Source organism: Rhodococcus sp. X156, from assembly GCF_004006015.1.
Taxonomy (GTDB): Bacteria; Actinomycetota; Actinomycetes; order Mycobacteriales; family Mycobacteriaceae; genus X156.
On the sequence record NZ_CP034766.1, the window covers coordinates 566865 to 624013 of the forward strand.

51 protein-coding genes (2 of these 51 cut by a window edge) are annotated in these 57149 nt (G+C 71.4%); 30 read left to right on the forward strand and 21 right to left on the reverse strand.

The genetic code is table 11. The annotated features are described in order from the left end of the window. Nucleotides 1–734: the 5' portion of a citrate synthase 2 gene (locus ELX43_RS02720; protein WP_127782021.1), read on the reverse strand. The gene continues 388 nt to the left of window position 1, outside the view; only the first 734 of its 1122 coding nucleotides appear in the window; the start codon lies at nucleotides 732–734; its stop codon lies off the left edge, out of view. A gap of 194 nt (nucleotides 735–928) precedes the next feature. On the opposite strand from ELX43_RS02720, the gene pdxH reads away from it, so the two are divergent. The 4 genes from pdxH to ELX43_RS02740 all read left to right on the forward strand — a co-directional run bounded on the left by pdxH (nucleotide 929) and on the right by ELX43_RS02740 (nucleotide 4835). Beyond that, nucleotides 929–1573, forward strand: a complete 645-nt coding sequence (gene pdxH, locus ELX43_RS02725; protein ID WP_127784624.1) for a pyridoxamine 5'-phosphate oxidase — start codon at nucleotides 929–931, stop codon at nucleotides 1571–1573. A gap of 52 nt (nucleotides 1574–1625) precedes the next feature. Continuing rightward, nucleotides 1626–2969: an MFS transporter gene (locus tag ELX43_RS02730; RefSeq protein WP_127782022.1), complete on the forward strand. Its 1344-nt coding sequence runs from the start codon at nucleotides 1626–1628 to the stop codon at nucleotides 2967–2969. A gap of 145 nt (nucleotides 2970–3114) precedes the next feature. Continuing rightward, nucleotides 3115–4440, forward strand: a complete 1326-nt coding sequence (locus ELX43_RS02735) for a citrate synthase (RefSeq protein ID WP_127784625.1) — start codon at nucleotides 3115–3117, stop codon at nucleotides 4438–4440. Nucleotides 4441–4475: 35 nt separating this feature from the next. Next, nucleotides 4476–4835, forward strand: a complete 360-nt coding sequence (locus tag ELX43_RS02740; RefSeq protein WP_127782023.1) for an FKBP-type peptidyl-prolyl cis-trans isomerase — start codon at nucleotides 4476–4478, stop codon at nucleotides 4833–4835. An 82-nt stretch (nucleotides 4836–4917) separates the two neighbouring features. Here the strand turns inward: ELX43_RS02740 and ELX43_RS02745 are convergent, their stop codons facing one another. Next, the gene (locus ELX43_RS02745) at nucleotides 4918–6687 is read right to left on the reverse strand and encodes a GMC family oxidoreductase (RefSeq protein WP_127782024.1); all 1770 of its coding nucleotides are present in this window, start codon (nucleotides 6685–6687) and stop codon (nucleotides 4918–4920) included. A 147-nt stretch (nucleotides 6688–6834) separates the two neighbouring features. Between ELX43_RS02745 and ELX43_RS02750 the strand changes: the two genes are divergently transcribed. Next, complete coding sequence (locus ELX43_RS02750; RefSeq protein ID WP_127782025.1) at nucleotides 6835–7125, forward strand: zinc ribbon domain-containing protein; 291 nt, start codon at nucleotides 6835–6837, stop codon at nucleotides 7123–7125. A gap of 34 nt (nucleotides 7126–7159) precedes the next feature. Beyond that, nucleotides 7160–8413 (forward strand): formamidase, encoded by a 1254-nt coding sequence (gene fmdA, locus ELX43_RS02755; RefSeq protein ID WP_127782026.1) that lies wholly within the window; start codon nucleotides 7160–7162, stop codon nucleotides 8411–8413. A gap of 61 nt (nucleotides 8414–8474) precedes the next feature. Here the strand turns inward: fmdA and ELX43_RS02760 are convergent, their stop codons facing one another. The 10 genes from ELX43_RS02760 to ELX43_RS02810 form a co-directional block, all read right to left on the reverse strand. After that, nucleotides 8475–9092 (reverse strand): LUD domain-containing protein, encoded by a 618-nt coding sequence (locus ELX43_RS02760; RefSeq protein ID WP_127782027.1) that lies wholly within the window; start codon nucleotides 9090–9092, stop codon nucleotides 8475–8477. Then, nucleotides 9089–10558 carry a lactate utilization protein B gene (locus ELX43_RS02765; protein WP_127782028.1) on the reverse strand — a complete coding sequence of 490 codons (1470 nt, stop codon included), beginning with the start codon at nucleotides 10556–10558 and terminating at the stop codon, nucleotides 9089–9091. The genes ELX43_RS02760 and ELX43_RS02765 overlap by 4 nt, the downstream gene beginning before the upstream one ends. Then, nucleotides 10555–11292: a (Fe-S)-binding protein gene (locus tag ELX43_RS02770; RefSeq protein ID WP_127782029.1), complete on the reverse strand. Its 738-nt coding sequence runs from the start codon at nucleotides 11290–11292 to the stop codon at nucleotides 10555–10557. Before ELX43_RS02770 ends, ELX43_RS02765 begins: the two co-directional genes overlap by 4 nt. 83 nt (nucleotides 11293–11375) lie before the next feature. Further along, on the reverse strand, nucleotides 11376–12062 hold the full coding sequence (locus tag ELX43_RS17535; RefSeq protein ID WP_164860556.1) for a hypothetical protein: 687 nt from the start codon (nucleotides 12060–12062) through the stop codon (nucleotides 11376–11378). A 91-nt stretch (nucleotides 12063–12153) separates the two neighbouring features. Next, nucleotides 12154–13338, reverse strand: coding sequence for an ABC transporter permease (locus ELX43_RS02785; protein WP_127782032.1), 1185 nt, complete (start codon nucleotides 13336–13338; stop codon nucleotides 12154–12156). After that, on the reverse strand, nucleotides 13335–14228 hold the full coding sequence (locus ELX43_RS02790; protein WP_127782033.1) for an ATP-binding cassette domain-containing protein: 894 nt from the start codon (nucleotides 14226–14228) through the stop codon (nucleotides 13335–13337). Before ELX43_RS02790 ends, ELX43_RS02785 begins: the two co-directional genes overlap by 4 nt. Before the next feature lie 55 nt (nucleotides 14229–14283). Beyond that, a complete protein-coding gene (locus tag ELX43_RS02795) occupies nucleotides 14284–15297 on the reverse strand; it encodes an NADP-dependent oxidoreductase (RefSeq protein ID WP_127782034.1) in 1014 nt (337 codons plus the stop codon). Nucleotides 15298–15358: 61 nt separating this feature from the next. After that, entirely contained in the window at nucleotides 15359–17719 is a 2361-nt protein-coding gene (locus ELX43_RS02800; RefSeq protein WP_127782035.1) for an EAL domain-containing protein, read from the reverse strand. Nucleotides 17720–17743: 24 nt separating this feature from the next. Beyond that, nucleotides 17744–18346, reverse strand: coding sequence for a hypothetical protein (locus tag ELX43_RS02805; RefSeq protein WP_206518086.1), 603 nt, complete (start codon nucleotides 18344–18346; stop codon nucleotides 17744–17746). Next, nucleotides 18343–18912, reverse strand: a complete 570-nt coding sequence (locus ELX43_RS02810) for a pyruvoyl-dependent arginine decarboxylase (RefSeq protein WP_241249686.1) — start codon at nucleotides 18910–18912, stop codon at nucleotides 18343–18345. Before ELX43_RS02810 ends, ELX43_RS02805 begins: the two co-directional genes overlap by 4 nt. Nucleotides 18913–19221: 309 nt before the next feature. Between ELX43_RS02810 and ELX43_RS02815 the strand changes: the two genes are divergently transcribed. The 13 genes from ELX43_RS02815 (at nucleotide 19222) to ELX43_RS02875 (ending at nucleotide 34477) form a co-directional block, all read left to right on the forward strand. Further along, complete coding sequence (locus tag ELX43_RS02815) at nucleotides 19222–20892, forward strand: ATPase, T2SS/T4P/T4SS family (RefSeq protein ID WP_127782036.1); 1671 nt, start codon at nucleotides 19222–19224, stop codon at nucleotides 20890–20892. A gap of 144 nt (nucleotides 20893–21036) precedes the next feature. Then, the gene (locus ELX43_RS02820; RefSeq protein WP_206518087.1) at nucleotides 21037–22164 is read left to right on the forward strand and encodes a PilT/PilU family type 4a pilus ATPase; all 1128 of its coding nucleotides are present in this window, start codon (nucleotides 21037–21039) and stop codon (nucleotides 22162–22164) included. 4 nt (nucleotides 22165–22168) lie between these two features. Further along, nucleotides 22169–23395, forward strand: coding sequence for a type II secretion system F family protein (locus ELX43_RS02825; protein ID WP_127782037.1), 1227 nt, complete (start codon nucleotides 22169–22171; stop codon nucleotides 23393–23395). Between the two features lie 180 nt (nucleotides 23396–23575). Further along, a complete protein-coding gene (locus tag ELX43_RS18145) occupies nucleotides 23576–24013 on the forward strand; it encodes a prepilin-type N-terminal cleavage/methylation domain-containing protein (RefSeq protein WP_127782038.1) in 438 nt (145 codons plus the stop codon). A 103-nt stretch (nucleotides 24014–24116) separates the two neighbouring features. Next, nucleotides 24117–25196 (forward strand): type IV pilus assembly protein PilM, encoded by a 1080-nt coding sequence (gene pilM / locus ELX43_RS02835; RefSeq protein WP_164860557.1) that lies wholly within the window; start codon nucleotides 24117–24119, stop codon nucleotides 25194–25196. Next, nucleotides 25193–25951, forward strand: coding sequence for a hypothetical protein (locus ELX43_RS02840; protein WP_127782040.1), 759 nt, complete (start codon nucleotides 25193–25195; stop codon nucleotides 25949–25951). The genes pilM and ELX43_RS02840 overlap by 4 nt, the downstream gene beginning before the upstream one ends. After that, nucleotides 25951–26604 carry a hypothetical protein gene (locus tag ELX43_RS02845; protein WP_127782041.1) on the forward strand — a complete coding sequence of 218 codons (654 nt, stop codon included), beginning with the start codon at nucleotides 25951–25953 and terminating at the stop codon, nucleotides 26602–26604. The genes ELX43_RS02840 and ELX43_RS02845 overlap by 1 nt, the downstream gene beginning before the upstream one ends. A 15-nt stretch (nucleotides 26605–26619) precedes the next feature. Further along, complete coding sequence (locus ELX43_RS02850; RefSeq protein ID WP_127782042.1) at nucleotides 26620–28659, forward strand: Ig domain-containing protein; 2040 nt, start codon at nucleotides 26620–26622, stop codon at nucleotides 28657–28659. After that, nucleotides 28653–29330, forward strand: a complete 678-nt coding sequence (locus ELX43_RS02855; protein WP_127782043.1) for a type II secretion system protein — start codon at nucleotides 28653–28655, stop codon at nucleotides 29328–29330. The genes ELX43_RS02850 and ELX43_RS02855 overlap by 7 nt, the downstream gene beginning before the upstream one ends. Next, nucleotides 29327–30940 carry a ricin-type beta-trefoil lectin domain protein gene (locus ELX43_RS02860; protein WP_127782044.1) on the forward strand — a complete coding sequence of 538 codons (1614 nt, stop codon included), beginning with the start codon at nucleotides 29327–29329 and terminating at the stop codon, nucleotides 30938–30940. Before ELX43_RS02855 ends, ELX43_RS02860 begins: the two co-directional genes overlap by 4 nt. 12 nt (nucleotides 30941–30952) lie before the next feature. Then, nucleotides 30953–31759, forward strand: coding sequence for an A24 family peptidase (locus ELX43_RS02865; protein ID WP_127784629.1), 807 nt, complete (start codon nucleotides 30953–30955; stop codon nucleotides 31757–31759). A 118-nt stretch (nucleotides 31760–31877) separates the two neighbouring features. Next, the gene (locus ELX43_RS02870; RefSeq protein WP_127782045.1) at nucleotides 31878–33356 is read left to right on the forward strand and encodes an FAD-binding protein; all 1479 of its coding nucleotides are present in this window, start codon (nucleotides 31878–31880) and stop codon (nucleotides 33354–33356) included. 116 nt (nucleotides 33357–33472) lie between these two features. Continuing rightward, on the forward strand, nucleotides 33473–34477 hold the full coding sequence (locus ELX43_RS02875; RefSeq protein WP_127782046.1) for a GGDEF domain-containing protein: 1005 nt from the start codon (nucleotides 33473–33475) through the stop codon (nucleotides 34475–34477). Nucleotides 34478–34491: 14 nt separating this feature from the next. On the opposite strand, the gene ELX43_RS02880 is transcribed toward ELX43_RS02875, so the two are convergent. From ELX43_RS02880 to ELX43_RS02895, 4 genes are all read right to left on the reverse strand, one after another. Further along, the gene (locus tag ELX43_RS02880) at nucleotides 34492–35502 is read right to left on the reverse strand and encodes a sensor domain-containing diguanylate cyclase (RefSeq protein WP_206518088.1); all 1011 of its coding nucleotides are present in this window, start codon (nucleotides 35500–35502) and stop codon (nucleotides 34492–34494) included. A gap of 46 nt (nucleotides 35503–35548) precedes the next feature. After that, nucleotides 35549–36997 carry a glutamate synthase subunit beta gene (locus ELX43_RS02885; protein ID WP_127782047.1) on the reverse strand — a complete coding sequence of 483 codons (1449 nt, stop codon included), beginning with the start codon at nucleotides 36995–36997 and terminating at the stop codon, nucleotides 35549–35551. Next, entirely contained in the window at nucleotides 36990–41570 is a 4581-nt protein-coding gene (gene gltB, locus ELX43_RS02890; protein ID WP_127782048.1) for a glutamate synthase large subunit, read from the reverse strand. The genes ELX43_RS02885 and gltB overlap by 8 nt, the downstream gene beginning before the upstream one ends. Before the next feature lie 253 nt (nucleotides 41571–41823). Further along, nucleotides 41824–43455 (reverse strand): ABC-F family ATP-binding cassette domain-containing protein, encoded by a 1632-nt coding sequence (locus ELX43_RS02895; protein ID WP_127782049.1) that lies wholly within the window; start codon nucleotides 43453–43455, stop codon nucleotides 41824–41826. A gap of 87 nt (nucleotides 43456–43542) precedes the next feature. Here ELX43_RS02895 and ELX43_RS02900 point away from each other — a divergent pair, with 87 nt between their 5' ends. The 4 genes from ELX43_RS02900 (at nucleotide 43543) to ELX43_RS02910 (ending at nucleotide 46867) form a co-directional block, all read left to right on the forward strand. After that, nucleotides 43543–45204, forward strand: a complete 1662-nt coding sequence (locus ELX43_RS02900) for a DUF885 domain-containing protein (protein ID WP_127782050.1) — start codon at nucleotides 43543–43545, stop codon at nucleotides 45202–45204. After that, nucleotides 45201–45941 carry a tyrosine-protein phosphatase gene (locus ELX43_RS02905; RefSeq protein ID WP_127782051.1) on the forward strand — a complete coding sequence of 247 codons (741 nt, stop codon included), beginning with the start codon at nucleotides 45201–45203 and terminating at the stop codon, nucleotides 45939–45941. The genes ELX43_RS02900 and ELX43_RS02905 overlap by 4 nt, the downstream gene beginning before the upstream one ends. Nucleotides 45942–46019: 78 nt before the next feature. Beyond that, nucleotides 46020–46169 carry a hypothetical protein gene (locus ELX43_RS17540; RefSeq protein WP_164860558.1) on the forward strand — a complete coding sequence of 50 codons (150 nt, stop codon included), beginning with the start codon at nucleotides 46020–46022 and terminating at the stop codon, nucleotides 46167–46169. Further along, complete coding sequence (locus ELX43_RS02910) at nucleotides 46166–46867, forward strand: hypothetical protein (RefSeq protein ID WP_127782052.1); 702 nt, start codon at nucleotides 46166–46168, stop codon at nucleotides 46865–46867. Before ELX43_RS17540 ends, ELX43_RS02910 begins: the two co-directional genes overlap by 4 nt. Nucleotides 46868–46895: 28 nt before the next feature. Here ELX43_RS02910 and ELX43_RS02915 read toward each other — a convergent pair whose 3' ends face one another. Further along, nucleotides 46896–47675, reverse strand: a complete 780-nt coding sequence (locus tag ELX43_RS02915; protein ID WP_127782053.1) for an enoyl-CoA hydratase-related protein — start codon at nucleotides 47673–47675, stop codon at nucleotides 46896–46898. Between the two features lie 141 nt (nucleotides 47676–47816). On the opposite strand from ELX43_RS02915, the gene ELX43_RS02920 reads away from it, so the two are divergent. The 5 genes from ELX43_RS02920 (at nucleotide 47817) to ELX43_RS02940 (ending at nucleotide 51819) form a co-directional block, all read left to right on the forward strand. Further along, nucleotides 47817–49109, forward strand: coding sequence for a cytochrome P450 (locus tag ELX43_RS02920; RefSeq protein ID WP_127782054.1), 1293 nt, complete (start codon nucleotides 47817–47819; stop codon nucleotides 49107–49109). 37 nt (nucleotides 49110–49146) lie between these two features. Continuing rightward, the gene (locus ELX43_RS02925; protein WP_127782055.1) at nucleotides 49147–49338 is read left to right on the forward strand and encodes a ferredoxin; all 192 of its coding nucleotides are present in this window, start codon (nucleotides 49147–49149) and stop codon (nucleotides 49336–49338) included. A 55-nt stretch (nucleotides 49339–49393) separates the two neighbouring features. Continuing rightward, entirely contained in the window at nucleotides 49394–50233 is an 840-nt protein-coding gene (locus tag ELX43_RS02930; RefSeq protein ID WP_127782056.1) for an aldo/keto reductase, read from the forward strand. Between the two features lie 114 nt (nucleotides 50234–50347). Beyond that, on the forward strand, nucleotides 50348–51292 hold the full coding sequence (locus tag ELX43_RS02935) for a helix-turn-helix transcriptional regulator (protein WP_127782057.1): 945 nt from the start codon (nucleotides 50348–50350) through the stop codon (nucleotides 51290–51292). A 194-nt stretch (nucleotides 51293–51486) separates the two neighbouring features. Then, entirely contained in the window at nucleotides 51487–51819 is a 333-nt protein-coding gene (locus ELX43_RS02940; RefSeq protein ID WP_127782058.1) for a hypothetical protein, read from the forward strand. A gap of 208 nt (nucleotides 51820–52027) precedes the next feature. Here the strand turns inward: ELX43_RS02940 and ELX43_RS02945 are convergent, their stop codons facing one another. Then, the gene (locus ELX43_RS02945; protein ID WP_127782059.1) at nucleotides 52028–52456 is read right to left on the reverse strand and encodes a CBS domain-containing protein; all 429 of its coding nucleotides are present in this window, start codon (nucleotides 52454–52456) and stop codon (nucleotides 52028–52030) included. A gap of 118 nt (nucleotides 52457–52574) precedes the next feature. Here ELX43_RS02945 and ELX43_RS02950 point away from each other — a divergent pair, with 118 nt between their 5' ends. After that, nucleotides 52575–52781, forward strand: a complete 207-nt coding sequence (locus tag ELX43_RS02950) for a hypothetical protein (RefSeq protein ID WP_127782060.1) — start codon at nucleotides 52575–52577, stop codon at nucleotides 52779–52781. Nucleotides 52782–52794: 13 nt separating this feature from the next. Here the strand turns inward: ELX43_RS02950 and ELX43_RS02955 are convergent, their stop codons facing one another. The 3 genes from ELX43_RS02955 to ELX43_RS02965 are packed head-to-tail and all read right to left on the reverse strand — an operon-like array spanning nucleotide 52795 to nucleotide 56374. After that, entirely contained in the window at nucleotides 52795–53610 is an 816-nt protein-coding gene (locus ELX43_RS02955; protein ID WP_127782061.1) for a xanthine dehydrogenase family protein subunit M, read from the reverse strand. Next, nucleotides 53607–54107: a (2Fe-2S)-binding protein gene (locus ELX43_RS02960; RefSeq protein WP_127782062.1), complete on the reverse strand. Its 501-nt coding sequence runs from the start codon at nucleotides 54105–54107 to the stop codon at nucleotides 53607–53609. The genes ELX43_RS02955 and ELX43_RS02960 overlap by 4 nt, the downstream gene beginning before the upstream one ends. Beyond that, nucleotides 54107–56374 carry a xanthine dehydrogenase family protein molybdopterin-binding subunit gene (locus tag ELX43_RS02965; protein WP_127782063.1) on the reverse strand — a complete coding sequence of 756 codons (2268 nt, stop codon included), beginning with the start codon at nucleotides 56372–56374 and terminating at the stop codon, nucleotides 54107–54109. Before ELX43_RS02965 ends, ELX43_RS02960 begins: the two co-directional genes overlap by 1 nt. Nucleotides 56375–56515: 141 nt before the next feature. Here ELX43_RS02965 and ELX43_RS02970 point away from each other — a divergent pair, with 141 nt between their 5' ends. Next, nucleotides 56516–57149, forward strand: partial view of an oxidoreductase gene (locus tag ELX43_RS02970; protein WP_127782064.1) — the 5' portion only. It continues 263 nt past the right edge of the window; only the first 634 of its 897 coding nucleotides appear in the window; its start codon is at nucleotides 56516–56518; its stop codon lies beyond the right edge, outside the window.

Below are 57149 nucleotides of genomic sequence, written 5' to 3' on the forward strand. Positions count from 1 at the left end.
TTCTCCTTGCGGTCCAGGATCCCCTTGACCAGGCCGACGGGGTCACCGGTGCGCTCGGTCTCGGCGACCATGGGCAGCACGCGGGCGGGGGCGCCGCCGTGCAGCGGGCCGCTCATCGCGCCGATGGCGCCGGACATGGCCGCGGCCACGTCAGCACCGGTGGAGGCGATCACCCGGGCGGTGAAGGTGGAGGCGTTCATGCCGTGCTCGGCAGCCGACACCCAGTAGGCGTCGATGGCCTTGACGTGCTTGGGGTCCGGGTCGCCGCGCCAGCGCGTCATGAAGCGCTCGGTGACGGTGGAGCACTCGTCGATGACCTTCTGCGGCACGGCCGGCTGGTAGATCCCGCGGGCGGACTGGGCGACGTAGGACAGCGCCATGACCGAGGCCCGGGCGAGGTCGTCGCGCGCGGTGGCCTCGTCGATGTCCAGCAGCGGTGCGTAGCCCCAGATGGGGGCGAGCATGGCCAGCGCGGCCTGCACGTCCACCCGGACGTCACCGGTGTGGATGGGCAGCGGGAACGGCTCCGCCGGCGGCAGGCCGGGGCCGAAGCGACCGTCGACCAGCAGGGCCCACACGTTGCCGAAGGTGACCTTGCCCGCGAGGTCCTCGATGTCCACCCCGCGGTAGCGCAGCGCGCCGCCGTCCTTGTCTGGCTCGGCGATCTGGGTGGTGAAGGCGACGACGCCCTCCAGACCCTCGGAGAAGCCCTCCGGTAGCCCTGAATCTGCCATGTCCGCTGAAGCCTCCTGGTCGTCGCACTGCAATATCTGTCACCACGCGCGTGTCGCGGCGTGGCTCACCCTGCCCTGGTACGAGGTAAGTGTGCAACGTCGGGATCCTGGCACCGTCGGCGCGGTCGGTCCGGCGTACCGTCTGCGCCGTGGAACCGGGTGAGGGGCTCGACGTCGTCCCGGACCTGGCGAGCATGCGGATTGCATACGACACGGAGACGATGCAGGTGCCCGAGCTGGACGAGAAGACCATCGCCGACACCTGGTACGAGCAGCTCGGCCGCTGGTTGGGCGAGGCTGCCGACGCCGGCGTGGTGGAGCCCAACGCGATGGTGCTGGCCACCACCGACTCCGAGGGCCGCCCGTCCAGCCGCACCGTGCTGTGCAAGGGCCTGGACGAGCGCGGCGTGGTCTTCTACACCAACCGCACGTCGGCCAAGGCCCACCAGCTGCGCGAGATGCCCTACGCCAGCGCCACCTTCCCGATGTTCGCGCTGCAGCGGCAGGTGCACGTGCGGGGGATCACCGAGCACGTCTCCGAGGAGGAGACCGCCGCCTACTGGGCCACCCGGCCCCGCGGCTCGCAGCTGGGGGCCTGGGCCTCGGTGCAGTCGGCCGTCGCCGGGTCGCGGCAGGTGCTGGAGGACGCGCTCGCGGAGGTGACGCGGCGCTACGCCGACCACGAGCAGGTCCCGGTGCCCCCGCACTGGGGCGGCATCCGCATCGTCGCTGACCACGTGGAGTTCTGGCAGGGCCAGCGCGACCGGCTGCACGACCGGCTGCAGTTCCGCTTCACCCCCACCACCCGGGAGTGGCTGCTCGAACGTCTGCAGCCTTGAGCAGGCCCCGCCGGGCAGCGGCGGGCGGCCAGCTCCTGCGGGAGGTGCGGTAGTGCTCGGCCTGCGCGGCGCACTGGCCGACACCACCCCACTGCGCACGCCTGCCTACCGCCGGCTCTGGGTCAGCGGCGTGGTCACCGTGGTCGGCGCCCAGCTGACCGTGGTGGCGGTGCCGCTGCAGGTCTTCCAGCTCACCGGCTCCTCGGCCTACGTCGGGCTGATCGGCCTCTTCGCGCTGGTGCCGCTGGTGGTGTTCGGGCTGTGGGGCGGGGCGCTGGCCGACGTGCTCGACCGGCGCACCCTGCTGCTGGTCAGCTCCGCCGGCATCGGCCTCACCTCGCTCGGCTTCTGGCTGCAGGCGCTGCTGGGCGTGGACAACGTCTGGCTGGTGCTGGGTCTGCTCGCGGTGCAGCAGGCGTTCTTCGCGATCAACTCGCCCACCCGCAGCGCGCTCATCCCGCGGCTGCTGCCCCCCGAACAGCTGCCTGCGGCGAACGCGCTGAACATGACGGTGTTCCAGCTCGGCTCCATCGCAGGCCCGGTGCTGGCCGGGGTGGCGCTGCCGTTCGTCAGCCTGGCCACGCTGTACCTGGTGGACTCGGTGTTCCTGCTGGCCACGCTGTGGGCGGTGTGGCGCCTGCCGCGCATCCCCCCGACCGGCACCGCGCGCCGGGCCGGGCTGCGGGAGGTGCTCGAGGGCTTCCGCTACCTGGCCGGGCACAAGGTGCTGCTGGCCTCGTTCGTGGTCGACATCATCGCCATGGTCTTCGGCATGCCGCGGGCGCTGTTCCCGCAGATGGCCCAGGAGAGCTTCGGCGACCCCACCGACGGCGGCCCCGCGCTGGGCCTGCTGTTCGCCGGCATCTCCCTCGGCGCGGTGCTGGGCGGGGTGTTCTCCGGCTGGCTGCCGCGGGTGCAGCGCCAGGGTGTGGCGGTGGTGGTGTCCATCATGGTGTGGGGCCTGGCGATGACCGGCTTCGGCCTCGTCGCCGCCCTCGGTCCGGGCTGGCTGGTGCTGGCGGTGGGCTTCCTGGCGCTGGGCGGGGCGGCCGACATGGTCTCGGCGGTCTACCGCTCCACCATGCTGCAGCAGGCGGCCACCGACGAGGTGCGTGGACGGCTGCAGGGGGTGTTCACCGTGGTGGTGGCCGGCGGGCCGCGGCTGGGCGACGCCGCGCACGGCGCGGCGGCGGTGGCGGTGGGCACGACCGCCGCGGCGGCCGGGGGCGGGCTGCTGGTGGTGGTCTGCACCGTGGTCGCGGTGCTCGCGCTGCCCGCCTTCGTCCGCTACCGCGTGGAGGTCCACCACGTGCGCACCCCCGCCCGCAGCGGGCTGCCCGAACCGGCACCGGCACCGGCACAGCCTCCCCCGCCGAGTGGGCTCCCGCTGCCATGAGGCGGGTACAGGCGCTAGGTTGAGTCCGTCGCTGAAGAGCCCTGTGCTCATGCCGTTCGTCGCTGCGCCCACGAGGCGCCGGGGTCGGGGTGGGACGACTGAGTCGGAGAGGTAGCCCTCTGTGCCCGAGAACGAGACGGTCTCCATCAACGAGACGACAGCCGAGAGCTCGGCCGAGGAGAAGGTCGACACTGCCACGCTGACCTTCCCCGGTGGCGAGCACGAGATGAAGATCGCCCGGGCGACGGAGGGCAACGACGGCTTCGTCCTCGGCAAGCTGCTCGCCGACACCAGCTACACCACCTACGACTCCGGCTTCGTCAACACCGCCTCGTGCTCCTCGGCGATCACCTACATCGACGGTGCGGCCGGGATCCTGCGCTACCGCGGGTACCCCATCGAGCAGCTGGCGGAGAAGTCCACCTTCGCCGAGGTGAGCCACCTGCTCATCCACGGTGAGCTGCCCAGCGAGACCCAGCTGACCGCCTTCACCCACAAGATCCAGCGGCACACCCTGCTGCACGAGGACCTCAAGCGGTTCTTCGAGGGCTTCCCCCGGGACGCCCACCCCATGCCCGTGCTCTCCAGCGCCGTGTCCGCGCTGAGCACCTTCTACCAGGACTCCCTGGACCCATTCGACCAGGACCAGGTGGAGCTGTCCACCGTCCGGCTGCTGGCCAAGCTGCCCACCATCGCCGCCTACGCGTACAAGAAGTCGGTGGGCCAGCCCTTCCTGTACCCGGACAACTCGCTGAGCCTCACCGAGAACTTCCTGCGGATGACCTTCGGGTTCCCGGCCGAGCCGTACGACATCGACCCGGACCTGGTCAAGACGCTGGACATGCTGCTGATCCTGCACGCCGACCACGAGCAGAACTGCTCGACGTCGACGGTGCGCATGGTCGGCTCGTCCAACGCCAACCTGTTCGCCTCGGTCTCCGCAGGCATCAACGCCCTGTTCGGGCCGCTGCACGGCGGGGCCAACGCTGCGGTGCTGGACATGCTCGAGGGCATCAAGCGCGAGGGTGGCGACGTCGGCGACTTCGTGCGCCGGGTGAAGGACAAGGAGCCCGGCGTCAAGCTGATGGGCTTCGGCCACCGGGTGTACAAGAACTACGACCCGCGCGCGGCCATCGTCAGCAAGGCGGCCGAGGAGGTGCTGCGCAAGCTCGGCGGCGACGACCAGCTGCTCGACATCGCCAAGGCGCTGGAGGAGAAGGCGCTCACCGACGACTACTTCGTGGAGCGCAAGCTCTACCCCAACGTCGACTTCTACACCGGACTGATCTACCGGGCGATGGGCTTCCCCACCCGCATGTTCACGGTGCTGTTCGCGATGGGCCGGCTGCCCGGCTGGATTGCGCACTGGCGGGAGATGATCGGCGACCCGGACACCAAGATCGGGCGTCCGCGCCAGATCTACACTGGCTACACCGAGCGCGACTACGTACCGCTCGCCGAGCGCCAGTAGCGCCAACCACTTCGCCCAGACTGAGGAGCACCACGGTGACCAAGCCAGAGATCGAGTTCCCCGGCGGGGAAGCGCCCAGCGAGCTGCAGATCACCGACCTCGTCGTCGGTGACGGCCCGGAGGCGGCACCGGGCAGCAAGGTCGAGGTCCACTACCTCGGCGTGGAGTTCGACTCCGGCGAGGAGTTCGACTCGTCCTGGAACCGGGGGGAGTCGCTGAGCTTCCCGCTGCAGGGCCTCATCGAGGGCTGGCAGAAGGGCATCCCCGGCATGAAGGTCGGTGGACGCCGCCAGCTGGTCATCCCCCCGCAGCTGGCCTACGGCCCTGCCGGCGGCGGGCACCGCCTCTCCGGCAAGACGCTGATCTTCGTCATCGACCTGCTGGGCGTCGGCTAGACCCCGAGCACCACGTCGTGCACGAGCGCGGTGCCGGTCACTGACCGGCCCCGCGCTCGTGTGCCTTCTACGTGCGGCCGCGCTAGGCGGTGTGGGCGCGCGCTGAGGCGCCGAGCACGGTGAGGGGGAGCCGCAGCGCGCCCGGTGCGTCCGCGGGCACCACGGGGCGGGCCGGGGGCACCGGGTCGCAGCGCCGGTAGGCCGCGCCCAGCTCGGGGCGGACGTCGGCGGTGCCCTTGTTCGGCCACAGCGCGAAGGCCCGCTCAGCCTGTGCGGTGATGGTCAGCGAGGGGTTGACGCCCAGGTTGGCGCTCACCGTGGAGCCGTCGGACACGTGCAGGCCGGGGTGGCCGAACACCCGGTGGTAGGCGTCGACCACGCCACCCTCGGGGGAGTCGGCGATGGCGCAGCCGCCCAGGAAGTGCGCCGTCATCGGGATGTTGAACACGTCGCCGATGGAGCCACCGGCGTGGCCGTTGATCTTGTCCGCAGCCCGGCGCACGGCCTCGTGACCCTGCGGGATCCAGCGCGGCGGCGGCTCGCCGGGGCCGGGGCGGCTGGTGAGCTTGCGCCGGCCGAAGAGGCCGCGCTTGGTGGTCAGCTCGATGGAGTTGTCCCCGGTCTGCATCACCAGCGCGATCACCGTGCGCTCCGACCAGTGGTAGACGGACAGGTTGCGCACGAACGCGATGGGGTGGCGCACCGCAACGCCGAGGGTCTTCAGCGGCCGAGGAGCCCGGCCGCCGCCGTCGGCCAGCACGGTCTGCAGCAGCCCGATGGCGTTGGAGCCCTTGCCGTAGCGCACCGGCTCGATGTGGGTGCGCTCGTCCGGGTGGAACGACGAGGTGATGGCGATGCCGCGGCTGTAGTCGACGGCGCGGGTGCGGGCGGTGGCGGCGAGCACCGCCTCGGAGTTGGTGCGCACCGTGGAGCCCAGTCGCGGGGAGATGCTGGGAAGGTTGCCCTCGGCCTGCATGGAGCCCAGCAGCCGCTGCGTGCCGTACGTGCCGGCCGCCACCACCACCTGCCCGGCGGTGATGGTGCGCTGGTGCCGGCGACGCACGGTGCCGGTGCGCTGCACAGCCACCTCGTAGCCGCCGTCGGTGCGCGGGCGCAGCGAGGTCACGGTGCTGAGCGGGTGCACCGTGGCGCCGGCCTGCTCGGCCAGGTACAGGTAGTTCTTCACCAGGGTGTTCTTGGAGCCGTAGCGGCAGCCGGTCATGCAGCCACCGCACTCGGTGCAGCTGGTCCGCTCCGGGCCGGCGCCGCCGAAGAACGGGTCGGGGACCGTGGTGCCGCCCGGGGTGTTCTCCTCGGTGCCGAAGAAGACACCCACCGGCGTGGTGGTGAAGGTGTGGCCCACACCCATCTCCTCGGCCACCTCGCGCATCACCGCGTCGGCGGGGGTGGACAGCGGGTTGGGGCGCACGCCGAGCATCCGCCGGGCCTGCTCGTAGTAGGGGTTGAGCTCGTCCTGCCAGTCGGTGATGTGCGCCCACTGCGGGTCCTGGAAGAACGCCGGGGGCGGCTGGTAGAGGGTGTTGGCGTAGTTCAGCGAGCCGCCGCCCACGCCGGCGCCGGCCATCACCAGCACGTCGGGCAGCAGGTGGATGCGCTGCAGGCCGAAGCAGCGCAGCTGCGGCGCCCACAGGTAGCGGCGCAAGTTCCAGCTGGTCTTCGGCAGCTCGTCGTCGGCGAAGCGACGGCCCGCCTCGAGCACGCCGACCCGGTAGCCCTTCTCGGTGAGCCGGAGCGCGGCCACCGAGCCACCGAAGCCTGATCCGATCACCAGCACGTCGTAGTCGGGCTCGGCGGCGCTGGTCTGTCCCTGAAGTTGCTGTGCGGTACCCACCGCAGCAGCCTAACAACTAGAAACAGACTGGACTGAATGTATCTGCGGTGACCCTGTGCGAACACCTCTGTGCGGGCAGTTCTCCCGTCGACAACCTGTGCTGACCGTGGCTACCGTCGAGGTTTCCCGGCAGCAGGAGGCCGCGCAGTGGTCGCATACCAGTACCGGTGCGCCGAGCACGGCGTGTGCGAGGTCCAGCGGCCGATGGGCAGCGCCCCCGCCCAGTGGCCGTGCCCGGAGTGCGGGGGCGACACCGCTCGCGTGTTCGCTGCCCCGCACCTGGGCCTGGCCGACCGGGGCCGCCTCGCCGCCATCGACGCCACCCGGCGCTCGGCCGACGAGCCGGCCGTGGTCACGTCCGTGCCCGGCAGCGGCGCCCGCCGGCGCACCCCGACAGCCTCCGACAACCCCGTCCTGCGGAGGCTGCCCAAACCCTGACTGCGCCGACCCTGACCACCCGAGGGAGCACCCCATGCCCGAGCTCGTCTTCCCGCTGGACAGCAGCAAGCCGTTCACCGACCAGCAGATCGTCGGTCACAACCGCTGGCACCCGGACATCCCGGCCGCGGTGCAGGTCAAGCCCGGCGACACCTTCCGGGTGCACTGCCGGGAGTGGTTCGACGGGGCGATCGGCAACAACGACTCCGCCGACGACGTCCGGGACTGCCCGCTGTCCCAGGTGCACCGGCTCAGCGGCCCGTTCGCGGTGGAGGGTGCGGCACCCGGTGACCTGCTGGTGGTGGACATCGTGGACCTCGGGCCGATCCCGCAGGAGGACTCCGGCCCGCTGGCCGGGCAGGGGTGGGGCTACACCGGCATCTTCGCCAGGGACAACGGCGGCGGGTTCCTCACCGACCAGTTCCCGGACGCCTACAAGACGGTGTGGGACTTCCAGGGCCAGCGGACCACCTCGCGGCACGTGCCGGAGGTGTCCTTCACCGGCATCACCCACCCGGGGCTGATGGGCACCGCACCCTCGCACGAGCTGCTCAACCGGTGGAACACCCGCGAGGGAGCCCTCATCGCCACCGACCCGGACCGGGTCCCCGCCCTGGCGCTGCCCCCGCTGGCCACCGACGCCATCCTCGGCTCGCTCTCCGGGGCCGACTTCGACCGGGTGGCCGCGGAGGGGGCGCGCACCGCGCCGCCGCGGGAGAACGGCGGCAACCAGGACATCAAGAACTTCAGCCGGGGAACGCGGGTGTTCTACCCGGTGTTCGTGGACGGGGCGCACCTGTCGGTGGGCGACCTGCACTTCTCCCAGGGCGACGGCGAGATCACTTTCTGCGGGGCCATCGAGATGGGCGGGTTCATCGACCTGCACGTGGACCTGATCAAGGGCGGCATGGACACCTACGGGGTGCACGAGAACGCGATCTTCCTCCCGGGCAACGTGGAGCCGCAGTTCAGCGAGTGGCTGGCGTTCTCCGGCACGTCGGTGACCCTGGACGGGGAGCAGCGCTACCTCGACTCGCACCTGTCCTACCAGCGGGCGTGCCTGCACGCGATCGACTACCTGACGAAGTTCGGCTACACCCCGGAGCAGGGCTACATGATCCTCGGCGCCGCGCCGATCGAGGGCCGGCTGTCCGGGGTGGTGGACATCCCCAACTCCTGCTCCACGGTGTACCTGCCCACGGCGCTGTTCGACTTCGACGTGCGCCCGTCGGTGGGTGGCCCGCACCAGGTGACCCAGGGGACGCCGGTGCCGCGGTCGAGCTTCTAGGGGCGTCTGCAAGTACGCCCATGCTGGCCCGCGGTGGTACTGCAAGTACCACCAAGCGGGCTCAGCCGACGATCACCACGTCCAGGGTGCGCGGGCCGTGCACGCCCTCCACCCGCTGCAGCTCGATGTCACTGGTGGCGCTGGGCCCGCTGATGAAGGTGAGCGGACGGGTGGGGTCCAGCCGCGCCAGCGCCTCCGGCACGCTCGCCACCACCTGCTCGGCCCGCACCACGCACACGTGGTGGTCGGGCACCAGGGTGAGCGCGCGCCGTCCCTGCGCCGCTCCGGCGTCCAGCACCAGCGTGCCGGTGACGGCGATGGCCACCGCGCACCCGGTGACCACGGCGTCCACCTCGTCGAGTTGCTGCGGGGACAGCCCGGTGTCGCGCACCACGCCCGGGCACACCTGCGCCCACTCCGCGGGAAGGTCCGGCGGCACCACCACCGCGCGGTGCCCGGCCAGCAGCCTCGCCAGCGTGGCGGGCACCTGCTCGGCCAGGTCCACCCGGTGCACCTGGGCGCGGTAGTCGTCCACCCGCGCAGCCAGCAGCGCCACCGCCTCTGGGCTGCCGGGCGGCTGGTCGCCGCGGTGGTGGTAGTCGCGGGGCACCGGCGGCGGCACCGGCCGGTCGGCCAGGGCGGTGCGAATGCGGGCCAGCACCTCCTCGCGGGGGGTCACCGCTGCGCCCACCACTGCCGGAAGGTCTGCTCGGGCGGCGCGGGCAGGTCGCGGGCGCCGGTCCACAGCGAGCCGGGCCAGGGCAGCGAGCTGATGGTGTGCGAGCGCCCGCCGAGCACCCGGCCCAGGCCCAGCGCCTTCTCCGCGGCGGCAAAGCGCCCCGGCGCCCCCATCGCCCAGCCCGCCGCGCGCATGGCCACGTCCTGGCCGCTGGGCAGCCCGCCCCGCTCGGCGTCCACCTGCTCGGCCCGCAGGTGCACCAGCAGCTCGGGGATGTTGATGCGCACCGGGCAGGCGTCGAAGCAGGCCCCGCACAGCGACGAGGCGTAGGGTAGCGACGCGTTCGGGTCGTCGTGGCCGGTGGTGCCGGTCAGCTGAGGGCTGAGCACCGCGCCGATCGGGCCCGGGTACACCGAGCCGTAGGCGTGCCCACCGGTCCGCTCGTACACCGGGCAGACGTTGAGGCAGGCCGAGCAGCGGATGCAGTGCAGCGCGCTGCGGCCCACCTCGTCCGCCAGCACCCGGGTGCGCCCGTTGTCCAGCAGCACCAGGTGGAACTCCTGCGGTCCGTCGCCGGGGTGCACCCCGGTCCACATCGAGGTGTACGGGTTCATCCGCTCGCCGGTGGAGGAGCGGGGCAGCAGCTGCAGGAACACCTCCAGGTCCTGCCAGGTGGGCACCAGCTTCTCGATGCCCAGCACCGTGATCAGCGTCTGCGGCAGCGTCAGGCACATCCGGCCGTTGCCCTCCGACTCCACCACCGACAGGGTGCCCGTGTCGGCCACGGCGAAGTTGGCCCCGCTGACGGCCACCCGGGCGGAGAGGAACCGGCGGCGCAGGTGCGCCCGGGCCGCCATGGCGAGCTGGTGGGGGTCGTCGGTGATGTCCGGGTCCACGTCCGGCATCGCGCGCAGGAAGATCTCCCGGACCTCCGCCCGGTTGCGGTGGATGGCCGGCACCAGGATGTGGCTGGGCCGGTCGTCGCCCAGCTGCACGATCAGCTCGGCCAGGTCGGTCTCCCACGGGGAGATGCCTGCCTCTTCCAGCGCCTCGTTCAAGGCGATCTCCTGGGTGGCCATGGACTTGACCTTGACCACCTCGTCGCTGCCGGTGGCCCGCACCAGGTCCACCACGATGCGGTTGGCCTCCGCGGCGTCGCGGGCCCAGTGCACCACCCCGCCGTGGGCGCTCACCTGCTGCTCCAGCTCCTCGAGCAGCTCGGGCAGCCGGGCCAGCACGTCGGCCTTCAGCGCGCTGCCGGCCAGGCGCAGCTGCTCCCAGTCGTCCACCTCGGCCACCACGCCCGCGCGCTTGGCCCGGATGGTGGCGGTCGCCGCGCCCAGGTTGCGCCGCAGCTGGGTGTCCTGCAGGGCGTGGCGCGCTGCGTCGGGGAAGCTCTCCGTGCCCCGCAGGTGGCCCGCCCCGGCCGGTGGAGGGGCGGTCGGGGTGCCCAGGAACGTGCTCATCGGCCCGTCTCCGTGGACGCCAGGATCTCGGCCAGGTGGACCGTGCGCACGCCGGCCTGGAGGCGGCTCAACCCGCCGCCGATGTGCATCAGGCAGGAGGAGTCGCCGGCGGTGCAGACCTCGGCGCCGGTGCTGAGCACGGTGGCCATCTTGTCGGCGAGCATCGCGGTGGAGGTGGCGGCGTTCTTCAGCGCGAACGTGCCGCCGAAGCCGCAGCAGACGTCGGCCTGGGGCAGCTCCACCAGGTCGATGCCGCCGACCGCGCGCAGCAGCTGCAGCGGCTTGTCGCCCACCCGCAGCAGCCGCAGCGAGTGGCAGGTGGGGTGGTAGGTGACGCGGTGCGGGTAGTGCGCGCCCACGTCGGTCACCCCGAGGACGTCCACCAGCAGCTCGGAGAGCTCGTAGGTGCGGGCGGCCACGGCGGTGGCGCGCTCGGCGAGGGCGTCGTCACCGGTGCGGCGCGCGATCATGGCGTGCTGGTGGCGCACCGAGCTGACGCAGGATCCGGACGGGGCGACCACCACGTCGCAGTCGGCGAACACCTGCGCGTGGTGGCGCACCAGCGGCAGCGCCTCGGTGAGGTAGCCGGTGTTGGCGTGCATCTGGCCGCAGCAGGTCTGCTCCGGCGGGAAGACCACCTGGTGGCCCAGCCGCTCGAGCAGCAGCACCGTGGCCTTGGCTGCCTCGGGAAAGAGGGCGTCGGCCAGGCAGGTGGCGAACAACGCGATGCGCACGGATCGAGCGTACGACGGTGCCCGCCACCTGGCCTGGCGCGCGAACCCGCTGGTGGCGGGTGCGGGTCAGGCGGGGGCGCGGGTCAGGCGGTGGGCAGCGGGACGTCCCAGGTCTGCGCCGCGATGGTGCCGCCGCCCGAGGTGGTGGCCGCGGACCGCTTCACCTGCAGGGTGAGGCTGGGGCTGTCCTTCTGCACGACGACGAAGGGCAGCCAACCGGCACCGGCCTTGCCGGTCTTGACGTCCTTCATCAGCGGGTAGCCCGCCGCTGTCATCGCCTCGACCACCGCGGTGGACGAGCCGGCGGCGTTCTCCTGGCCGTTGGCGGTGAGCAGCCGCAGCGAACCGGTCTGCCAGCCCGCGTAGTACTTGTCGCCCGCGGTGGCGGAGACCTTCACCAGGATGATCTCGCGGTCCTTGATGGCCGGCAGCGAGGCGGGCACGGGGAAGCCGCGGACGTACTCCTCGATGACCACCTTGTCGCCCATCTCGGGGTCGTCGATGGTCTTGTTCACCGGGACCGACTTGCCGGCCGCGCCACCGGCCGCGGGAGCGGCCGAGCTGCTGGCGGCCGCGGTGGTGCTGGTGGGCGAGGCCGACGCAGAGCTGGTGGCGGCGCTCGAGCTGGGCGCTGCGCTCGTGGTGGTCGTGGCGGCGGGGGCGGCCTCGGACTCGGAGGAGTCGCCGCCGCACGCGGTGAGCGTGAGGGCCGCGACACAACCAGTGGCGACGAGGGTGGCGAACCGGACGCGGGTGGCTTTGGAGTTCATGGCTGCTCTCTTGTTGGCGCACAACGGATTTGTTGGATTGTTGCACGTCAGCGTGGCAGGTGCACCGGTTCTCCGCCCGTGTCGCAGCAGGTCAGGAGCGCAGCGCCTCGCGCAGGCTGACCCGGCTGCCGCTGCGCAGCACCGACCGCTCGTAGATGCGGGCGGCGAGCAGCGACAGCGCCACGGTGACGGCGAGCATCAGCAGGGCGGAGCCGATGACCTGTCCGGGGCTGCTGACCCCCGCGGCGATGCGCATCGGCATCAGCATGGCCGAGAACGGTGGGATCCAGGACATCACCGCAGCCAGGGTGCCGTCCGGCTCGCCCAGGGTGACCTGCGCCAGCACGTACATCGCGATGATGACGGAGGTGATGGGGGTGACGACGGAGTTGACGTCCTCCTGCCGCGACACCAGCGAGCCGGCCGCGGCGTAGAGCACCGCGAAGAGGGTGTAGCCCAGGATGAACCAGACCAGCACCGAGGCGAAGACCGCGACCGCCGTGCCGGTGACGGTGACCAGGTCGGTGGCCACCCCGGCGACCAGGGCGACCGCCCCGATGCCCACCAGCTGGGTGAGCCCGATCGCGCCGATGCCGATGACCTTGCCCCACAGCAGGTGCAGCGGCTTGATCGTGGCCAGCAGCACCTCCACCACGCGGCTGGACTTCTCCTCCACCACGCCCATCGCCACGTACAGGCCGAACATCAGCAGCAGGAAGAACATGGACAGCACCGCCAGGTAGGCGAGGGCGGTGCGTTGGGCGCTGGCCGGGTCGGGCGGGTTCAGGGCCTCCACCGTGGGCCCGGCCTGCTGGACCGCCTGGGCGAGCACGGCCGGGTCCACGTCGTTGGCCCGCAGCACGGTGTCCACCGCCTGCTGGCGGACGGTGGCGCTGATGGCCGCCTGCAGCTCGGGGGAGAGCTCCTTGTCCACCACCGCCACGTAGCCACCGCTGTCGCTGGGCAGCACCACCGCCTCCAGGTCGCCGTCGCGCACCTGGGCGCGGGCCTGCTCGGCGTCCGGCAGCACCGAGGTCTCCAGGTCCTCACCCAGGCTGGTGCCGGCCTGCTGCAGCGGGGCGGCCAGCTGCTCCGCCGTGCCGACCAGGCCCACCTTGGTGGCGTCGGAGCTTCCGCCCACCAGCGAGGCCACCACGATGCCGACGACCAGCAGCACCAGCATGACGGCGTTGCTGATCAGGAACGCCTTGGAGCTGGCCCGGCTGGTGTACTCGCGGCGGGCCACCAGGCCCACGGTGCGCAAGGTGGAGCTCATGCGGCGACCGCCTCTCGGAACAGCTCGGCCAAAGGTTGCTGGCGGCGGGAGAACTCGTGCACCGGTCCGGTGCGCAGGGCCGCGGCGAGCACGGCCTGGTCGTCGGCGCCGGCGTCCAGGGTGAGGACGGTCCGGTCGTCGTGCTGGTCGGCCGCGCTCACCCCGGGCAGTGCGTCGGCCCAGCCGGGTGGCGCCTGGGGGGCGTGCACCACCAGCTGCGTGCTGCCACCGGCGCGCAGCTCGTCCACGGTGCCGCAGGCCTGCATCCGGCCACGCGCCACGATGCCCACCCGGTCGCACAGCCGCTCCACCAGCTCCAGCTGGTGGCTGGAGAACACCACCGGCACGCCCTGCTCCGCCTTCTCGGCCAGCACCGTGCTCATCACGTCCACCGCCACCGGGTCCAGGCCGGAGAACGGCTCGTCCAGCACCAGCAGCTCGGGGTCGTGCACCAGCGCCGCCGCCAGCTGCACCCGCTGCTGGTTGCCCAGGCTGAGGGAGTCGACCGTGTCCTGCAGGCGCCCGTCGATGCCCAGCCGGGTCGTCCACCGGGTGACCGCGTCGGCGGCGTCGGCGGCGGACAGCCCGTGCAGCTGGGCCAGGTAGGACAGCTGCGCGCCCACCTTCATCTTGGGGTAGAGCCCGCGCTCCTCGGGCATGTACCCGATGCGCCGACGCAGGGCCAGGTCGATGGGGCGCCCGCCCAGGCGCACCTGCCCGGCGTCGGCCGAGAGCACCCCCAACGCGATGCGCATGGTGGTGGTCTTGCCGGCCCCGTTGCTGCCCACGAAGCCGAACAGCTCCCCGGGCCGGACGTCGAAGGTCATGTCCTGCAGCGCAACCGTGGTGCCGAAGCGCTTGTGCAAGCCCTCGATCTGCAGCTGGCTCATGAGCTCTCCCGGGGGGACGGCAGGGTACGAACCAGACAAACTATAGGCGCTCGGGCTAGAAGCGGACCAGCATCTTGCCCGTGTTGGCCCCGCGCATCAGGTCGAGGAACGCCTGCGGAGCCGCCTGCACGCCGCCGTCGACGACGGTCTCCGCGGAGACCAGCGAGCCGTCCCGGACCCAGGGGGCCACCTCGTCCAGGAACGCCTCGCGCAGGTCGTTGTGGTCGCTGACGATGAAGCCCCGGATGCTGAGCCGCTTGGCCACCAGGTGCCAGGGGGTGCGCACCGCCGGCTCCGGGTTCGGGTCGTTGTACTGGGAGATCAGCCCGCACACGGCGACCCGGCCGAAGGTGTTCAGCGACTCGATGGCGGCGTCGAGGTGCTCTCCGCCGACGTTGTCGAAGTAGACGTCGATGCCCTCGGGCGCGGCCTGGCGCAGCTGGTCCAGGACGGGGCCGTCCTTGTAGCAGAAGGCGGCGTCGTAGCCGAGGTCCTCGGTGAGGTGGCGGACCTTCTCGGCGGTGCCCGCCGAGCCGATCACCCGGGCGGCGCCGCGGCGCTTGGCGATCTGGCCCACCAGCGAGCCGACCGCACCGGCCGCGCCGGAGACGAACACCACGTCGCCCTCCTGCATCGCGGCGATGCGGGTGAGGCCGACGTAGGCAGTCAGGCCGGGCATGCCCAGGGCGCCGAGGTAGCTGCTGGCGGGGGCGGCGTCGGTGTCCACCGGCTGCACCCGCTTGGCCGGCAGCACCACCTGCTCGCGCCAGCCGAAGCTGTGCAGCACGGTGGTGCCGACCGGGACGGCGTCGGCGGTGCTGGCCACCACCTCACCGATCGCGCCGCCGTCGAGGGGCTGGCCGAGCTGGAAGGGCGGCACGTAGGAGGGGCGGTCGTCCATCCGGCCGCGCATGTAGGGGTCCACGCTCATCAGGGTGTTGCGGACCAGGACCTGGTCGGGCGCCAGCTCGGGCAGCTCGACCTCGGCCAGGGTGAAGTTCTCCGCCGTCGGCCACCCGGTGGGGCGGGACGCGAGGCGGATCTCTCGGGACACAACTGGGTTAGCCATGCGAACTATTGTCGGCCGTCGCCGGGACGCCCGCACGGCGGGGCGCCGCAGGGAGGGCGGGTCAGCGGTCGGCGGCGGTGACGTCCAGCTTTCGGCCGTCCAGCTCTCGGCCGTCCAGCTCTGCGTCCACCAGGTCCTTCTCGGGCAGGTCGGCCAGCTGGGAGACGGGCAGGGCCTGCGGGCGGATGATCTCCCGGGCGGGCAGCGGGTAGCCGAAGAGCCAGCCCTGTGCCATCTCGCAGCCCAGCGAGCGCAGCTGGGCCTCCTGCAAGGTCGTCTCCACGCCCTCGGCGACGGTGTTCATGCCCAGTGCGCGGGACATCTTCTCGATGGCGCCGACGATGCTGGACTCGGGCAGCTGCTCGTTGAGCGCGCGGACGAACGCCCCGTCGATCTTGACCACCGAGATGGGGAAGCGCTGCAGGTAGCCCAGCGCGGAGTAGCCGGTGCCGAAGTCGTCCACGCAGAGCACGACGCCCAGGTCCTGCAGCGCCTGCAGGGTGCGCAGCGCGGTGTCGGTGTCGTCCACCAGTGCGGTCTCGGTGAGCTCCAGCCACAGCGCGGTGCCGGGCAGCCCGGTGTCCGACAGCGCGGACTCCACCGTGTGCACCAGGTCGTAGTCGCGCAGCTGGCGAGCGGAGACGTTCACGGCCATGTGCAGGGTGGTGTGGCCCTGCTCCCGCCAGGTGGCCAGCTGCTCGCACGCGGTGCGCAGCACCCAGGCGCCGATGGACACGATGATGTTGGAGGCCTCGGCGATGGGGATGAAGTGGTCGGGCCGGCGCAGCTCGCCGTCGTGGTACCAGCGCAGCAGTGCCTCGTAGCCCACCACGCTGCGGTCGGTGAGGCTGACGATGGGCTGGTAGAACACCTCGAACTCCTTGCGGCCCAGAGCGTCACGCAGAGCGGTGGAGGTTTCGATCTGCATCCGGGCGCGGGCGCGCAGGCTGTCGTCGAAGAAGGCGTATCCACCGCGGCCCCTGGCCTTGGCGTGGTACATCGCGGCGTCGGCCTCGCGGATGAGCCCCTCGATGTCGGCGGAGGCCGCCGAGGGGGAGGCGCGGGCGATGCCGATGCTGGCCGAGACGTAGACCCGGCCCACGCTGAGCACGAACGGCTCGCTGAGCACGGCCAGGATCCGGTCGGCCAGCCCCTCCGCACCGGCCCGCTCCAGCGGCGCGGTCACCACGAACTCGTCGCCGCCGTAGCGCGCCACCACATCCTCGGGGCGCACCACCTTGAGCAGCCGCTCGGCCGCGGCCACCAGCAGCTCGTCGCCGACGCTGTGGCCGTAGCTGTCGTTGACGAACTTGAAGCCGTCGAGGTCCATGAACAGCAGGCTCAGCCGGCCGATGCCGGTGTTGGCCTCCAGCTGTCGGGTGACCCGCGAGTGCAGCAGCACCCGGTTGGGCAGGCCGGTGAGGTCGTCGTGGGTGGACTTGTGCCGTGCGGCCTGCTCGCTGGTGGCGTGCCGGCGCACCGCCCGCTCGCTGCGCGCCAGCACGCCCAGCAGCAGCGTGCCGAAGAGCACGGCCCGAACCACCTGGTCGAGGGTGTGGTGGGCGGGCACGGCCGCCAGGGCCACCGAGGCCAGCACCAGGGCCACCACCAGGCCGGGCACCCGGCGTCGGCCGCGGTAGGCGAAGCCGGGCTGGGGCAGCGAGATCCGCTTCATCGACGGGTGCAGGGCGCCGGCCCCGAGTGCGCCGAAGGCGATGAGGAACGGGGCGTCCAGCACCGCGTCGGGCAGGTGGAGGAAGCCGGCCGTGGTGACCGCGTAGCCGAGGTCGCCGACGAAGATGGCGAGCAGCGAGGTGCCCAGCAGCCCGAAGGTGCGGTCGCCGGGAGCGGTGGTGAAGGTGAGGTGCACCAGCAGGGCCAGCAGCACCGAGTCGAGGATGGGGTAGAGCGCCACCACCGCGGTGGTCACGTTGATGATGCTGCCGTGGTCGGTGACCGGGGCGATGAGCAGCACCCACGAGGCGAGGGTGGCGCCCAGCCCCACGAGCACCGTGTCCAGCACGGTGTCGCTGCTGGCGTGCACGTTGCGGGCCCGCAGGAAGATGGTGAGGGCCGCGGCCACCGCCACGTAGCCGCCGATGGTGAAGGCGGCGGCGAGCAGCTCGGGCACCGCGTTGGTGCTGCGCTCGGCGGTGCGCAGGCCCCCGCCGATCATGAACAGCAGGCTGGCCAGCAGCACGCACTTCCAGGCAGCACGCTTGCGCGGCTTGTGCCGGCGCACCCCGATGCCGATGGCGATGGCCGACCCCGCCGCGGCCGAGCCGAAGCAGACGGCCGCGACGGCGTCGCCGGGGAACAACAGGTAGATCACGCAGGTGGCCACGGCGAAGCCGAAGAACGACCACGCGTCACGCGTCTGCACCTGGACCGGATGGGCCAGGGACTCTGCCGCCGTGCTCACGTCCGCGCTCCGCTCGCTTCCGGCCTACTTCGCTGAGCCGTGGAACTCGGCCGAGTAGTAGGTCTGGGTGTCCAGCACTTCCACTGTCACATCGGCAGAGGAGGTCAACATCTTTATGAGGTTCTTGTCGAAGCTCAGCGCCGTGTTGTTGTAGGCGCAGATGTCACACCCGACGACCGCACGGTCTGCTACGAGCCGTGACAGTACGTGACTCATCATGTCCGTAAAAGTGGTGCCGCGCCGGGCATCTCGGTGCACCAGGGTGAACCCGAGGTAGTAGACCGCCCCGCGGGCGGTGTGCTCGGGGAACTGGGCGGCGAAGTACTCCGGGCTGATCCACGGCACCGAGCTGAGGTCGTTGGTGAGCGTGGTGAGCCCGACGGCCTTGCCCTCGGCGTCCCACGCCACGTACTTGTCCACCCGCGGGTCGGCCATCTCCTCGATGAACTCCTCGCGGTGCAGCACGTTGCGGGCCGCCGCGCGGGTGCGCATCGGGCCGAAGGCGGCCAGGTAGAGCTCCCAGAACATCTCGGTGTTCTCCGCGTCCACAGTGGACTCCACCGTGACCGACGCCGCCGGCCGGTCGATCAGCTGGCGGCGAAACGGCGTGATCCCCTTGCGGATCATCGGATGTCCCACCACATGCCGGTGTAGGCGGCCATCACCATCACGCAGACCGGCTTGTCCACGCACACCGCCGTCTCGATGCACATCTGCGGGGCGTCGTAGCCGCCGCCGCGGTAGGCGGTCATGTCCTTGAGGCTGGCCCGGATCTGGGTGGCCACCTCGCGCTCGCTGCTGCCCTCGTGCTCGACGAACAGCCCGGAGCCCGAGCCGTCGGACTTCACCACCCAGCCGATGCCGGCCGCGGCGCTGGCGCCGGGGACGGTGGCGTGCTCCTCGGCGTACACGCAGTACAGGCCGTCGCCGTGCCGGGCCCGCTGGTCCACCTGGTCGACGTGGCGCACGCTCGCGCCGGAGGGGATCACCGAGGACAGCCGGATGAGGTTGTAGTCGCCCACTCCCATCTCGCACAGCGCGGCGTCGAAGGCGGCCAGCGGCGTGGACGCGGTCCCGACTCCGGTGGCGATCTGGATGGCCATCGCGGTGTCGCGGCGGTTGGGCTGGGCCGGGCTGGTCTCGACGTCGTCGGCGTAGCGGTGGTGACCGGTGCGGTCCATGGACCTGGTCATGGGGGGTCCTCCAGAGAAAGTGGGTCAGCACAACAGAGCGCCATCCGAGGGAGGAGGCGCAGTAGTCGCCATCACCCCTTGTTGGCCAGGTGACCATATCGCTTGTTCGCCGAATTTCCGCGGAAATCCTTTTGACGACTTGCCATTTCGCGTCGAGCAAGGTTTCTGTCCGAAATGCCCTCGTCGAGCCGCTTCCCCGTTGTTGTTACTAATTGCTTAACTCTCGTTACAGAGCGTCGATGTACGGTGTGGACACCCGGCGCGCGAGCAGGTCGCTGCGCCCGTTCCCGCTCGCTCTCTGGGGGCTCCATGGATCCGGCACTCCGTTCGATCGTCAGCGCGCTGACCGACCGCGGGCTCAACAAGAACGCGCTGCAGGCTGCGGTGGACCGGGCGGAGAAGACCGGTCGACCGCTGCGCAGCGTCCTCGTCGAGGACCAGGTGGTCACCGACTTCGAGCTGGTCTCCGCGGTGGCGGACGCCTACGGGGTCGAGGCGGTGGAGCTGGGCTCCTACCCGGTCGAGATGTCGGCGATGTCGAAGATCCCGCTGGCCCTGGCGCGCCGGCACCACGTGGTGCCGATCTCGGTGACCGACAAGACGATCACGGTGGCGGTGGCCGACCCGAGCAACGTGCTGGCGCTGGACGACGTGCGCGCGGCGACCGGGCTCACCGTGGTCCCGGTGGTGGCCACCACCGACGAGCTGAACCGCCTGCTGGGTCGCTACGCCCGCGACAGTGCCGACCTGGACGAGGCCGCCGCCGCGATCACCGCCGCGGAGGGGCCCAGCCACGACCACCTCGACGGGCTCAGCGACGACTCGCCCGTGGTGCGCTACGTGTACGCCCTGCTGGAGCGGGCGATCAACTCACGTGCCTCCGACATCCACCTCGAGCCCAGCGAGTTCGACCTCAAGATCCGGCTGCGCATCGACGGCGTGCTGCACGCGGTGGACGTGGTGCCCCAGGGCATCCAGTCGGCGCTCATCTCCCGCTTCAAGATCATGTCCGGGCTGGACATCACCGAGCGCCGGGTGCCGCAGAACGGCCGCATCACCATGGACGTGGGCGGGCGCGGGGTGGACCTGCGCACCGCCACGCTGCCCACCGTGTGGGGGGAGAAGGTGGTGCTGCGCATCCTGGACACCGGGGGCGTGGACCTGGACCTGCACAAGCTCGGGTTCACCGAGTACAACTACGGGCGCTTCTCGGCTAGCTTCCGCAAGCCGCACGGCATGGTGCTGGTGACCGGGCCCACCGGGTCGGGAAAGTCCACCACCCTCTACGCGACGCTGCACGAGATCGCCCGGCCCGAGGTCAACGTGATCACCGTGGAGGACCCGGTGGAGTACCGGATGCCCGGGGTGAACCAGGTGCAGGTCAACGCCAAGGCGGGACTGACCTTCGCGGCCATCCTGCCGGCGATCCTGCGCTCGGACCCTGACGTGGTGCTGGTCGGTGAGATCCGCGACCGGGTGACGGCGCAGCTGGGCATCGAGGCGGCACTCACCGGGCACCTGGTGCTCTCCACGCTGCACACCAACGACGCCCCCAGCGCCATGACGCGACTGGTGGAGATGGGCATCGAGCCCTTCCTGGTCGGCTCCTCCCTGGACGCGGTGCTCGCCCAGCGCCTCACCCGGCGGCTGTGCGAGTGGTGCAAGGAGGGCTACATCCCGGAGGAGGAGACGCTGCGAACCGCACGCTGGCCGCTGCAGGAGCTGGACTTCCCAGAGCAGCTCTGGCGGGCCGCGGGCTGCCGCCAGTGCGGGGACACCGGCTACCGGGGCCGGCTGGCCATCACCGAGGTGATGCCGGTGAGCGAGGAGATCGAGCGGCTCACCGTGGCCCGTGCGCCGGCGGGTGACATCGCCAAGGCGGCGCGGGCGGAGGGCATGTTGACCCTGCGCGATGACGGGCTGCGCAAGGCCGCGGAGGGCACCACCACGGTGGAGGAGGTGCTCCGCGTCACGGTGTAGGGAGATTTCGTGAACTCGCTCGCAAATCACTCTGCGTGGTCGATAGAACACTAGGGGCTATCGATAGCGGGCGAACGGGGATATCGTCCCTGCGACCGTGAGGCATGCCAAAGATGGCTCCCCGCAAGGTTTTACCGGGACTGCATGAAGGGCATGACGTTGACGTCACTAGCACCGGCTGACGAAGCCGTCGACACCGCGCCGGTGCGCGCCGAGCTCGACCGGCTGCTGACCGAGCTGGTCGCAATGGGCGGGTCGGACCTGCACCTCACCGCCGGCATCGCCCCGTGCATGCGGCTCAACGGCGCGCTCGCCCCCGTCCCGGACTACGACAGGCTGACGCCGGTGGACACCGAGCTGCTGGTGCGCTCCTTCCTCACCCCCGTCCAGTGGGACAAGTTCGCCAACGCCCAGGAGCTGGACACCTCGTACTCCGTGCGCGGGGTCAGCCGTTTCCGCGTCAACGTCTACCGCCAGCGCGGCTCGGTGGGAGCGGCCTTCCGCGCCATCCCGCACGAGATCAAGAACCTCACCGACCTGGGCCTGCCCTTCGCGGTGGAGGACCTCGGGGGACTGCCCCGCGGGCTGGTGCTGGTCACCGGACCCACCGGCTCGGGCAAGTCCACCACCCTGGCGAGCCTGCTGGACCTGATCAACCGGACCCGCTCCGGGCACATCATGACCATCGAGGACCCGATCGAGTACGTGCACTCGCACAAGAAGTGCGTGGTCAACCAGCGCGAGGTGGGCTCGGACACCGAGGACTTCAGCTCTGCGCTCAAGCACGCGCTGCGCCAGGACCCCGACATCATCCTGGTGGGTGAGCTGCGCGACCTGGAGACCACCTCGGTGGCGGTGACCGCCGCGGAGACCGGGCACCTGGTGCTCGCCACGCTGCACACCCAGTCGGCGGCGCAGACCATCGACCGGCTCGTCGACATCTATCCCTCGCACCAGCAGCAGCAGATCCGGGTGCAGCTGGCGAACTGCCTGCAGGGGGTGGTGACCCAGGCGCTGGTGCCGCGCAAGGACGGCGAGGGCCGCACCGTGGTGTGCGAGGTGATGCTGGCGACGCCGGCCATCCGCAACCTCATCCGCGAGGACAAGGTGCACCAGATCCCGTCGTTCCTGCAGTCCTCCGGCGACGTGGGGATGATCAGCTTCGACCAGCACCTGGCCATGCGCTACAACGAGAACCAGATCAGCCGCAACACCGCGCTGAGCCTGGCCCACGACCCCAGCGAGTTCACCCGACTGACGAAGCGCGTGTAGCACCGTGGCCACCAAGACCTTTGCCTACGAGGCGCTGGACTCCACGGGCGCCGCCATCAAGGGCAGCCTGGAGTCGGAGTCCACCGAGGCTGCCGCGCAGGCGCTGCTGAGCCAGAAGCTGGTGCCGCTGAGCGTGACCACGGCGGGCCAGGGCCTGCAGCGGGAGATCAAGATCCCGGGCCTCGGCGGGCGGACCACGCTCAAGGACCTGGCGATCATGTCGCGCCAGTTCGCGTCCATGATGTCGGCGGGTCTTCCGCTGCTGCGGGCACTGTCCATCCTGGACGAGCAGACCAGCAAGCCGAAGCTGCAGGCGGCGATCAGCCGGGTGCGCAGCGAGGTGCAGGGTGGCGTCACGCTGTCCACCGCGATGGGCAGGCACCCGGACCAGTTCCCGCTGCTGATGGTGAACATGGTGCGCGCGGGCGAGGCCGGCGGCTTCCTGGACGGGGCGCTCGACCGGATCGCCTCGATGTACGAGGCCGACGCCAACCTGCGAGCCAAGATCAAGGGGGCGATGACCTACCCAGTCATCGTGCTGATGTTCTCGCTGATCCTGGGCATGGGCGTCATCATCTTCATTGTCCCGATCTTCGAGCGGATGTTCGCCGACCTCGGCGGTGAGCTGCCACTGCCCACCAAGGTGATGGTGATCCTCTCCAACAACCTCTGGTGGGTGGCCCCCCTGGCCATCGTCGCAGCGGTCGTGGGGTTGAAGTACTTCCGCGACGCCTACCGCAAGAACCCGGCGTTCCGGCTCAGGGTCGACCGGATCAAGCTGCGGCTGCCGGTGATGGGCAAGCTCTCCGCCAAGCTGGCCATCAGCCGCTGGGCGCGCACGCTGGGCACGCTGCTGCACGTGGGTGTGCCCATGCTGCAGGCCCTGGAGGTGGTGGGCGGCACCTCCGGCAACGCGGTGATCACCCAGGCCATGAAGGAAGTGATGGACGAGGTGCGCGCGGGCAACCAGATGTCCGGGCCGCTGAGCAGGCACCCGCTCTTTCCCACCATGGTCGTGCAGATGATGGAGGTGGGGGAGGAGACCGGCCAGATCACCGAGATGCTGGACAAGGTCGCCGACTTCTACGACCACGAGGTGGAGGCGGCCACCGACTCGCTGACCGCGGCCATGGAGCCGCTGCTGGTGGTGCTCATGGGCGTGGTGATCGGATCGATGGTGGTCTGCCTGTACCTGCCGATGTTCAGCATCTACCAGAACATCCAGTCCTAACCAGACTCCGCAATGTTCCTACGCGGCAGTGCATCTGCGTACTCTATGTGAGAGTGCAATTACGCTGCGTGCCCTATCCCGGGCGCTGCGCTGCTGCAACTCAGGTTCCCCCCTCGGCGGTCGATCTACCGGTTAACCGGCACCCCCTCGCCGAGTCCCTACCAGAGCCCGGAGGCTCCCATGCTCAACCAGCTCCAAAAGCTCCGCGAGGAGCGCGCCAAGAACGACAAGGGCTTCACCCTGATCGAGCTGCTCGTGGTCGTGGTGATTCTCGGCATCCTGATCGCCATCGCCATCCCGCTGTACCTCAACTACCAGAAGGGTGCCGCGAACAAGGCGGCCCAGTCTGACGTCCGCAACGCCATCACCGCAGTCGAGGCCTGCCGTGCTTCGGGTGGCGTAATGCCGACTGCACCCGCCGCTGCCATCACTGAGAACACAGTGATCAAGTGTGGCACCGCTGAGCAGACCCTGGTGGTTTCCAACGGAGGGTCGCTTCTCCTGACGGTCGGCGCCAGCTCCACCTACACGCTCCTGGGCAAGCCGTCCTCGACCGGCGACAAGCAGTACACCTACACGAGCAACGACGGCAAGACGGCCGAAGCCGACAAGGTTTAGCAACCCTTCCGGTGGGGCCACGCGAGTGGCCCCACCGGATCGCTGCTCGAACGATCCACCCACCCAGCAGAGTCCGAGCTCGATGCCCTTTCGGGGAGACATGATGAAGACACGCCGGCGACCCGGTGAGACTGCGGTCCCCGCGGTCAACGGTGACGGTCGCATCATCGGGCTCGACATCGGCGCCACCGGCGTGCGGGCCGCCGTGCTCAACGCGGTGCGCGGGCCGGGACTGCCCTCGGTGCAGATCCAGGCGCTCGGCCACATCAGCCTGCCACTGGCAGCCGTGGTCGACGGAGCGGTGCGCGACCAGGCGGTGGTGACCAACGCGGTCAAGCACCTGGCCCAGGAGAACGGCTTCACCGGGGCCAACGTCATCGTCGGCACCACCAACCCGCAGGTCGTCGTCCGTGACCTGCAGATGCCCAACCTTCCCCGCGAGCAGGTCCGCCTCGCCCTGCCCTTCCAGGCCCGTGAGCTGGTGGCCCTGCCCCTGGACGAGGTGATCCTCGACTACACGCCCTTCGGGCTGGTGGACGGCGCCCCAGACATGCTGCACGGCCTGCTGATCGCCGCGCCCCGGCTGCCCGTGGTGGCCGCGGTCAGCGCCGTGGAGCGCGCCGGGCTGCGCGTGGCCACGGTGGACCTGTCGTCCATCGCCACGCTGCGCTTCCTGGCGCAGGAGCGGATGACCGCCGAGGCGGTCATCGACATCGGGGCACACCTCACCAGCATCGTGGTGCACAGCCACGGCATGCCCAAGGTGGTGCGCACCGTGGCCCGCGGCGGCCAGGAGCTCACCGAGCGCCTCGCTGACCGCGCCGACCTCAGCTTCGACGACGCCGAGCGCGCCAAGTACTCCGAAGGACTCACCAGCGGCACGGAGATCGCCACCATCCTCACCGAGGGTGTGCGTCCCCTGCTGGCCGAGATCCGCAGCTCGCTGCACTTCTTCGCGGCCACCAACTCCGACGTCGACCTGGAGCGCATCTCGCTGACCGGTGGCGGAGCCTGGTTGCCCGGCCTCGCTGACCTGATCGCCGCGCAGCACGCCATGCCGGTGGAGGTGATCGCGCCGGCCCACCACATCGAGACGCGCTGGAGCACCTTCATGCGTCAGATGGGCAGCGGCGTCTCCGCCAGCGCGGTCTCGGTGGGCCTGGCGATGGGGGCAGCAGCATGAGCAAGCACTCCGGGGGCGGCAGGCACGGGATGCCGGAGCGGCCCCAGCCCCAGCCCCAGCCACAGGAGCTGACCGGTCCGATCTGGACGGCCCTGCCGGGCTGGGGCATCGTCGCCGACCTCATGCCGCCGGAGGTCCTCGCCCAGCGCCGGGTCCACGTCATCCGCCGCCGGGTCAGCGTGGCCATGGCGGGAGTGCTCGGGGTGTGCGTGCTCGGCCTCGTGTTCGGCATGTTCCAGAAGCACCAGGCCTCGGAGAACCTCGCCGACGTGCAGGCCCAGACGTCCCAGCTGCTGGTCAAGCAGAACAACTACGCCGACGTGGTCCGCATCCAGGCCGACGTCGCCCAGGTGGAGCAGCAGCTGCCGGTCCTGCTGGCTGACGACGTCTCGCACGCTGCCCTGCTGGAGCAGTTGCGCGCCAAGCTGCCGGACTCCATGGCGATCAACCAGCTGGAGATCACGGTGGACACCGGCAAGTCTGCGGCCACCGGGGGAGCGCAGGCCTCGGACACCGCCAGCCTGGACGCCTCCGGGCAGAAGCACATCGGCACCGTCACCATCGGTGGCACCGGCCGGACGCTGGCCGACCTGGCCACCTACGTCGACGCGCTGCGCACCGTGCCCGGGGTGGTGGAGCCGTACCCGCTGTCGAACAAGGCGGCCGCCCCCGGCACGCAGTTCAGCCTCCAGCTGACCCTCACCGACGTGCTGCTGACCAAGAAGTACGACCCCAGCACGAAGGGCGGCAACTGATGACCTCCTTGCGCCAGGACCGTCGGGTCTGGATCGGTGGCGGTGCCCTGCTCGCCGTGGTCGTGCTCGCCCTCGGGTGGGTGGTGCTCGTCGGCCCCCAGCTCTCCAGCGCCTCGGATCTGGACCAGCAGGCGCAGTCGGCGGAGACCCAGAACATGGTGCTGCAGAACAAGGTGCGCAAGCTCGAGGCGGCCAGCAAGGACATGGACGGCCTGAACAAGGAGCTGCAGGACGCTCGCGCGGCGCTGCCCATCACCAGTGGCATGCCCGACTTCACCCGCCAGGTGGAGGACCAGGCCCGCAGCGCCGGAGTGGTGGTGTTCAGCATCGTGGCTGGGGCCCCCACGCTGGCCGGCGCTGGCGCTGCGCCGGCCACCAGCAACGCCCCCGTCACGGCTGCGGGCAACCTGTTCTCCGTCCCGGTGACGCTGGTCGCCGACGGGGCCCTGCCCAACCACCGCGCCTTCGTGGCCGCGATCGAGGGCGGCCCCCGCGCGGCACTGATCGACTCGGTGGGCTTCGGGCCCGGTGAGGGCGCCACCACCACCGGCACCTCGGTGGACTCCGCCACGCGGATGACCGTCAAGCTCCAGGTCTTCGTGGCCCCGCAGACCCCCACCGATCAGGCCGAGCTGCAGAAGCTCGGCGGCTGACCTGAGCACCGCGACATGCGTCCTGCCAGCTCGCCGCCGCGGCGGTCGCTGCTCACCCTGATCGCGCGCCGGCCCAGCCGTCGCGGTCCCAGCAGCACTGGCGCAGCGCGACCCGACGACGGCTTCGTCCTGCTCGAGTCGGTGATGGCCATCGCGGTGATCACCGTGGTGATGACGGCGCTGACGTCGTTCTTCATCTCCACCATGTCCTCCGCCAGCCAGCAGCGCGCCCGGCAGGGCGCCATCCAGCTGTCCGACACCGCGATGGAGCTGGTGCGCGGGCTGGGAGCCGCCGGCGCGGTGGCCGGCCACAGCCCCGCCGACGTGACCAACCAGTGGCGCACGCCGCTGGCGACCAGCGAACCGGTCAAGTCGTGGCTCACCTCCATGGCCCCCGCCACCGACACCACCTCGGTCGCGCCGAAGGCACTGCCCACCACCCCGCAGTCGTCCACCCTCAACAACGTCGGTTACCAGGTCAGCTACTTCGTGGGCTGGTGCCTGCGACCCGCCGTGGACACGGCGGCCTCGACCGACTGTGCCGCCAGCAACACGAGTGGGTACACCCCCACCAGGCACTACACCCAGCAGGTGCGCGTCGTGGTGGCCGTCACCTGGGCGGACAAGAGCTGCACCGCGTCCAGGTGCACCTACCTCACCGCGATGCTGCTCAACGGCAGCGGCGACCTCACCTTCAACTTCAACGCCACGCCCCCGCCCGCGCCCACCCTCACCGGCTGCCAGGACCAGGCCTCCACGGTGAACGACGAGGTCACCCGTTCGATCCTGCCGGCCGAGGGCAGCCCTGGCTGCGCCGTCACCGGTGGGGTGCCCACCTTCACCTACGTGGCCACCGGCCTGCCGCCGGGACTCACGCTCAACGCCGTCACCGGGGTGGTGACCGGCCGGGCCACTGCCCCAAACCCCGCCGGTGCGCTGGTCACCGTCACCGTCACCGACGGCTTCCTCAAGACGGCGACGGCCACCTTCCGCTGGCGGGTCTACCCGGCCCTGGTGGTCACCGCACCCACGGGCGACCGCTCCAGCAACGTCGGGCAGCTGGTGAACGTGCCGTCCACCGCCACCGGGGGCACGGGCGTCACGGTGTGGTCGGCGTCCGGGCTGCCCCTGCAGCTGACGATCAACACCGCCACGGGAGCGATCACCGGGACGGCCACGACGGCGGGGTCTTTCCCGGTGACGGTGCGGGCCACCAACGCCGCCACCGGAGCCACCGCCCAGTCCGGCTTCACCTGGACCGTCAACCCCGGTCTGGCCGTCACCAACCCCGGCACCCAGACCACCAGCCGGCTGCTGACCGTCGCGATCCAGCTGGACGTGCAGGGCGGCTCCGGCAGCTACGCCTTCACCCAGACCGGGCTGCCCGCCGGGCTCACCCTGGGCCCGGACGGCGAGATCGCCGGCGTGGTGGCCGCCAGCAACACCACCGGTCCGCGCAACGTCACCGTGACCGTCACCGACACCGAGACCACCCAGACGTCCGCCGTGACCTTCTCCTGGAACGTCACGCCCGCACCGTCGCTGCTGTCGCCGGGAAACCAGACCAGCCAGCGCAACCAGGTGGTCAACCTGCAGCTGGGGACGTGCACCAGCTGCACCTACACGCTGAGCGGCGCGCTGCCGCCGGGGCTGACCCTCAACCCCAGGACCGGCGTGATCTCCGGGACCACGGCCAACACCAACGGCGTGTACCGCGGCATCTCGATCTCCGTGGTGGACGCCGGCGGGGGCCGGGCCACCACCACGCCGTTCCAGTGGAACGTCACCGACCTGCGCCTGGTGGTCGGAGACCAGAACGATCGCTGGCGGGAAGTGAACCTGCCGCTGGCCGCGACGGGGGGCCGCGGCCCGTACACCTACACCAGCACGGGCTCGAGCCTGCCTGGTGGACTGTCGATCGTGGGTGACCGGATCGTGGGCGACGCGCCCATTCCGCCCATCGTCCGGACCTACACCGGGCTGGTCGTCACGGTGACCGACCAGGACGGCGCCACCGTGTCCAGCCCCGCCTTCCGCTGGGTGATCACGTGGTGAGCCGGGTGTGGCGCCGACTGTCCAGCCGGCTGCGCCAGAAGGACGACGCGCGCGAGTCCGGCACCACCCTGATCGAGCTGATGGTGGGCATGACGGTGATGGGCGTGTTCATGGTGATGTTCACCGCCGCCATCACCAGCATGTTCAGCTCCACCACCACCGCGGAGTCCCTGGCGCAGACCTCGGGCCAGCTGAGCACCGCGTTCAACCGGCTCGACTCCACCGTGCGCTACGCCACAGCGCTGAGCCAGCCGGGTGAGTCCGGCGGCTCCTGGTACGTGGAGCTGCAGTCGGTGGACCGGGAGACCGCCGCCGTGCGGTGCACGCAGCTGCGGGTCACCGGCCCGAGCGACGCGAACGGCGCCGCCCCGCGCCAGCTGCAGCAGCGCACCTGGACGGTGACCAGCCCCGGGGCCAAGACCGGCCTGACGACGTTCACCCCGGTCGCGTCGGACATCATCAACGGCTCGGTGGCGCCAGGCGCGCAGCAGCCCTTCACCAGGGTCGCCGCCACCGCGGCCGTGCCCTACCAGCAGCTGCGGGTCGTGCTGCGGTCCAGCCTGAACAGCCTGGGCGACAGAGTCTCCGTGAGCGACACCACGTTCACCGCGCTGAACAGCGCACCCACCACCCCGCTGTCCGGGATCTGCACGGAAGCAGGCCGACGATGACCCACCCCCACCCACCCGTGCGCCGAGCCCGATCGCTGCGCCAGCGGCTGATCACCGACGACCGCGGGTCCATGCCGATGGCGCTGCTGGTCATCCTGGTCGGCATCTCCTTCGGCGCGCTGCTGCTGCCGATGGTCATCACCCAGACCCAGTCGACCCGGCTCGTCACCAGCCGGGTGCAGGCGCTGCACGCCGCCCAGAGCGGGCTGGAGGTGGCCACCGGGCTCATCCGCTCGGCGGCGGACACCAGCCCCACTGCGACCACCGGGGCCGGGGACCCCAGAAAGCTGCCCTGCGGGCCACTGGCCGGTCCAGTGGGTGACGGGGGGCAGGCGACCTACAGCGTGGACATCGCCTACTACGCGGCCGACCCCTACGGCCACGACGACGCGTGGCTGGCCGACCCGAGGAACAAGATGATCTGCGTGTCCGGCTACGGGGTGTACCTCAAGGCCAGCGGGACCACGCCCGACCTCTACGTGCCCTCCTACGCACTGCTGACCGCCACCGGGATCAACCCTCCCGGTGGCGCAGGCAGCTCCCCGGGGCGCACCCTGCAGGCGACCTACGTCTTCCAGACGTCCAACGCCTACACCGCCGCCGGGGGTGGTTCCATCTCGTTCGGGCGGGCCGACGGCACCGAGCCGTTCTGCATGGGCGTGGACAAGCTGCAGGAGGGCGCGGCGGTGGTGGCCAAGAACTGCTACGACAACTCCGCCGACGCCGTGAAGATGCGCAGCTGGTACTACAACGTGGACCTGAGCCTGCAGCTGGTGCAGACCAAGAACGACGCCGCGATCAACACCAACCTGAACGGCTTGTGCCTGCACCAGGGCTCGCCCACCATCGTGCGCAAGTGTGCCGCCAAGAGCGACGCCACCCCGACGACCGGGCAGGAGTGGCGCTCCGACGCCGTGGGTCGCTTCCTCTCCGCCAGCGGCAGCTGCCTGACCCTGCCGACGTTGGCGCTGAAGGCGGCGTTCACCACCACCGGGTGCGGCAACGGCTCCCAGGCCTACACCGCCCAGCCCACGGTGGGTGCCGGCGCGGCAGGCCTGGGGAGCAAGCAGCTGGTGAACTTCGGTGACTTCGGCCGCTGCCTGGACGTGCCCAACAAGGACGCCGCCGGGGACGGGTCGTCGTTCATGATCATCTACCCGTGCAAGCAGAAGCTGGACCTGGTGGACGAGTGGAACCAGAAGTTCACCCCCAGCACCACGATCAACGCGACCAAGCCCACCCAGGTGCAGTGGCGAACCACCCCGCCGAACAGCAGCGCCTACTGCCTGAAGAGTCCGCGGGCCGACAAGCAGGCGGTGACGGTGGCCAGGTGCGCCACCAACGACCCCGGTCAGACCTGGACCTACTACACCACCCAGGCCGCCGACGGCACCGAGCTGGCCTACGGCGACAAGTTCACCATCCGGGACAGCGCGAACCCCGGGCTGTGCCTGGGCGAGGGCCCGGCCCGGTACGACAGCTCCCCACCGTCCTACAAGGTGATCGTCTCGGCGTGTGACGGCTCGCCGCTGCAGAAGTGGAACTCCGACCCCAACGTCCGTGCCTCCCGGGTGGAGAACACCGCCGAGCTGCCGTTCCAGGCGCCCTGACGTGGGGGCGTGATGATCGACGGCGTGCTCGCGTTCCTGCTCGTGGTGGTGGCCGTGCTGGGTCTGGCGGTCGGCTCCTTCCTCAACGTGGTGGTGCACCGCGTGCCGGCCGGTGACTCGCTGGTGCGCCCGGCCTCGCACTGCCCGCACTGCGCGGCGCCCATCAAGGCCCGGCACAACGTGCCGGTGCTGAGCTGGCTGGCCCTGCGGGGGCGGTGCGCGGGCTGTCGCGGCCCGATCAGCGCGCGCTACCCGCTGGTGGAGCTGCTCACCGCGGCGCTGTTCGTGGCCGTCGCCTGGCGGCTGGCCGCCCTGGACCAGCTGCCCGCCCTGCCCGCCTACCTCTACTTCGTCGCTGCGGGCGTGGCGCTGGCCGCCATCGACCTCGAGGTGCGGCGGCTGCCCAACGCCATCGTGCTGCCCTCCTACCCCGTGGTGCTGGGCCTGCTGGTGGTCGCCGCCGCCTGGCAGGGCGACTGGGCCGCGCTGCTGCGGGCGGTGATCGGCTGCGCTGCGCTGTTCGGCTGCTACCTGGTGCTCGCCCTGGTGCACCCGGCCGGGATGGGGCTGGGTGACGTCAAGCTCGCCGGAGTGGTGGGCGCCGTGCTCGGCTACCTGTCGTTCGGCACCTTGCTGGTGGGTGGCTTCGCGGCCTTCCTGCTCGCCGCCGTGGTGGGGGCGGTGATCATCGCCTCGCGCCGTGGCTCCCGCAAGACCGCGATCCCGTTCGGCCCGTACATGATCACCGGTGCGCTGCTCGCCGTGCTCGCCGCGGACGAGGTGGTGCGCTGGTACCTGGGCCTCGTCGCGCCGGCCTGAGCAGCTCCCGCGCGGCCGCTCGCGTCGACCGCCACGGCCGGGCCCGGTGCCCTACATTGGGAACCCAGAACTGGAACACGTACCAGTTTCTTCGTTCGACGCCCTGCTGGAGGCACCGATGACGACTGCGATCCCCGAGACCGTCCCCGTCGGCTCGGTGCAGGAGTGGTCCGACGAGGTCGACGTCCTGGTGGTCGGGTTCGGCATCGGAGGCGGCTGCGCTGCGGTGGAGGCGGCCGCGGCCGGTGCCCGGGTGCTGGTGCTCGAGCGCGCCGCGGTGCCCGGCGGCACCACGGCGCTGGCCGGTGGGCACTTCTACCTCGGTGCGGGCACGGCCGTGCAGCAGGCGACCGGGCACGAGGACTCCGTCGAGCAGATGTACGAGTACCTGGTGGCCGTCTCCCGCGAGCCGGAGCCGGAGAAGATCCGCGCCTACTGCGAGGGCAGCGTGGCGCACTTCGACTGGCTGGAGGGCCTGGGCTTCGAGTTCGAGCGCAGCTACTACCCGGAGAAGGCCGTGATCCAGCCCGGCACCGAGGGCCTGATGTTCACCGGCAACGAGAAGGTGTGGCCCTACCGGGACCAGGCGGTGCCCGCCCCCCGCGGCCACAAGGTCCCCGTGGCCGGGGACACCGGTGGAGCGGCGATGGTCATCGACCTGCTGGTGCGGCGCGCCGACGAGCTCGGGGTGCAGCTGCGCTGCGAGACCGGGGCCACCCAGCTGGTCACCGACACCGACGGCCGCGTGGTGGGCGTGGCGTGGCGGCGCTTCGCCGAGCAGGGCTTCATCCGCGCGGGAGCGGTGGTGCTGGCCGCGGGCGGGTTCGTGATGAACCCGGAGATGGTGGCCCAGCACGTGCCCCAGCTGGCCGAGAAGCCCTTCGTGCTCGGCGGCACCTACGACGACGGGCTCGGTCTGCGGATGGGGATCTCCGCCGGCGGGCAGACGCTGCACATGGACCAGGCGTTCATCACCGCACCGGTCTACCCACCGTCCCAGCTGCTCACCGGGGTCATCGTCAACGCCGACGGGCAGCGCTTCGTCGCCGAGGACTCCTACCACTCCCGCACCTCCGCCTTCGCCCTGGAGCAGCCGGGCGCAGTGGCATACCTGGTGGTGGACTCCGAGCACGTGCAGCGCCCGGACTTCCCGCTCGCACCCTTCATCGACGGGTGGGAGACGGTGGCGGAGATGGAGCAGGCGCTGGGCATCCCGGCCGGCCACCTGCAGTCCACCTTGGACCGGTACAACGTCAACGCCGAGCGCGGGGAGGGCCCCGACTTCCACAAGGCGCCCGAGTGGCTCGCCCCGCAGGGCACCGGCCCGTGGGCCGCCTTCGACCTCTCGCTGGGCAAGGCGCTCTACGCCGGCTTCACCATGGGTGGGCTGCGCACCTCGGTGGACGCCGAGGTGCTCACCGCCGACGGTGAGGCTGTCGGCGGGCTCTACGCCGCCGGCGCCTGCGCGGCCAACATCGCCCAGGACGGCAAGGGCTACTGCAGCGGGACCCAGCTGGGGGAGGGATCATTCTTCGGTCGTCGCGCGGGACGCCACGCAGCGGCCACCTGCACCGCGGCTGCCCACTGCGCGAATTAACCAGTGGGACAACGCAAACACTGTGGTCAGCGCCTCGAGCACCGAGTTGTGTGTCACGATGTGTCCAAGTTGGAAGTACGACGTGTAGTCACAATGGTGTTGGGGGAGATGTCCGCATGACTCAACGGGGGGAGCCCGCCGACGTATCTCCGTCGGCGGCGGACGGTCAGCGGGCGCTGGGGAACGCCCTGATCGACCGGGCCCGGAGCGTGGCCGAGACGGTGGCCGCGACCGTGACCATCGAGCGACGCCCGGACGGGGTTGCCGCCGACGTGGTCAGCCGGCTCATCATGGTGCCGTGCGTGCTGGCCACCGAGCTCATCGGCCGCTACCTGGCCACCGGCGAGGGGGCGACGCCGAGCGAGTCCCGCGCGCTGGCCGACAGCGGCGGGCCGTCAGCCACCGACAACTTCGGCCTGGCCGACATCGCGCGGTGCTACCTGGCCTGGCGCGACGTCACCATCAGCGTGGCCCGCGAGGAGGGTGCGCGGCTGGGCGTGGACGACGAGCTGCTGCGGCAGGTGTACCGGATCGTCCGGCAGAGCTGCGACGCCAGCCTGGTGCACATGGTCCGGGAGTTCGACGTCAAGCGCTACGACCTGCAGGACCGCCTCGCCGCCGAGCGGGCCAAGCTGGCGCACCTGGCCATGCACGACCCGCTGACCGGGCTGGCCAACCGGGCGCTGCTGCTGGACCGGCTGACCCACGCGCTGGTGAGCCCGGCTCGCCGGGCGCGGCAGGTGGGGGTGCTGTTCCTGGACCTCGACGACTTCAAGGCGGTCAACGACCGCTTCGGCCACCAGACCGGGGACGCCCTGCTGGTGGCCATCGCCGAGCGCCTGTCCGAGGTGCTCCGCCCCTCCGACACCGTGGCCCGCCTCGGCGGCGACGAGTTCATCATCCTGTGCGAGGACCTCTCCGCGGGGGAGGAGGAGCTCGACCGGCTGGTGGACCGGGTGCAGCAGGCCTGTGCGGACGCCTCCGCGCGGGTGGGGCTCAGCTCGGAGATCAGCGTGAGCGTGGGGTGCGCGGTGGCGGGCACCGGCAACGACCCGGAGCAGGTGCTGGCCGCGGCCGACGCGGCGATGTACGCCAACAAGCACCGCGCCCGGCTGGGCTGAGGCCCGCGGGGCGGCTAGCCCTGCCGGTGCCGGGCGGAAGCGCCACGGCGGGTGCGCTTCTGGGCGTACATCGCGGCGTCGGCGTCCCGCACGGCGCGGGCGAGGCCGCCGGCGATGGTGTACGAGGCGTGCCCGCAGGAGCCCGCCGCGCCGCACTCGTCCAGCGTGGCCTGCAGGCGCTGCACCAGGGAGACCGCCCGCTCGGAGCCCACGCCGTCCAGCAGCACCCCGAACTCGTCCCCGCCGAGGCGGGCCACCACGTCGGTGGGGCGGACGGCGGCGGTCAGCGTCCGCGCGGCCAGCTGCAGGTACGCATCCCCGGCGTCGTGGCCCTGGCTGTCGTTGACCACCTTGAGGTCGTCCAGGTCCACCACCACCACCGTGCAGGCATCGCCGAAGCGCCGGTAGCGGTCTTCCTCCATGGTCAGCACCCGGTCCCACCCGCGCCGGTTGAGCAGCCCCGTCAGCGCGTCGGTCTCCGCGGCGAGCTCGGCGCGCTCCAGGTCGCGCTCGATGGCGGTGTGCTCGAGGTCGGCCTCCAGCACCGTGCCCAGCAGACCGGTGAGCAGGCGCAGCAACGGGTGGTGGTCGGTGAGCTCGGCGCCCCGCGGCGCGGGGTCCAGGCCGCACAAGGTGCCGTAGAGCTCACCGTTGCCGCGGTAGATGGGTACCCCGATGTAGGCGCCGATGGCCACGGTCTCGCGCACGGGGGCGGTGCGGTAGATCTCCACCTGCTCCACGTCCGGGGCCACCTCCGGCGCGTCACCGACAACGGCGTGCTGGCACAACGACTCCGACCACGCCACCGAGTCGCCGACCGCGGTGCCGTAGTCGGGGGCGTCCACCTCCAGGTAGACCTGGCGCTCGCCGTCGTAGCGGGTGACCGACCAGAAGCCCATCGGGATGGTCGCCTGCAGGTAGGCCACCACCGCGTGGCTGGCCTCGTCGAACCGCATGTTCGCGGAGAGGGCGGGAAGCACGACGCCCGCCCTGCTCGTCGGGGGACGTGCAGGGCGGGCGGTCATGGGGCTCAGTGTCGAGGACGAGCGAGGATCTTCACAACCTCGCAGGTCAGCGCTGTGGCTGGGTGGTCGGCGTCACCGGGGAGGGCAGAGCGGTCTCGCCCTCCAGGAAGGTGTCCACCGCAGCCGCGCACGCGCGACCCTCGGCGATGGCCCACACGATCAGCGACTGACCGCGGCCCATGTCACCGGCCACGAACACCCCGTCGACCGTGCTGGCCCACTGCGTGCTGCGAGCGACGTTGCCGCGCTCGGTGAGCTCCACGCCCAGGTCCTCGATCAGCGGGGTCTTCTCCGGACCGGTGAAGCCCATGGCCAGCAGCACCATGTCGCAGTCCAGCGTGAAGTCGCTGTTCTCGACCTTGGTGAACCTGCCGTCCACCATCACCACCTCGTGCGCGCGCAGGCCGGTGAGCTTGCCGTCCTGGCCGATGAACTCCTCGGTGTTGACGGCGTACACCCGCTCGCCGCCCTCCTCGTGGGCCGAGGAGGTGCGGAAGATCAGCGGGTAGGTCGGCCACGGCGTGCTGACGTCGCGCTGTGCCGACGGCTTGGCCATGATCTCGAACTGGTGCACCGTCTCCGCGCCCTGGCGCAGCGCAGTTCCCAGGCAGTCCGCGCCGGTGTCACCGCCACCGATCACCACGACCTTCTTCTTCCAGGCCGAGACGGGGGAGACCTCGAGGTCGCCCTGCTGCACCCGGTTGGCCGGGGGCAGGTACTCCATCGCCTGGTAGATGCCCTCGAGCTCACGACCGGGGATGGGCAGGTCGCGCCACTGGGTGGCTCCGCCGGCCAGCACCACCGCGTCGAAGTCCTCGCGGAGCTGCTCGACCGTGATGTCCACCCCGACGTTGACGCTGGTGCGGAACTGGGTGCCCTCCGCGGTCATCTGCTCCAGGCGCCGGTCGATGTGGCGCTTCTCCATCTTGAACTCGGGGATGCCGTAGCGCAGCAGGCCGCCGATGCGGTCGGCCCGCTCGAACACCGTCACCGTGTGCCCGGCCCGGGTCAGCTGCTGGGCCGCGGCGAGGCCGGCCGGCCCGGAGCCGACGACGGCCACCGACTTGGCGGTCAGCTTGGTCGGCCGGATCGGCTTGACCCAACCCTCGTCGAAGGCGCGGTCGATGATCTCGACCTCCACCTGCTTGATGGTGACCGGGTCGTCGTTGATGCCCAGCACGCAGGCGGCCTCGCACGGCGCCGGGCACAGCCGCCCGGTGAACTCCGGGAAGTTGTTGGTGGCGTGCAGGCGGACGTTGGCCTCGGACCACTCGTCCTTGTAGATCAGGTCGTTCCAGTCCGGAATCAGGTTGCCCAGCGGACAACCGTTGTGGCAGAACGGGATTCCGCAATCCATGCACCGACTGGCCTGGGTGCGGAGCCGGTCGTCCTGGAACTCCTCGTACACCTCTTTCCAGTCCAGCAGGCGGAGCTCGACCGGCCGCCGGGTGGGGAGCTCCCGCTCGTGCTTCAGGAAACCGCGCACGTCACCCACGAGCGGCCGCCATGATTGCCTCGTCCACGTTGCTTCCATCCTTCTGTGCAGTCTCGATCGCCAGCAGCACCCGCTTGTACTCGCGGGGCATGACCTTGACGAAGTGTCCGACCTGGTTGGGCCAGTCGGCCAGGATCCGGGTGGCGACGTCGGAGTCGGTGCAGGAGCGGTGCTCCTCGATGATCTCGCGCAGCCACTCGCTGTCCGCGCCGACCTCCTCCAGGTCCACCATCTCGCGGTTGAGGTCGGCGGGGAAGACGCCCTCAGGGTCGTAGACGTAGGCCTCGCCACCGGACATGCCGGCACCGAAGTTGCGCCCGGTCTCGCCGAGGATGACCACCTTGCCGCCGGTCATGTACTCGCAGCCGTGGTCACCCACGCCCTCGACCACCGCGGTGGCGCCGGAGTTGCGCACCGCGAACCGCTCACCCACCAGTCCGCGGACGAACGCCTTGCCGTTGGTGGCGCCGTAGAGCAGCACGTTGCCGGCGATGGTGTTGTCCTCGGCCACGAAGCCCTTGGCCGAGTTGAGCGGCGGACGCACCACGACGTGCCCGCCGGAGAGGCCCTTGCCGACGAAGTCGTTGGCGTCGCCGAAGAGCCGCAGGGTGATGCCGCGGGGCAGGAACGCCCCCATGCTCACCCCGGCGGAGCCGGTGAGGGTGATGTCGATGGTGCCGTCGGGCAGCCCCGCGCCGCCGTAGAGCTTGGTCACCTCGTGCCCCAGCATGGTGCCCACGGTGCGGTTGACGTTGTTGATCTCCGTGGAGATCTGCACCGGGGTGCCGTGGTTGAGGGCCTCCTGGCTCTCCGCGATCAGCCGCTGGTCCAGCGCCTTGTCCAGCGCGTGGTCCTGGGTGCCCGTGCAGTGCAGGTCCTGGTTCATGAAGGCCGACTCCGGCTGGTGCAGGATCGGCGTCAGGTCCAGCTTGGCTGCCTTGTAGTGGTCGATCGCCCCGGTGGTGTCCAGCATCTCGACGTGGCCAACGGCCTCCTCGATGCTGCGGAAGCCGAGCTCGGCGAGCAGCTCGCGGACCTCCTCGGCGATGTAGGTGAAGAAGTTGACCACGAACTCGGGCTTGCCGTTGAACTTCTCGCGCAGCAGCGGGTTCTGCGTGGCCACGCCCACCGGGCAGGTGTCGAGGTGGCAGACCCGCATCATGATGCAGCCGGAGACCACCAGGGGAGCGGTGGCGAAGCCGAACTCCTCCGCGCCCAGCAGGGCGGCGACCACCACGTCGCGGCCGGTCTTGAGCTGGCCGTCCACCTGCACCACGATGCGGTCGCGCAGGCCGTTGAGCAGCAGCGTCTGCTGCGTCTCGGCCAGGCCCAGCTCCCACGGGGTGCCGGCGTGCTTGAGCGAGGTCAGCGGGGTGGCGCCGGTGCCACCGTCGTGGCCGGAGATGAGCACCACGTCGGCGTGCGCCTTGGACACCCCGGCGGCGACCGTGCCCACGCCGATCTCCGAGACCAGCTTGACGTGCACCCGTGCGGACGGGTTCGCGTTCTTCAGGTCGTGGATCAGCTGGGCCAGGTCCTCGATCGAGTAGATGTCGTGGTGCGGCGGCGGGCTGATGAGCCCGACGCCGGGCGTGGAGTGCCGAGTCTTGGCGACCCACGGGTACACCTTGTGCGCGGGCAGCTGGCCGCCCTCGCCGGGCTTGGCGCCCTGGGCCATCTTGATCTGGATGTCGTCGGCGTTGGTCAGGTACTCCGAGGTGACCCCGAAGCGGCCCGACGCCACCTGCTTGATGGCCGAGCGGCGCAGGTCGCCGTTGGCGTCGGCGGTGAACCGCGCGACGTCCTCGCCACCCTCACCGGTGTTGGACTTGCCGCCGAGGCGGTTCATCGCGATGGCGAGGGTCTCGTGCGCCTCGGCGGAGATGGAGCCGTAGCTCATCGCGCCGGTGGAGAAGCGCTTGACGATCTCGCTGGCCGGCTCCACCTCGTCGATGGAGATGGGCTCGCGCTCGTCGGTGCGCAGCCGGAACAGCCCGCGCAGCGACGCCAGCTGCTCCGCCTGGTCGTTCACCAGCGCGGTGTACTCCTTGAAGACGTCGTAGCGCCCGGCGCGGGTGGAGTGCTGGAGCTTGAACACCGTGTCCGGGTTGAACAGGTGGTACTCGCCCTCGCGGCGCCACTTGTACTCGCCACCCACCTCGAGCTCGCGGTAGGCGCGCTCCTCGGGACGGTCCGGGAAGGCGTTGCGGTGGCGCACGGCGATGTCCGCGGCGATCTCGTCCAGGCCGATGCCGCCGAGGCGGCTGGTGATGCCGGTGAAGTACTCCCGGACCAGCTCCTCCGACAGCCCGATGGCCTCGAAGACCTGGGCGCCGGTGTAGGAGGCGAGGGTGGAGATGCCCATCTTGGACATCACCTTGAGCACGCCCTTGCCCGCGGCCTTGACGTAGTTCTGGATCAGCTGGTCCAGCGTCAGGTCGTTGTCGCGCAGCCGGCCCCGGTCGAGCAGGTCCTCGAGGGTCTCGAAGGCCATGTAGGGGTTGATCACCGCGGCGCCGAACCCGATGAGCAGGGCCATGTGGTGCACCTCGCGGGCGTCACCGGCCTCCACGATCAGGCCCACCTTGGTGCGGCTGCGCTCGCGCACCAGGTGGAAGTGCACCGTGGCGGTGAGCAGCAGGGAGGGGATCGGCGCCAGCTCGGCGGAGGAGTTGCGGTCGCTGAGCACGATCAGCGCGGCGCCGTCGGCGATGGCCGCGGAGACCTGGCGGCGGATGTCGTCCAGCGCCGCAGCCAGGCCGGGGCCGCCATCGGCCACCGGGTACAGCCCGGAGATGACGGCCGAGCGGAAGCGCGGCTGGTCCCCGTCGTCGTTGGCGTGGATCAGCTTGGCCAGGTCGTCGTTGTCCACGATCGGCTGCGGCAGGATGATGTGCCGGCACGACTCCGGGGTGGGGTCGAGCAGGTCGCCCTCGGGCCCGATGGTGTTGCCCAGGCTGGTCACCAGCTCCTCGCGGATGGCGTCCAGCGGCGGGTTGGTGACCTGGGCGAACAGCTGCGAGAAGTAGTCGAACAGCAGCCGCGGACGCTTGGACAGCACGGCGATGGGGGTGTCGGTGCCCATCGACCCGATCGCCTCGGCGCCGGTGGTGGCCATCGGGGCCAGCAGCAGCTCCAGCTCCTCGGCGGTGTAGCCGAACATCTGCTGCCGGCGCAGCACCGACTCGTGCGAGTTGCGCACGTGCGGGCGGGCCGGCAGGTCGGCCAGCTTGACCACGCCCTGTGCCAGCCACTCGCCGTAGGGGTGCTCGGCAGCGAGCTCGGACTTGAGCTCCTTGTCGCTGACGATGCGGCCCTGGGCGGTGTCGACCAGCAGCATGCGGCCGGGCTTGAGGCGGATCTTGCGGACCACGGTCTCCGGGTCGATGTCCAGGACGCCGACCTCGGAGGCCATCACCACCAGGCCGTCCTCGGTCACCCACACCCGGGAGGGGCGCAGGCCGTTGCGGTCGAGCACCGCGCCGACCACGGTGCCGTCGGTGAACGCCACCGAGGCGGGTCCGTCCCAGGGCTCCATGAGCGCGGCGTGGTAGCGGTAGAAGTCCCGCTTGGCGGGGTCCATGGTGGCGTGCTTCTCCCACGCCTCCGGGATCATCATCAGCACGGCGTGCGGCAGGCTGCGCCCGCCCAGGTGCAGCAGCTCCAGCACCTCGTCGAAGCGTGCGGTGTCGGAGGCACCCGGCGTGCAGATGGGGAACAGGCGCTCGAGGTCACCGAACTTGTCGGTGTTGATCAGCGCCTCGCGGGCCCGCATCCAGTTCTCGTTGCCGTTGACGGTGTTGATCTCACCGTTGTGGGCGACGAGCCGGTACGGGTGCGCCAGCGGCCAGGAGGGGAACGTGTTGGTGGAGAACCGGGAGTGCACCAGCGCGAGCGCGCTGTCCATCCGGTCGTCCTGCAAGTCGAGGTAGAACTCGCGCAGCTGCGGGGTGGTGAGCATGCCCTTGTAGACGAACGTGCGTCCGGACAGGCTGGGGAAGTAGGCGGTCTCCCGGCCCTGGCCCCGGCCGGGCCCCTCGGTGCCCAGCTCGCGGGCCACCCGCTTGCGCACCACGAAGCACTTGCGCTCGAGGTCCATGCCGGTAACAGCGCCATCCTCGGCCGCGATGAACAGCTGACGGAACGTCGGCATCGCGTCACGGGCGAGAGCCCCCAGGGAGGACTGATCCACCGGAACCTCGCGCCAGCCCAGGACCTGGAGGCCCTCGCTGACCACCACCTGCTCGATCTGCTCGGTGGCGGCGACGGCCTCGCTGGCGGCCTGCGGCAGGAACGCGATGCCGGTGGCGTAGCTGCCCGGCTCGGGCAGCTCGAAGTCGCAGACGGCACGGAAGAACGTGTCGGGAACCTGGATGAGGATGCCGGCACCGTCGCCGCTGTTCTGCTCGGCACCGGCAGCACCACGGTGGTCGAGGTTGATCAGTGCGGCGATGCCCTTGTCGACGATGTCTCTGCTACGACGGCCGTGCATGTCCACGACGAAGGCGACACCACAGGCGTCGTGCTCGTTGGCGGGGTCGTACAGGCCTTGCCGGCCAGGCAGTTCACTCATTGGTCGCTTTCAGCAGCGGGGAACACGGAGATTGCACCACTCGGGACGACACTGGCCCGATGGATCACGATACCTGACGCTGCACAGTCCGGGCGGCCCTCGGGCCGCGCTCTGGTGGCTGACCGGTGCGGCTCTTGAACAGACCGGTCAGCAAATAATCGAATCGGGTTTTGCCCGAAGGGGAACGTTAGGTCATGGGAGCCCTTCCGCGCCAAGTCAGAACGACGGGCAGTGACTCCCACCACTCACCGCGTCACTCGCTGTCGTGCAACCGGCCGGCGGTCAGCTGCCAGCGGCGGGTGCTGCGCACGGTGGTGAGCATCCGGCGGTCGTGGGTCACCAGCAGCAGGGTCCCGGCGTAGTCCTCCAGCGCCTGCTCCAGCTGCTCGATGGCCGGCAGGTCGAGGTGGTTGGTGGGCTCGTCGAGCACCAGCAGGTTCACCCCGCGGGCCTGCAGCAGCGCCAACCCGGCGCGGGTCCGCTCACCGGGGGACAGCGACGCGGCGCTGCGGCCCACGTGCGCCCCGCGAAGCCCGAACTTGGCCAGCAGGGTGCGCACCTCGGCGTCGGGAAGCTCGGGGACCGCCTCGCCGAACGCGCGGGCCAGGCTCTGCTCGCCCAGGAAGGCCCGCCGAGCCTGGTCCACCTCGCCCAGCTGCACGCCGCTGCCCAGGTGGGCGGTGCCCGAGGTGGGCTGCAGCCGGCCCAGCAGCAGTCCCAGCAGGGTGGACTTGCCGGAGCCGTTGGCGCCGGTGAGCACGATGCGGTCGCCGACGTCCACCTGCACGGTGACCGGACCCAGGGTGAAGTCGCCGCGCTGCACCACGGCACCGTCCAGCGCGGCCACCACCGAGCCGCCGCGCGGGGCGGCGGCGATGGACATCCGCAGCTCCCACTCCTTGCGCGGCTCCACCACCTCCTCCAGCCGCTCGATGCGCCGCTCGGTCTGGCGGGCCTTGGCCGCCTGCTTCTCGCTGGCGTCGGCCTTGAACTTGCGGCTCTGCTTGTCGGAGTCGTTGGCCGACTTCTTGGCCTTGCCCACCCCGGCCTTCATCCAGCCCCGCTGCATGCGGGCCCGGTCCTCCAGGCCCGAGCGGGTGTCGGCGTAGTCGTCGTAGGCCTCGCGGGCGTGCCTGCGGGCGGTCTCGCGCTCGGTCCGGTAGGCCTCGTACCCGCCGGAGTACTGGCCCACCTGCTGCTGGGCGAGGTCCAGCTCCACCACCCGGTTGACGGTGCGGGCCAGGAACTCGCGATCGTGGCTGACGATCACCGCGGGGGTGCTGAGCTGGCTGACGAAGCGCTCCAGGCGGGCCAGCCCGTCCAGGTCCAGGTCGTTGGTCGGCTCGTCCAGCAGCAGCACGTCGTAGCGCGACAGCAGCAGCGAGGCCAGCCCGGCACGCCCGGCCTGCCCACCGGAGAGGCTGGTCATCGGGGCGCTCAGGTCGGCGCCCAGCCCGAGGTCGGCGACCACCGCCTGGGCGCGCTCGGGCAGGTCCGCCCCACCCAGGGCGAGCCAGCGCTCCAGCAGCGCGGAGTAGTCCTCGCCGCCGCCGGTGGCCATCTCCTCCGCCGCGGCGTCCATCAGCCGCTCAGCCTCGGTGACGCCGGTGCGGCGGCCCAGGAAGTCCAGCACCGTCTCGCCGGGCACCCGGTCGGGCTCCTGCGGCAGGTAGCCGACGGTGGCGTCGGGCGGGCTCAGTGCCACGGTGCCCTCGGCGGGGCGGTCCAGGCCGGCGAGGATGCGCAGCAGGGTGGACTTGCCGGCCCCGTTGGCGCCCACCAGGCCGACCACGTCGCCCGGGGCCACCACCAGGTCGACGTCGGAGAACAGGGTCCGCTCCCCGTGGGCGGCGGCGAGGGCGGTGGTCTGCAGCGTTGCGCTCATGGTGGGGCCTGACAGTACTGGCGGGCCGAACCCGCCCTGGCGGCTGCCGGGGTGCGCGGGAGGGAGGTGGGCAGGGAAGATGCGGGCATGGCTGACACTCCCCGGCAGATTGCGGACCGCTACCTGGACGGGGTGGCTCGGCTGAGTCCCACGGTGTCCACCGAGCTGGGGCTGCCCTACGGCGCCGGCGAGCTGGACGACTTCTCCCCGGCCGGCACCGCCGCGCAGCTGCAGCTGGTGCGGGCCACCCTCGACGAGCTGGCCGACGCTGACGCGACCGACCCGGTGGAGGCGCGCTGCGCCACGCTGCTGCGCGAGCGGCTGGAGGCCGAGCTGGCCCAGATCGAGCACGGCGAGGACCTGCGGGCCATCCGCAACCTGTTCTCCCCGATGCACTCGGTGCGGGAGATCTTCACGATGATGCCCACCGAGACCGAGGCGGACTGGGAACAGGTGCGCCTGCGCCTCACCGCGGTGCCGCGCTCCTACGCCGGGTACACCGAGTCGCTGCGGGAGGGGGTGCGGCAGGGGCTGCTCGCGGGGCCGCGGCAGGTGAGCACCGCCATCGACCAGCTCACCGCCTGGCTGGACAGCCACTACTGGGCCGAGCTGGTCGCCCCGGCACCGGAGTCGATGGCGGCAGGGCTGGCCGCCGCGGCCGACGAGGCCACCGGAGCGTGCGTGGCGCTGCGGGAGTTCCTGCGCGACACCTACGCGCCGGTCGCCGCGGTGGAGCCGGACACCGTGGGCCCGGAGCGCTACGCCCGCTGTGCGCGGTACTGGACCGGCTCCGACGTGGACCTGCAGGAGGCCTACGCCTGGGCGTGGGAGGAGTTCGCCCGCATCGACACCGACCTCCGCGCGGAGGCCCAGCGGGTGCGGGCCGGCGCCACCCCGGCCGAGGCGATGGCCCTGCTGGCCAGCGAGGGCGAGGCGGTGGAGGGCGTGGAGCAGGTGCGCCAGCGGCTGCAGGCGATGATGGACACCGCCGTGGCCGAGCTGGACGGCACCCACTTCGACCTGGCCGAGCCGGTGCAGAAGGTGGAGGCGATGATCGCCCCCGCCGGGGGTGCCGCCGCGCCGTACTACACGCCGCCGTCGCTGGACTTCTCCCGCCCGGGCCGCACCTGGCTGCCCACCATGGGCCAGCAGCGCTTCCCGCTGTGGGACCTGGTGAGCACCTGGTACCACGAGGGTGTGCCCGGCCACCACCTGCAGCTGGCGCAGTGGATCCTGGTGGCCCCGCAGCTGAGCAAGTACCAGACCACCCTGGGCATGGTCAGCGCCAACGCGGAGGGCTGGGCGCTGTACGCGGAGCGGCTGATGGACGAGCTGGGCTACCTGCGCACCCCGGGCGAGCGCATCGGCTACCTCGACGCCCAGCAGATGCGGGCGGTGCGGGTGATCATCGACATCGGCATGCACTGCCAGCTGAGCATCCCCGACGACGCCGACTTCCATCCCGGCGAGCAGTGGACCCCGGAGCTGGGCCGGGAGTTCTTCGGGCTGCACTGCGGGCGCAGCGCGGAGTTCGCCGACTCCGAGCTGATCCGCTACCTCGGGATGCCCGGCCAGGCCATCAGCTACAAGCTGGGGGAGCGGGCCTGGCTGCGGGGCAGGGAGCTGGCCCGCGCCGAGCAGGGGGACAGCTTCGACCTCAAGCGCTGGCACATGGCCGCGCTGTCCATGGGCTCGCTGGGCCTGGACGACCTGGTGGACGCGCTGCGCACGGCCGGGGCACCGGCATGAGCCCGCGCGAGCTGGACCTGCAGGGCGCGGTCAACGTCCGCGACCTGGGCGGGCTGCCCACCGCCGACGGTCGGACGGTGCGCAGCGGGCGGCTGCTGCGCTCCGACAGCCTCTCGGAGCTGACCGAGTCCGACGTCCGCACCCTGGTGGACGAGCTGCAGCTGGAGCTGATCATCGACCTGCGCGCGGCCGCGGAGGTGGAGCGCGACGGGCGGGGCCCGCTGGCGCAGCGGCCGGTGCGCTTCGCCAACCTGCCGCTGCAGGGCCAGCACCAGGTGCGCCTGGACCTGGCCGCCGACGCCGGGCAGGACGGTGACCTGGCGGCGCACTACGCCAGCTACCTGGAGCACAGCGGCCCGAACCTGGTGGCTGCTGCGCGCCTGCTGGGCCAGACCCGCACGGCCTCGGTGGTGCACTGCGCGGCCGGCAAGGACCGCACCGGCATCCTCGTGGCCCTGGTGCTGCAGGCCCTCGGCGTGGCCGCGGAGGAGGTGGTGGCCGACTACGCCGCCACCGCCGCGAACATGCCGCGGGTGCGGGAGCGGCTGTTCCGCAGCCCCAGCGCCCAGCTCCGCGAGACCTTCACGGTGCCCGACTGGATCTTGGCCGCGGAGCCGGACACCATGCGCCGCTTCCTGACCCACCTCGACGGGTGGGGTGGGGCGGCGGCCTACCTTGCTGACCAGGGGTTTTCCCACGCGGAGCTGGTCGCTCTGCGTGACAACCTGCTCACCTGAGCAGTGGTGGCCGAGTCCGGCTCGCGCAGTCATCATCGAAGGGGAACACCGGACTGACCACGGCAGAGGGAGCGCCCCATGTGCAACATCGGTATGGAGATCCGGGAAGTCGAGTTCGAGCCGCTGGAGCCGGCGGTGGAGGCTCCGGTGTCCATCCCTGAGTCGGCGGAGGCTCCGGCGGACACCGACCAGCAGCCGGCGCGGCAAGGGCCAGGCAGGACCCGGTGAGCACGGCGCGGGGCGGTTTCGTCGGCCCCGCCGCGCTGGTGCCCGGCGAGCTGCGGGGCTACCGGCAGTTCCGGCTGGAGGGCGACGGGCTCTACCCGCTGGTGCAGGCCGCGCTCGGTCCGTGGAGCGGGGGCGTGCAGCAGGCGGTGTGCGGCAACGGCGCCGAGCACGGCGCGCCGGACAGGGACTGCAGCTGCGGGCTCTACGGCTGGTACCACCCGGACAGCGCCACCGGGTTCGTGGACGAGGTGAGCGCGGTGGTCGCGGTGCGGGGCCGCAGCATCCTCGGGGAGCAGGGCTTCCGGGCGGCGGCCGCGCGCATCGAGGCCGTGGCGCTGCCGTGGTCGATGTGGGCCCGGCCGGGCGCCGCGCGGCGGGCCCGGCGGATGCTCGCCACCCGCTACCCCCACGCCAAGCGCTACACCTCGCGCCGCAAGATGGTGCGCGACCACCCCCCGTCCGACCTGCGGGAGCTGGGCATCGACCCCACCCCCGGGGTGGCGCGCCGGCACATGCGGGCCGCCCTGTGCGTGTGGGTGGTGGCGCTGGTGGGCTTCTACTCCGCCGCCCTGCTGCTGCCCCAGGGCCCGCCCGCGCACTGGGGCTGGATCGCCGTCGTCATCGGTCTGGTGACGGCCCAGGTGGGTGCGGTGCCGCTGGTGGCCCGGCTGATCGGCGACCAGAAGGGTTCGGGCTGAGCGCAGCCACGCGCCCAGTCAAAGGGCCTCAGTGAAAGCGCGGGGTGCGTCGCTCCACGAAGGCCCGCACCCCTTCCCGGCCGGCCGGGGACTCCGCGCGGGCCGCGATGGACTGCGCCTCCGCGTCCAGGTGCTCGGCCAGGCCCCGGTGGTTGCCGTCGCGCAGCAGACCCTTGATCGCCCCGAGGGCGCCGGTGGGACCCTGGGCCAGCTGCGTGGCCAGCGCCAGCGCGTGCTCGGCCACGTCGTCGTCGGCGACCAGCCGGCTCACCAGGCCCAGCTCGTGCGCCTGGCGGCCGGTGAGGGTGCCGTCGGTGAGCAGCAGGTCGCGGGCCCGCGCGGCACCGATGATGCGGGGCAGCGTCCAGGACATGCCGCCGTCGGGGGAGAAGCCCAGTGCCGGGTAGGCCGGGCGGAAGCTGGTGCCGGGGCCGGCCACCACCAGGTCGGCCGCGCACGCCACGCTCATCCCGGCGCCGGCGGCCCAGCCGTGCACCGCGGCGACCACCGGCACCGGTGCCTCGCTGAGCGCGAGCACGAAGGTGTGGAAGCTGCGGGCCACCGCGCCCACGTAGCCCGCGACGTCCTCGGCGGCGGCGAAGGCGCGCACGTCGCCGCCGGTGCAGAAGCTGGACCCGGTGCCCACCAGCAGGATGGCGCCGGTGCGGTCGTCGGGGGTGATGGCCCCGATGGCGCCTGTTGCCTCCCGCAGCGCGTCGTCGTTGAGCGAGGACCCCTTGGCCCCGGTGGAGATGGTGCAGCGCAGCACCCGTCCCACGTGCTCCACGTAGCCAGCCGACTCAGACATCAGACCTCCTGGTTAGCAATCGATTTCGCCCAGCATGCCGTGCCGGCCCGGGCCGGGGGGCCGATGGCCGGCTCGGCTTGTACATGGCGGGCAAGGGTGTAAAGGTGATGGGCGTCACCGCACGAGCGAGGAGCACGCGCAATGAGCACCAGTGAGCTGACCGGCAGCGCTGCCGAACGAGCCGCACGCCCGTACGACGAGGTGGACCTGTCGTCCATGGACTTCTGGTCGGCGACGGCGCAGGAGCGGGAGCGGGTCTTCGCGGTGCTGCGGGCCGAGCGTCCGGTGTCCTGGCACCGCCCCGCCGCGGAGCCGCTCATCGAGGACCCCAACGACCAGGGCTTCTGGGCGGTGGTGCGCCACGCCGACCTCATCGAGGTGACCAAGCGGCACGAGGACTTCCTCTCCGGCGAGGGCATCATGTTCGACTCCGTGCCCCAGGAGCTGCTCGACGGGGCCCAGGGGTTCATCGCCATGGACCCGCCGCGGCACACCAAGGTGCGCCGGCTGCTCACGGCGGCGTTCACGCCCAAGCAGATACGGCGCATCGACGACCAGATCCGGGCCAACGCGCGCCGGGTGGTCGACGCCATCGCCGCCAAGGGTGAGGCCGACTTCGCCACCGACGTCGCCGCGCTGCTGCCGGCCTACAACATCTTCGACATGGTGGGCGTGCCCGAGGCCGACCGGGAGCGCATCCTCGCCTCCTCGCAGTTCGCCGGCGGCATGCACGACCCGGAGGTGATGGGTGGGCGCGAGGTGCTGCCCACCCTGTTCGAGTCCATGCTCGAGCAGCGGGAGTACGTCGGCGGGCTCATCGCCCAGCGCCGGGAGAACCCCACCCCGGACCTGCTCACCGCGCTCACCCAGGCCGAGGTGGACGGCGAGCGCCTCACCGACATGGAGATCATCTCCTTCTTCGGGCTGCTCATGGTGGCCGGCACCGACACCACCCGGCAGAGCCTGAGCCACGGCATGCAGGCGCTGCACGACTTCCCCGACCAGCGAGCGTGGCTGATGGCGGACTTCGACGGCCGCATCGCCATGGCGGTGGAGGAGATGGTCCGGTGGGCCACCCCCATCATGACCTTCCGCCGCACCGCCGCCCGCGACTGCGAGCTGGCCGGCCAGCGCATCACCGCCGGCGACAAGGTGGTGATGTTCTACGCCTCCGCCAACTGGGACACCGAGGTGTTCGACCACCCCGAGCGGCTCGATCTCTCCCGCCACCCCAACCACCACATCAGCTTCGGTGGCGGCGGCATCCACCACTGCCTGGGCGGCCAGCTCGCCCGCCAGCAGATCCGTGCCCTGTGGGACGAGGTGCTGCACCGCCTGCCCGACATCCACGTCAGCGGGGAGCTGCTGCCCACCCGGAGTAACTTCTTCCACGGCGTGAACCACCTGCCGGTCCGCTTCACCCCGGCCCGGTGAGCCGAAGCGTGCCCGATCCCGAACCCGAGGAGTGTCCGTGAAGATCGAGTTCAACGAGAACGCGTGTGCCTCCACCGGCATGTGCGAGGCGGTGGCGCCAGACCTCTTCGAGATCGGCGACGACGGCTACCTGCACATCCTGGACACCACACCCGCGGACGAGCAGCGCGCGCTGGTGGAGGAGGCGGTCAGCTCCTGCCCCACGGGAGCGCTGTCGCTGGCGGACTGACCAGCACGTTCCGCGCGCAGGGAACACGGTGGCCTCGGGCCCGGTTGCACCCAGCATGACTTCACCGACAACGTCCGTGCCCGCAGTCACCCTGAACGACGGCCACACGATCCCGCAGCTCGGGTTCGGCGTCTTCCAGGTCCCCGCGGAGGAGACCTACGACGCGGTGACCGCCGCTCTGCAGGCCGGCTACCGCAGCATCGACACCGCCAAGGCCTACGGCAACGAGGCGGCGGTGGGTCGCGCGATCGCCGACTCCGGGCTGCCCCGCGGCGAGCTGTTCGTGACCACCAAGCTGTGGAACGACGACCACGGCCACGACTCCGCCCTGCAGGCCTGCGACGCCAGCCTGGCCGAGCTGGGGCTGGACTACCTCGACCTCTACCTCATCCACTGGCCGACGCCCGAGCGCGACCGCTACGTGGCGTCCTACCGGGCGTTCGAGGAGCTCCAGGCCGCGGGCAAGGTGCGCTCCATCGGCGTCTCCAACTTCACCATCGACCACCTCACCCGGCTGATGGACGAGACGTCGGTGGTGCCGGTGGTCAACCAGGTGGAGCTGCACCCGAACTTCACCCAGAAGGAGCTGCGGGCCTTCCACAAGGAGCACGGCATCGTCACCGAGGCGTGGAGCCCGCTGGCCCAGGGCGACCTGCTGGCCGACCCGGCGCTGGTGGCCATCGGCGAGGCGCACGGCAAGACCGCCGCCCAGGTGGTGCTGCGCTGGCACGTGCAGCTGGGCAACGTTGCGATCCCCAAGTCGGTCACCCCGGAGCGGATCGCGGCCAACATCGACGTCTTCGACTTCGAGCTGACCGGCGACGAGATGGTCACCATCGACACCATGGGCAACGGCGAGCGCCGCGGACCGGACCCGGACACCTTCAACGGCTAGTGATCCCGCCCGCTGAAGTTGCCCCACAACGGATTTTGTGGTGGAGCACCCGTTGGGCGGTAGGGCACAATGGCGAAAACCCTGAGACAGGGATGAGCCAGGGGGGACCGCCGCGTGGACAGCGTTGTCGTTGACCGCATCCGGACGACCGAGGTGTCGCCGTCGGACCGGTTCGCCTACTGGGAGCGCTCGGTGAGCTCCAGCCTGCAGCCTGTGCTCATGCGTCCGCTGGGCGGGCACTCCACCGACTTCCGGGCTGAGGCGGTCAGCGCCCGCGCCAACGGCGCCACCATCATGAGCGGGGTGGTGGACCCCTACCGCTCCGAGGTCACCGCCGCGCAGGCCGGCCACCAGGATGCCACCCGCCTGCTGGTCACCCTGCCCAGCGACGGCCAGCTCTTCGTGGACGCCCGGGGCCAGCAGTCCTCCTACGGCCGGCACACCCTGCTGCTGCAGTCCGACGACGAGCCGATCGTCAAGACGCACGCCATCCGGGCGCCGATGGTGCTGCTGTCGGTGAACTCTGCCGAGCTGTCCATCCCGATGACCACGCTGCGCGCCATGATGTTCCGCCCGCTGCGCGTCGATCCAGCGCTCAGCGCCGCCCTCACCGGGGCGGCGCGGGCCGCCCGGCAGAGCGTTGCGCCGCTGGACGCCACCGGCATGGGCCTGTACCTGAACGGCCTGGTCGAGATCTTGGTGCGCTCGGCGATCGGACGGCAGCCCGACCACAGCGGGACCGTCGCCGTGCGGCGGCAGCAGGCCAGGGACGTGGTACGTGCCCGGCTGGCCGACCCTGCGCTGTCCACCGCCACGGTCGCCGCAGAGCTGGGGATCTCGGTGCGCCGGCTGCAGCAGATCCTGGCTGGTGGCCCCTCGGTGGCCCAGCAGATCCGGGAGCTGCGCATCGCCAAGGCCGGCAAGATGCTGCGCGACCCGATGGCCCGCCGCATGACCATCGCGGAGATCGCGGAAGCCTGCGGCTACCGCGACCACGCGAACTTCTCCCGTTCCTTCCGTGCCAGCACCGGACACACCCCCCGGGAGTACCGGCACTGAGGCTCGGCCCGGTAGGTCAAGGGAACTTTGCAATTCACGCAACGCAACTTGCTCGGCGTCAGCAGGCGCAGCCAAGATCGTCGCGAGCCGCGCCCGTGGGGCGGCTCCGGTGACCCTGCTGAAGAGGGGACAGCAGGGTTGCTGGTGGTACCGCTGGATCGGTGGCACCACTCGGCGGCGAATATCGTGAGGGCATGAGCACCACCGACACCGTCGAGGGCCTCGAGTCCATGGTCGAGTGGTGCGTCCCCGGGTTCGTGGAGTCGGCGCGACGGGCACGGCTGCCCGGCACCTACCGCGGTGAGCGGTTCTGGCACGGCAAGCCGACCGTCGAGCGCCACAAGTTCTGGACGGTGTCCATCCCGTGCCTGACGACCGAGTCCGGCCGTGCGGTGGCCCGCGTGCACTTCGACGGGCGCTGGGACTGGGTGGTGCGGCCGAGCGAGGGCACGGTGCTGCCCACGGGGCTGGACCAGGTGCAGGCGGCCTTCGACGCCGCTCTGCGAGACGGCGCGGGCTCGCGCTAGCTGCGGGGGTGGATCAGCCGCGGATGGTCTGCACGAGCAGCACCAGCGTCAGGGCGACCACGACGAGCACTGTCAGCGCGACCACGATGAGACCGACGACGACCATGGCGAAACCTCCGTTGTGGGACTCGGTACCGGCCCCTATCGTCGCAGGCCCGTGCTCGGCCGTGCGCAGGAGGGTGGGCGCAGGAGAGTGGGCGCAGGAGGGTCAGCCCTGGGAGATGTAGGCGGTCAGCTGCTCCCGGTCGTGCTCCAGCTCGGCGATGTGGCTCTTGACCACGTCACCGATGCTGACGATCCCGGCCAGTCGGCCCTGCACCAGCACCGGCATGTGCCGGGCCCGCTGCTCGGTCATGGTCACCGAGACGCTGTCCAGGCTGTCCTCGGGGCAGCAGGTGTGCACCGGGCTGGTCATGATGTCGGCCACCTGCTGCTCCAGCAGGGCCGGTCCGAGCCGCTCCAGCCGGCGAACCACGTCGCGCTCGGAGACGATCCCCACCACCTCGTCGGCCGCCAGCACCACCGCTGCCCCCACCTCGTGGGCGGCCAGCCGGCTCAGCAGCTCGGGCACCGGGGTGTCCGGTGCGACGGACACCACCTGGACGCCCTTGCTGTGCAACACGTCTGAGATCCGCACGCTGGCCACCTCCCCGCCGCCTGGTGTGACACGGATCACTGCCACGGTGGGGCAAGGGTAGGCGCTCGGCGGGGCGGGGGGAAGGCCTCACCAGGGGCGCATGCGGTAGACAGTCCTCATGACCTCTTCCGAGCAGAACACCCCGGAGCCTGACGACCAGCGGGCCACCCGCGCCGACCTGCTGCCCGAGGAGCAGGCGGCCGGCAGCGAGAACCCGGACGCCCAGGCCCAGGCCATCCTGGACGACTCCGAGCGCCGCACCGTCGACCCCGACCCGGACGCCAGCAAGCAGTCGGGCCGACGCACCTCCGAGGAGGCCAGCTGAGGCTGGCTCGCTCCTAGCCCGCGGCGGCGCTCTCCAGCGCTCGGCGGGTGAGCTCGCGGGCCAGGTGCCTGCGGTAGTCCTGGCTGGCGTGCATGTCCGCGGTCGGCGAGGTGCCCTCGTCGGCCAGCGCGGCCGCGTCGGCGATCGACGCACCGCCGGCCAGGGCCTGCTCGGTGGCCGTGGCGCGCAGCACCGTGGGGCCCATGTTGGCCAGCGCCACCCGGCCGTCCACGGCGGCCGCGGCGATGATCGGCCAGTCGTTGGCCCGGCGGGTGAACTTCTCGTAGCCCCACCCGAGGTGGCCGGTGCGCGGGACCCGCACCTCCACCAGCATCTCGTCCTCGCCGACGGCGGTCTCGAAGAACCCGCGGAAGAACTCCGTGGCCGCGACCGTGCGGGTGCCCTGTGGTCCCTGGACCACCAGCGTGCCGCCCAGGGCGAGCACCGCGGTGGGCAGGTCGGAGGCGGCGTCGCCGTGCACCAGCGAGCCGCCGAGGGTGCCGCGGGCGCGCACCTGTGGGTCGCCCACCTGCCCGGCGACGTGGGCCAGCAGCGGCACCTCCGCCTGGGCGACGGTGGAGGTGTGCAGCTCGTTGTCGCGGGTGAGCGCGCCGATGGCCACCTCGTCGGCCTCCACCCGCACGTAGCGCAGCTCGGCCAGCCCGCCGATGTCCACCAGCACCCCGGGCACCGCCATCCGCAGCTTCATCAGCGGCAGCAGCGAGTGCCCACCGGCCAGCAGCTTGGCCTCGTCGCCGTGCTGGGCGAGCAGGCTCAGCGCCTCCTCCACCGAGCCGGCCCGCACGTAGTCGAACTCGGCGGGGATCATGCGCGCACCTCTGCCTCTGCTGGGGTGGACCCTGCCGTGTTCAGCTCGGCGGCGGCCAGGACCGCACGGACGATGTTGTGGTAGCCGGTGCAGCGGCAGAGGTTGCCCTCCAAGCCCTCGCGCACCTCCCGCTCGGTGGGGTGCGGGTTCTCCCGCAGCAGCCCCACGGTGGCGCACACCATGCCCGGGGTGCAGAAGCCGCACTGCAGCCCGTGCTCGGCGCGGAAGGCCTCCTGCACCGGGTGCATGCTGCCGTCCTCGGCGACCAGCCCCTCGGCGGTGGTCACCTCGGAGCCGTCGGCCTGGGCGGCCAGCACGGTGCAGCTCTTCACCGCCTCGCCGTCCAGCAGCACCGTGCAGGCGCCACAGGAGGAGGTGTCGCAGCCGACGTTGGCCGCGCGGAGCCCGCAGGTCTCCCGCAGGTGGTGCACCAGCAGGGTGCGGGCCTCCACCTCGTCGGTGCGCTGGGCGCCGTTGATGTTCATGCTGACCTGCATCAGGATCCCTCTCCTGCTCGGAGCGCTTCCCACACCCGCATCGAGGTGGTCGGCATGTCGATGTGGCGCACGCCCAGGTGCGCCACGGCGTCGATCACCGCGTTCTGCACCGCCGGGGTGGAGCCGATGGTCCCGGACTCGCCGATGCCCTTGGCGCCCAGCGGGTTCACCGGCGTCGGTGTCTCCATGGAGAGCAGCTCGAAGCTGGGCACCTCGGTGGCGGAGACGATGGGGTAGTCGGCGAAGGTGGAGGTCAGCGGGTTGCCGTCCTCGTCGTAGAGCACCTCCTCCAGCATCGCCTGGGCCGCGCCCTGGGCGATGCCGCCGTGCCGCTGACCCTCGGCCAGCAGCGGGTTGAGGATGCGGCCGGCGTCGTCGGCGGTGATCACCCGCTGCAGGGTGGGCTTGCCGGTGCCGGTGTCCACCTCCACCACGGCCAGGTGGGCGCCGAAGGGGAAGGTGGTGGCTCCCGCGGTGAACGTGGTGTGCACCATCAGCCGCTCCTGCTCGGCCAGCGCCGCGAAGCTGATGCCCACGTCGGTGCCGGCCACCTGCAGCCGGGCGTTGACCTGGTCGACCACCAGGTCGGCGGCGTCGGCCTCGAGCAGCTCGGCGGCGCGGGTGCGCGCCAGCTCCACCAGCTCCTCGGCGGCCTGGTTCACCGCCGCCCCGCCTTGTTGCAGGCTGCGCGAGGCCATCGTGCCGCCACCGACGGGGATGAGGTCGGTGTCGCCGTGCAGCACGGTGATCCGGTCCATCGGGATGCCCAGCCGCTCGCTGGCCAGCATGGCGTAGGAGGTGGCGTGGCCCTGCCCGTGCGGGGAGGTGCCGGTGAGGATGGTGGCGCTGCCGTCGGCGTGCACCTCGATCTCGGCGTCCTCGGCCGGTCCGTCCGGCCCCGCCCCGGTCACCTCGACGTACACCGCCAGGCCCAGGCCCAGCTGGTTGCGGTCGCCGCGGGCCCGGCGCTCGGCCTGCTCCTTGCGCAGCCCGTCGTAGTCGGCCGCGGACAGCACCAGCTCCAGCGCCCGGCTGTAGTCGCCACAGTCGTAGGTGGCGCCGGTGCCGTTGAGGCGCGGCTGGTCGAAGGGCTCCATCAGGTTGCGGCGGCGCACCTCGGCGGGGTCCATGCCGATCTCCGCGGCGAACAGGTCCATCGCCCGCTCCACCGCGGCGGTGGCCTCCGGGCGCCCGGCGCCGCGGTAGGCGGCGATGGTGGTGGTGTTGGTGACCACGCTGCGGACCTTGGTGTGCAGCTTGGCGATGTCGTAGACACCGGGGGCCATCATGCCGGTGAGGATGGGCAGCACCGCGCCGGTGCGCGGGTAGGCCCCGGAGTCCTGCACCAGCTCCAGGGCGTAGGCGGTGACGCGGCCGTCCCGGGTGCCGCCGATGGTGACCACCTGGTCCTGGCCGCGGCCGTGGACCATGCCGGTGAGGTTCTCCGAGCGGGTCTCCACCCAGCGCACCGGGCGGCCCAGGTGCCGGGCGATCCACACGATGAGGGCGAACTCGGGGTCGGCGTTCATCTTGGCGCCGAAGCCCCCGCCCACGTCGGGCGTGCGCACGTGCACCAGCTCGGCGTCCAGGCCCAGCCACGCCGCGATCTCCCGGCGGGTGGCCTGCGCGCCCTGGTTGGAGCACCACACCGTCACCCGGCCGTCGGCGCCCCAGGCCGCGGCGGCGGCGCGGACCTCCATCGGAGCCGGCGCCACCCGCTGGTTGACGATCTCGCGGCGGACCACCACCTCGCAGTCGGCGAAGAAGTCCTCCGGCACCTCCTCGCCCATGGCGAAGACGGTGTTGGTGCCGGCCTCGGGGAAGAGCAGCACCTCGTCGGTGACGGCCTTGGCGGTGCCGATCACGGCGGGCAGCGGATCGATGTCCACCGACACCAGCTCGGCGGCGTCCTCACCCTGGTAGCGCTCCTCGGTGAGCACCGCGGCCACCGGCTCCCCGACGAAGCGGACCACGTCGTGGGCCAGCCACGGGCGGGTCATCGCCTCCGGGAAGAAGGGCATGCCGGGAGGGATGGGGCTCAGCTCGGTGAGATCAGCAGCGGTGATCACCGCGACCACCCCGGGTGCCTGCAGGGCCTCGGAGGTGTCGATCTCCAGGATGCGGCCGTGCGCGGCGGGCGAGCGGACCAGCGTGAGGTGCAGCGCTCCGGTCACCTGGTCGTCCACCAGGTCGTCGGTGTAGGTGCCGCCGGTGGTCAGGAACTTCGGATCCTCGATGCGCACGACCCGCGTGCCCAGGATGCTCATGCCCTCACTGTGCCCTGCGTTACACCCTCGGTCAACGGTTGTTGACCCTGTGCTTGCCCGGCGCGCGTTCGCTCCGGACGCGCTGCGGCAGACCGCCTTCGCGGTGTCGCCGCGGGCCAGGTGGCCGCCTAGGCTGCCGGCATGACGAAGTGGACAGCTGCCGACATCCCCGACCAGAGTGGACGGACGGCCATCGTCACCGGCGCCAACAGCGGGCTGGGGCTGTGCACCGCCGCCGCGCTGGCGCGGGCCGGGGCCCAGGTGATCCTGGCCTGCCGCGACACCGGCAAGGGCTCCGACGCCGCCAGCCGGATGACCGGCGACGTGGAGGTGCGCCGGCTCGACCTGGCCGACCTGGACTCGGTGCGCCGGTTCGCCGACACCGTGGACGCCCCGGTGGACCTGCTGGTGAACAACGCGGGCGTCATGGCGATCCCGCTGCGGCGCACCGCGCAGGGCTTCGAGATGCAGGTGGGCACCAACCACCTGGGCCACTTCGCGCTCACCGGTCTGCTGCTGGACCGCGTCACCGACCGGGTGGTCACCCTGTCGAGCGTGATGCACCGGATCGGCGCCATCCGGCTGGACGACCTCAGCTGGGAGCGCGGCTACCACCAGTGGCCGGCGTACGGGCAGTCCAAGCTGGCCAACCTGATGTTCGCCTACGAGCTGCAGCACCGCCTGGACGCCGCCGGCTCCACCGTGCGCTCGATGGCCGCGCACCCGGGGTACGCCCGCACCAACCTGCAGTCGCGCACGGAGTCGCCGCTGGACG

Excerpts from the sequence above, each read along its gene's own strand:
- ELX43_RS02915 (WP_127782053.1), bottom strand. The coding sequence starts at position 47,675 with ATGTCTGAGTCGGCTGGCTACGTGGAGCACGTGGGACGGGTGCTGCGC.
- ELX43_RS02765 (WP_127782028.1), bottom strand. The coding sequence starts at position 10,558 with ATGAGCACGTTCCTGGGCACCCCGACCGCCCCTCCACCGGCCGGGGCG.
- ELX43_RS02880 (WP_206518088.1), bottom strand. The coding sequence starts at position 35,502 with ATGACCGCCCGCCCTGCACGTCCCCCGACGAGCAGGGCGGGCGTCGTG.
- ELX43_RS02905 (WP_127782051.1), top strand. The coding sequence starts at position 45,201 with ATGAGCCCGCGCGAGCTGGACCTGCAGGGCGCGGTCAACGTCCGCGAC.
- ELX43_RS17540 (WP_164860558.1), top strand. The coding sequence starts at position 46,020 with ATGTGCAACATCGGTATGGAGATCCGGGAAGTCGAGTTCGAGCCGCTG.
- ELX43_RS02870 (WP_127782045.1), top strand. The coding sequence starts at position 31,878 with ATGACGACTGCGATCCCCGAGACCGTCCCCGTCGGCTCGGTGCAGGAG.
- pdxH (WP_127784624.1), top strand. The coding sequence starts at position 929 with ATGCGGATTGCATACGACACGGAGACGATGCAGGTGCCCGAGCTGGAC.
- ELX43_RS17535 (WP_164860556.1), bottom strand. The coding sequence starts at position 12,062 with ATGAACTCCAAAGCCACCCGCGTCCGGTTCGCCACCCTCGTCGCCACT.
- ELX43_RS02860 (WP_127782044.1), top strand. The coding sequence starts at position 29,327 with ATGACCCACCCCCACCCACCCGTGCGCCGAGCCCGATCGCTGCGCCAG.
- ELX43_RS02810 (WP_241249686.1), bottom strand. The coding sequence starts at position 18,912 with ATGACCAGGTCCATGGACCGCACCGGTCACCACCGCTACGCCGACGAC.
- ELX43_RS02795 (WP_127782034.1), bottom strand. The coding sequence starts at position 15,297 with ATGGCTAACCCAGTTGTGTCCCGAGAGATCCGCCTCGCGTCCCGCCCC.
- ELX43_RS02840 (WP_127782040.1), top strand. The coding sequence starts at position 25,193 with ATGAGCAAGCACTCCGGGGGCGGCAGGCACGGGATGCCGGAGCGGCCC.
- ELX43_RS02850 (WP_127782042.1), top strand. The coding sequence starts at position 26,620 with ATGCGTCCTGCCAGCTCGCCGCCGCGGCGGTCGCTGCTCACCCTGATC.
- ELX43_RS02920 (WP_127782054.1), top strand. The coding sequence starts at position 47,817 with ATGAGCACCAGTGAGCTGACCGGCAGCGCTGCCGAACGAGCCGCACGC.
- ELX43_RS02955 (WP_127782061.1), bottom strand. The coding sequence starts at position 53,610 with ATGATCCCCGCCGAGTTCGACTACGTGCGGGCCGGCTCGGTGGAGGAG.
- ELX43_RS02930 (WP_127782056.1), top strand. The coding sequence starts at position 49,394 with ATGACTTCACCGACAACGTCCGTGCCCGCAGTCACCCTGAACGACGGC.
- ELX43_RS02940 (WP_127782058.1), top strand. The coding sequence starts at position 51,487 with ATGAGCACCACCGACACCGTCGAGGGCCTCGAGTCCATGGTCGAGTGG.
- ELX43_RS02845 (WP_127782041.1), top strand. The coding sequence starts at position 25,951 with ATGACCTCCTTGCGCCAGGACCGTCGGGTCTGGATCGGTGGCGGTGCC.
- pilM (WP_164860557.1), top strand. The coding sequence starts at position 24,117 with ATGAAGACACGCCGGCGACCCGGTGAGACTGCGGTCCCCGCGGTCAAC.
- gltB (WP_127782048.1), bottom strand. The coding sequence starts at position 41,570 with ATGAGTGAACTGCCTGGCCGGCAAGGCCTGTACGACCCCGCCAACGAG.
- ELX43_RS02815 (WP_127782036.1), top strand. The coding sequence starts at position 19,222 with ATGGATCCGGCACTCCGTTCGATCGTCAGCGCGCTGACCGACCGCGGG.
- ELX43_RS02820 (WP_206518087.1), top strand. The coding sequence starts at position 21,037 with ATGAAGGGCATGACGTTGACGTCACTAGCACCGGCTGACGAAGCCGTC.
- ELX43_RS02785 (WP_127782032.1), bottom strand. The coding sequence starts at position 13,338 with ATGAGCTCCACCTTGCGCACCGTGGGCCTGGTGGCCCGCCGCGAGTAC.
- ELX43_RS18145 (WP_127782038.1), top strand. The coding sequence starts at position 23,576 with ATGCTCAACCAGCTCCAAAAGCTCCGCGAGGAGCGCGCCAAGAACGAC.
- ELX43_RS02865 (WP_127784629.1), top strand. The coding sequence starts at position 30,953 with ATGATCGACGGCGTGCTCGCGTTCCTGCTCGTGGTGGTGGCCGTGCTG.
- ELX43_RS02790 (WP_127782033.1), bottom strand. The coding sequence starts at position 14,228 with ATGAGCCAGCTGCAGATCGAGGGCTTGCACAAGCGCTTCGGCACCACG.
- ELX43_RS02875 (WP_127782046.1), top strand. The coding sequence starts at position 33,473 with ATGACTCAACGGGGGGAGCCCGCCGACGTATCTCCGTCGGCGGCGGAC.
- ELX43_RS02900 (WP_127782050.1), top strand. The coding sequence starts at position 43,543 with ATGGCTGACACTCCCCGGCAGATTGCGGACCGCTACCTGGACGGGGTG.
- ELX43_RS02950 (WP_127782060.1), top strand. The coding sequence starts at position 52,575 with ATGACCTCTTCCGAGCAGAACACCCCGGAGCCTGACGACCAGCGGGCC.
- fmdA (WP_127782026.1), top strand. The coding sequence starts at position 7,160 with ATGCCCGAGCTCGTCTTCCCGCTGGACAGCAGCAAGCCGTTCACCGAC.
- ELX43_RS02965 (WP_127782063.1), bottom strand. The coding sequence starts at position 56,374 with ATGAGCATCCTGGGCACGCGGGTCGTGCGCATCGAGGATCCGAAGTTC.
- ELX43_RS02805 (WP_206518086.1), bottom strand. The coding sequence starts at position 18,346 with ATGATCCGCAAGGGGATCACGCCGTTTCGCCGCCAGCTGATCGACCGG.
- ELX43_RS02960 (WP_127782062.1), bottom strand. The coding sequence starts at position 54,107 with ATGCAGGTCAGCATGAACATCAACGGCGCCCAGCGCACCGACGAGGTG.
- ELX43_RS02895 (WP_127782049.1), bottom strand. The coding sequence starts at position 43,455 with ATGAGCGCAACGCTGCAGACCACCGCCCTCGCCGCCGCCCACGGGGAG.